The 56456-nt window shown below is 38.1% G+C and carries 68 protein-coding genes (2 of these 68 only partly in view); 25 read left to right on the top strand and 43 right to left on the bottom strand.

Features of this window, described 5'->3' with window-relative positions:
* Positions 1-90: the 3' portion of a hypothetical protein gene (locus ORH16_RS14215; protein WP_265459512.1), read on the top strand. It extends 2997 nt beyond the left edge of the window; 90 of the gene's 3087 nt are visible here — the last part of the coding sequence; its start codon lies beyond the left edge, outside the window; the stop codon is at positions 88-90.
* Positions 91-504: 414 nt separating this feature from the next.
* The gene (locus tag ORH16_RS14210; RefSeq protein ID WP_265459511.1) at positions 505-2112 is read left to right on the top strand and encodes a hypothetical protein; all 1608 of its coding nucleotides are present in this window, start codon (positions 505-507) and stop codon (positions 2110-2112) included.
* Positions 2113-2219: 107 nt separating this feature from the next.
* Here ORH16_RS14210 and ORH16_RS14205 read toward each other — a convergent pair whose 3' ends face one another.
* On the bottom strand, positions 2220-3212 hold the full coding sequence (locus ORH16_RS14205; RefSeq protein WP_265459510.1) for an AraC family transcriptional regulator: 993 nt from the start codon (positions 3210-3212) through the stop codon (positions 2220-2222).
* A gap of 176 nt (positions 3213-3388) precedes the next feature.
* Between ORH16_RS14205 and ORH16_RS14200 the strand changes: the two genes are divergently transcribed.
* From ORH16_RS14200 to bglX, 5 genes are all read left to right on the top strand, one after another.
* Positions 3389-4672: a PTS sugar transporter subunit IIC gene (locus tag ORH16_RS14200; RefSeq protein ID WP_265459509.1), complete on the top strand. Its 1284-nt coding sequence runs from the start codon at positions 3389-3391 to the stop codon at positions 4670-4672.
* 34 nt (positions 4673-4706) lie between these two features.
* A complete protein-coding gene (locus tag ORH16_RS14195; protein ID WP_265459508.1) occupies positions 4707-6179 on the top strand; it encodes a glycoside hydrolase family 43 protein in 1473 nt (490 codons plus the stop codon).
* Between the two features lie 145 nt (positions 6180-6324).
* Positions 6325-7146 (top strand): AraC family transcriptional regulator, encoded by an 822-nt coding sequence (locus ORH16_RS14190; RefSeq protein WP_265459507.1) that lies wholly within the window; start codon positions 6325-6327, stop codon positions 7144-7146.
* Between the two features lie 100 nt (positions 7147-7246).
* Positions 7247-8530: a PTS sugar transporter subunit IIC gene (locus ORH16_RS14185; protein WP_265459506.1), complete on the top strand. Its 1284-nt coding sequence runs from the start codon at positions 7247-7249 to the stop codon at positions 8528-8530.
* Between the two features lie 20 nt (positions 8531-8550).
* Complete coding sequence (gene bglX, locus ORH16_RS14180) at positions 8551-10761, top strand: beta-glucosidase BglX (RefSeq protein ID WP_265459505.1); 2211 nt, start codon at positions 8551-8553, stop codon at positions 10759-10761.
* A gap of 399 nt (positions 10762-11160) precedes the next feature.
* Here bglX and ORH16_RS14175 read toward each other — a convergent pair whose 3' ends face one another.
* The 4 genes from ORH16_RS14175 to citD all read right to left on the bottom strand — a co-directional run bounded on the left by ORH16_RS14175 (position 11161) and on the right by citD (position 14387).
* Positions 11161-11436 carry a hypothetical protein gene (locus ORH16_RS14175; protein ID WP_265459504.1) on the bottom strand — a complete coding sequence of 92 codons (276 nt, stop codon included), beginning with the start codon at positions 11434-11436 and terminating at the stop codon, positions 11161-11163.
* Positions 11437-11604: 168 nt separating this feature from the next.
* Positions 11605-13161 carry a citrate lyase subunit alpha gene (gene citF / locus ORH16_RS14170; RefSeq protein ID WP_265459503.1) on the bottom strand — a complete coding sequence of 519 codons (1557 nt, stop codon included), beginning with the start codon at positions 13159-13161 and terminating at the stop codon, positions 11605-11607.
* A 17-nt stretch (positions 13162-13178) separates the two neighbouring features.
* Positions 13179-14090, bottom strand: coding sequence for an aldolase/citrate lyase family protein (locus ORH16_RS14165; RefSeq protein WP_265459502.1), 912 nt, complete (start codon positions 14088-14090; stop codon positions 13179-13181).
* Positions 14091-14387, bottom strand: coding sequence for a citrate lyase acyl carrier protein (gene citD, locus ORH16_RS14160; protein WP_265459501.1), 297 nt, complete (start codon positions 14385-14387; stop codon positions 14091-14093).
* Between the two features lie 237 nt (positions 14388-14624).
* On the opposite strand from citD, the gene ORH16_RS14155 reads away from it, so the two are divergent.
* Both ORH16_RS14155 and ORH16_RS14150 read left to right on the top strand, forming a co-directional pair.
* Positions 14625-15482 (top strand): LysR family transcriptional regulator, encoded by an 858-nt coding sequence (locus ORH16_RS14155; protein ID WP_265459500.1) that lies wholly within the window; start codon positions 14625-14627, stop codon positions 15480-15482.
* A gap of 687 nt (positions 15483-16169) precedes the next feature.
* A complete protein-coding gene (locus tag ORH16_RS14150) occupies positions 16170-16499 on the top strand; it encodes a hypothetical protein (RefSeq protein WP_265459499.1) in 330 nt (109 codons plus the stop codon).
* A gap of 78 nt (positions 16500-16577) precedes the next feature.
* On the opposite strand, the gene ORH16_RS14145 is transcribed toward ORH16_RS14150, so the two are convergent.
* From ORH16_RS14145 to ORH16_RS14130, 4 genes are all read right to left on the bottom strand, one after another.
* Positions 16578-17246 carry a type 1 glutamine amidotransferase gene (locus ORH16_RS14145; RefSeq protein ID WP_265459498.1) on the bottom strand — a complete coding sequence of 223 codons (669 nt, stop codon included), beginning with the start codon at positions 17244-17246 and terminating at the stop codon, positions 16578-16580.
* A gap of 139 nt (positions 17247-17385) precedes the next feature.
* Positions 17386-17997 (bottom strand): hypothetical protein, encoded by a 612-nt coding sequence (locus ORH16_RS14140; RefSeq protein WP_265459497.1) that lies wholly within the window; start codon positions 17995-17997, stop codon positions 17386-17388.
* A 101-nt stretch (positions 17998-18098) separates the two neighbouring features.
* On the bottom strand, positions 18099-18458 hold the full coding sequence (locus ORH16_RS14135; protein ID WP_265459496.1) for an antibiotic biosynthesis monooxygenase: 360 nt from the start codon (positions 18456-18458) through the stop codon (positions 18099-18101).
* A gap of 13 nt (positions 18459-18471) precedes the next feature.
* On the bottom strand, positions 18472-19383 hold the full coding sequence (locus ORH16_RS14130) for a glycine betaine ABC transporter substrate-binding protein (protein ID WP_265459495.1): 912 nt from the start codon (positions 19381-19383) through the stop codon (positions 18472-18474).
* Positions 19384-19684: 301 nt separating this feature from the next.
* On the opposite strand from ORH16_RS14130, the gene ORH16_RS14125 reads away from it, so the two are divergent.
* Genes ORH16_RS14125 through ORH16_RS14105 form a run of 5 tightly spaced genes read left to right on the top strand, consistent with a single transcriptional unit; the run spans position 19685 to position 22968 of the window.
* The gene (locus tag ORH16_RS14125) at positions 19685-19981 is read left to right on the top strand and encodes a hypothetical protein (RefSeq protein ID WP_265459494.1); all 297 of its coding nucleotides are present in this window, start codon (positions 19685-19687) and stop codon (positions 19979-19981) included.
* Between the two features lie 2 nt (positions 19982-19983).
* Positions 19984-20619: an ABC transporter permease gene (locus ORH16_RS14120; RefSeq protein WP_265459493.1), complete on the top strand. Its 636-nt coding sequence runs from the start codon at positions 19984-19986 to the stop codon at positions 20617-20619.
* Positions 20612-21385 (top strand): ABC transporter ATP-binding protein, encoded by a 774-nt coding sequence (locus ORH16_RS14115; protein WP_265459492.1) that lies wholly within the window; start codon positions 20612-20614, stop codon positions 21383-21385. The genes ORH16_RS14120 and ORH16_RS14115 overlap by 8 nt, the downstream gene beginning before the upstream one ends.
* Positions 21382-22017, top strand: coding sequence for an ABC transporter permease (locus ORH16_RS14110; protein WP_265459491.1), 636 nt, complete (start codon positions 21382-21384; stop codon positions 22015-22017). The genes ORH16_RS14115 and ORH16_RS14110 overlap by 4 nt, the downstream gene beginning before the upstream one ends.
* Positions 22018-22968 carry a zinc-binding alcohol dehydrogenase family protein gene (locus tag ORH16_RS14105; protein WP_265459490.1) on the top strand — a complete coding sequence of 317 codons (951 nt, stop codon included), beginning with the start codon at positions 22018-22020 and terminating at the stop codon, positions 22966-22968.
* Positions 22969-23019: 51 nt separating this feature from the next.
* Here the strand turns inward: ORH16_RS14105 and ORH16_RS14100 are convergent, their stop codons facing one another.
* Together ORH16_RS14100 and ORH16_RS14095 are read right to left on the bottom strand one after the other, a co-directional pair.
* Positions 23020-23349, bottom strand: a complete 330-nt coding sequence (locus ORH16_RS14100) for a winged helix-turn-helix transcriptional regulator (RefSeq protein WP_265459489.1) — start codon at positions 23347-23349, stop codon at positions 23020-23022.
* Between the two features lie 170 nt (positions 23350-23519).
* Entirely contained in the window at positions 23520-24131 is a 612-nt protein-coding gene (locus ORH16_RS14095) for a cyclic nucleotide-binding domain-containing protein (protein WP_265459488.1), read from the bottom strand.
* A gap of 85 nt (positions 24132-24216) precedes the next feature.
* On the opposite strand from ORH16_RS14095, the gene ORH16_RS14090 reads away from it, so the two are divergent.
* A complete protein-coding gene (locus ORH16_RS14090) occupies positions 24217-24402 on the top strand; it encodes a hypothetical protein (RefSeq protein ID WP_265459487.1) in 186 nt (61 codons plus the stop codon).
* Positions 24403-24548: 146 nt separating this feature from the next.
* Here the strand turns inward: ORH16_RS14090 and ORH16_RS14085 are convergent, their stop codons facing one another.
* From ORH16_RS14085 to ORH16_RS14065, 5 genes are read right to left on the bottom strand one after another with little or no spacing between them, the layout of a single operon-like run.
* The gene (locus ORH16_RS14085) at positions 24549-25382 is read right to left on the bottom strand and encodes a PTS system mannose/fructose/sorbose family transporter subunit IID (protein ID WP_265459486.1); all 834 of its coding nucleotides are present in this window, start codon (positions 25380-25382) and stop codon (positions 24549-24551) included.
* A complete protein-coding gene (locus ORH16_RS14080; protein ID WP_265459485.1) occupies positions 25366-26157 on the bottom strand; it encodes a PTS mannose/fructose/sorbose/N-acetylgalactosamine transporter subunit IIC in 792 nt (263 codons plus the stop codon). Before ORH16_RS14080 ends, ORH16_RS14085 begins: the two co-directional genes overlap by 17 nt.
* Position 26158: 1 nt before the next feature.
* On the bottom strand, positions 26159-26665 hold the full coding sequence (locus tag ORH16_RS14075) for a PTS sugar transporter subunit IIB (protein ID WP_265459484.1): 507 nt from the start codon (positions 26663-26665) through the stop codon (positions 26159-26161).
* A 24-nt stretch (positions 26666-26689) separates the two neighbouring features.
* Positions 26690-27115 carry a PTS sugar transporter subunit IIA gene (locus tag ORH16_RS14070; RefSeq protein WP_265459483.1) on the bottom strand — a complete coding sequence of 142 codons (426 nt, stop codon included), beginning with the start codon at positions 27113-27115 and terminating at the stop codon, positions 26690-26692.
* On the bottom strand, positions 27108-28730 hold the full coding sequence (locus tag ORH16_RS14065; protein WP_265459482.1) for a glycoside hydrolase family 43 protein: 1623 nt from the start codon (positions 28728-28730) through the stop codon (positions 27108-27110). Before ORH16_RS14065 ends, ORH16_RS14070 begins: the two co-directional genes overlap by 8 nt.
* A 116-nt stretch (positions 28731-28846) precedes the next feature.
* Between ORH16_RS14065 and ORH16_RS14060 the strand changes: the two genes are divergently transcribed.
* Positions 28847-29728, top strand: coding sequence for an AraC family transcriptional regulator (locus ORH16_RS14060; protein ID WP_265459481.1), 882 nt, complete (start codon positions 28847-28849; stop codon positions 29726-29728).
* Between the two features lie 373 nt (positions 29729-30101).
* Here the strand turns inward: ORH16_RS14060 and ORH16_RS14055 are convergent, their stop codons facing one another.
* Both ORH16_RS14055 and ORH16_RS14050 read right to left on the bottom strand, forming a co-directional pair.
* A complete protein-coding gene (locus ORH16_RS14055) occupies positions 30102-30953 on the bottom strand; it encodes an aldo/keto reductase (protein WP_265459480.1) in 852 nt (283 codons plus the stop codon).
* A 15-nt stretch (positions 30954-30968) separates the two neighbouring features.
* On the bottom strand, positions 30969-31811 hold the full coding sequence (locus tag ORH16_RS14050; protein WP_265459479.1) for an aldo/keto reductase: 843 nt from the start codon (positions 31809-31811) through the stop codon (positions 30969-30971).
* Between the two features lie 124 nt (positions 31812-31935).
* Between ORH16_RS14050 and ORH16_RS14045 the strand changes: the two genes are divergently transcribed.
* On the top strand, positions 31936-32832 hold the full coding sequence (locus ORH16_RS14045; RefSeq protein WP_265459478.1) for a LysR family transcriptional regulator: 897 nt from the start codon (positions 31936-31938) through the stop codon (positions 32830-32832).
* Between the two features lie 351 nt (positions 32833-33183).
* Here ORH16_RS14045 and ORH16_RS14040 read toward each other — a convergent pair whose 3' ends face one another.
* A complete protein-coding gene (locus ORH16_RS14040) occupies positions 33184-33963 on the bottom strand; it encodes an HAD-IIB family hydrolase (RefSeq protein WP_265459477.1) in 780 nt (259 codons plus the stop codon).
* Positions 33964-34391: 428 nt separating this feature from the next.
* Here ORH16_RS14040 and ORH16_RS14035 point away from each other — a divergent pair, with 428 nt between their 5' ends.
* The 5 genes from ORH16_RS14035 (at position 34392) to ORH16_RS14015 (ending at position 36560) form a co-directional block, all read left to right on the top strand.
* On the top strand, positions 34392-35216 hold the full coding sequence (locus ORH16_RS14035) for an MFS transporter (RefSeq protein WP_265459476.1): 825 nt from the start codon (positions 34392-34394) through the stop codon (positions 35214-35216).
* Positions 35217-35368: 152 nt separating this feature from the next.
* A complete protein-coding gene (locus ORH16_RS14030) occupies positions 35369-35671 on the top strand; it encodes a hypothetical protein (protein WP_265459475.1) in 303 nt (100 codons plus the stop codon).
* A gap of 196 nt (positions 35672-35867) precedes the next feature.
* Positions 35868-36062, top strand: a complete 195-nt coding sequence (locus ORH16_RS14025) for a hypothetical protein (protein WP_265459474.1) — start codon at positions 35868-35870, stop codon at positions 36060-36062.
* Between the two features lie 132 nt (positions 36063-36194).
* Positions 36195-36368, top strand: a complete 174-nt coding sequence (locus tag ORH16_RS14020; RefSeq protein WP_265459473.1) for a PspC domain-containing protein — start codon at positions 36195-36197, stop codon at positions 36366-36368.
* A gap of 30 nt (positions 36369-36398) precedes the next feature.
* Complete coding sequence (locus ORH16_RS14015; RefSeq protein ID WP_265459472.1) at positions 36399-36560, top strand: hypothetical protein; 162 nt, start codon at positions 36399-36401, stop codon at positions 36558-36560.
* Between the two features lie 288 nt (positions 36561-36848).
* Here the strand turns inward: ORH16_RS14015 and ORH16_RS14010 are convergent, their stop codons facing one another.
* The 3 genes from ORH16_RS14010 to ORH16_RS14000 are packed head-to-tail and all read right to left on the bottom strand — an operon-like array spanning position 36849 to position 38464.
* Entirely contained in the window at positions 36849-37190 is a 342-nt protein-coding gene (locus ORH16_RS14010; protein WP_265459471.1) for a YrdB family protein, read from the bottom strand.
* 7 nt (positions 37191-37197) lie between these two features.
* Positions 37198-37917, bottom strand: a complete 720-nt coding sequence (locus ORH16_RS14005; protein ID WP_265459470.1) for an MBL fold metallo-hydrolase — start codon at positions 37915-37917, stop codon at positions 37198-37200.
* Positions 37871-38464, bottom strand: a complete 594-nt coding sequence (locus tag ORH16_RS14000; RefSeq protein ID WP_265459469.1) for a TetR/AcrR family transcriptional regulator — start codon at positions 38462-38464, stop codon at positions 37871-37873. The genes ORH16_RS14005 and ORH16_RS14000 overlap by 47 nt, the downstream gene beginning before the upstream one ends.
* 372 nt (positions 38465-38836) lie before the next feature.
* Here ORH16_RS14000 and ORH16_RS13995 point away from each other — a divergent pair, with 372 nt between their 5' ends.
* Positions 38837-39127, top strand: a complete 291-nt coding sequence (locus tag ORH16_RS13995; protein ID WP_265459468.1) for a hypothetical protein — start codon at positions 38837-38839, stop codon at positions 39125-39127.
* A gap of 482 nt (positions 39128-39609) precedes the next feature.
* On the opposite strand, the gene nrdI is transcribed toward ORH16_RS13995, so the two are convergent.
* The 19 genes from nrdI to ORH16_RS13900 all read right to left on the bottom strand — a co-directional run bounded on the left by nrdI (position 39610) and on the right by ORH16_RS13900 (position 51478).
* On the bottom strand, positions 39610-40062 hold the full coding sequence (gene nrdI / locus ORH16_RS13990; protein WP_265459467.1) for a class Ib ribonucleoside-diphosphate reductase assembly flavoprotein NrdI: 453 nt from the start codon (positions 40060-40062) through the stop codon (positions 39610-39612).
* 73 nt (positions 40063-40135) lie between these two features.
* Positions 40136-40510 carry a hypothetical protein gene (locus ORH16_RS13985; RefSeq protein WP_265459466.1) on the bottom strand — a complete coding sequence of 125 codons (375 nt, stop codon included), beginning with the start codon at positions 40508-40510 and terminating at the stop codon, positions 40136-40138.
* 23 nt (positions 40511-40533) lie between these two features.
* Positions 40534-40959, bottom strand: coding sequence for a PAS domain-containing protein (locus tag ORH16_RS13980; protein ID WP_265459465.1), 426 nt, complete (start codon positions 40957-40959; stop codon positions 40534-40536).
* 19 nt (positions 40960-40978) lie between these two features.
* Positions 40979-41494, bottom strand: coding sequence for a DUF6933 domain-containing protein (locus tag ORH16_RS13975; RefSeq protein ID WP_265459464.1), 516 nt, complete (start codon positions 41492-41494; stop codon positions 40979-40981).
* Between the two features lie 13 nt (positions 41495-41507).
* Entirely contained in the window at positions 41508-42038 is a 531-nt protein-coding gene (locus tag ORH16_RS13970; protein ID WP_265459463.1) for an STM3941 family protein, read from the bottom strand.
* Between the two features lie 605 nt (positions 42039-42643).
* A complete protein-coding gene (locus ORH16_RS13965; protein WP_416207867.1) occupies positions 42644-43369 on the bottom strand; it encodes a putative ABC transporter permease in 726 nt (241 codons plus the stop codon).
* A gap of 30 nt (positions 43370-43399) precedes the next feature.
* Complete coding sequence (locus ORH16_RS13960) at positions 43400-43660, bottom strand: SemiSWEET family transporter (RefSeq protein WP_265459462.1); 261 nt, start codon at positions 43658-43660, stop codon at positions 43400-43402.
* Positions 43661-43959: 299 nt separating this feature from the next.
* The gene (locus ORH16_RS13955; RefSeq protein WP_265459461.1) at positions 43960-44160 is read right to left on the bottom strand and encodes a cold-shock protein; all 201 of its coding nucleotides are present in this window, start codon (positions 44158-44160) and stop codon (positions 43960-43962) included.
* Between the two features lie 10 nt (positions 44161-44170).
* Positions 44171-44521 carry a hypothetical protein gene (locus ORH16_RS13950; RefSeq protein WP_265459460.1) on the bottom strand — a complete coding sequence of 117 codons (351 nt, stop codon included), beginning with the start codon at positions 44519-44521 and terminating at the stop codon, positions 44171-44173.
* A 136-nt stretch (positions 44522-44657) separates the two neighbouring features.
* Positions 44658-45002: a hypothetical protein gene (locus tag ORH16_RS13945; RefSeq protein WP_265459459.1), complete on the bottom strand. Its 345-nt coding sequence runs from the start codon at positions 45000-45002 to the stop codon at positions 44658-44660.
* A gap of 84 nt (positions 45003-45086) precedes the next feature.
* Positions 45087-45656: a hypothetical protein gene (locus ORH16_RS13940; RefSeq protein WP_265459458.1), complete on the bottom strand. Its 570-nt coding sequence runs from the start codon at positions 45654-45656 to the stop codon at positions 45087-45089.
* A gap of 1444 nt (positions 45657-47100) precedes the next feature.
* Entirely contained in the window at positions 47101-48501 is a 1401-nt protein-coding gene (locus ORH16_RS13935; RefSeq protein WP_265459457.1) for a DNA primase family protein, read from the bottom strand.
* Positions 48498-49382 (bottom strand): primase C-terminal domain-containing protein, encoded by an 885-nt coding sequence (locus ORH16_RS13930; RefSeq protein WP_265459456.1) that lies wholly within the window; start codon positions 49380-49382, stop codon positions 48498-48500. Before ORH16_RS13930 ends, ORH16_RS13935 begins: the two co-directional genes overlap by 4 nt.
* Positions 49379-49582 carry a hypothetical protein gene (locus ORH16_RS13925; protein WP_265459455.1) on the bottom strand — a complete coding sequence of 68 codons (204 nt, stop codon included), beginning with the start codon at positions 49580-49582 and terminating at the stop codon, positions 49379-49381. Before ORH16_RS13925 ends, ORH16_RS13930 begins: the two co-directional genes overlap by 4 nt.
* A gap of 4 nt (positions 49583-49586) precedes the next feature.
* Positions 49587-49757, bottom strand: a complete 171-nt coding sequence (locus ORH16_RS13920; RefSeq protein WP_265459454.1) for a hypothetical protein — start codon at positions 49755-49757, stop codon at positions 49587-49589.
* A 130-nt stretch (positions 49758-49887) separates the two neighbouring features.
* Entirely contained in the window at positions 49888-50115 is a 228-nt protein-coding gene (locus tag ORH16_RS13915; protein WP_265459453.1) for a hypothetical protein, read from the bottom strand.
* A 113-nt stretch (positions 50116-50228) separates the two neighbouring features.
* The gene (locus tag ORH16_RS13910; RefSeq protein WP_265459452.1) at positions 50229-50528 is read right to left on the bottom strand and encodes a DNA-binding protein; all 300 of its coding nucleotides are present in this window, start codon (positions 50526-50528) and stop codon (positions 50229-50231) included.
* Positions 50529-50539: 11 nt separating this feature from the next.
* Complete coding sequence (locus ORH16_RS13905) at positions 50540-51253, bottom strand: Rha family transcriptional regulator (RefSeq protein WP_265459451.1); 714 nt, start codon at positions 51251-51253, stop codon at positions 50540-50542.
* 24 nt (positions 51254-51277) lie between these two features.
* The gene (locus tag ORH16_RS13900) at positions 51278-51478 is read right to left on the bottom strand and encodes a helix-turn-helix domain-containing protein (RefSeq protein ID WP_265459450.1); all 201 of its coding nucleotides are present in this window, start codon (positions 51476-51478) and stop codon (positions 51278-51280) included.
* Between the two features lie 132 nt (positions 51479-51610).
* On the opposite strand from ORH16_RS13900, the gene ORH16_RS13895 reads away from it, so the two are divergent.
* Both ORH16_RS13895 and ORH16_RS13890 read left to right on the top strand, forming a co-directional pair.
* Positions 51611-52024, top strand: a complete 414-nt coding sequence (locus tag ORH16_RS13895) for a helix-turn-helix domain-containing protein (protein ID WP_265459449.1) — start codon at positions 51611-51613, stop codon at positions 52022-52024.
* Between the two features lie 46 nt (positions 52025-52070).
* Positions 52071-53237 carry a site-specific integrase gene (locus ORH16_RS13890; RefSeq protein ID WP_265459448.1) on the top strand — a complete coding sequence of 389 codons (1167 nt, stop codon included), beginning with the start codon at positions 52071-52073 and terminating at the stop codon, positions 53235-53237.
* Positions 53238-53307: 70 nt separating this feature from the next.
* On the opposite strand, the gene mnmG is transcribed toward ORH16_RS13890, so the two are convergent.
* Together mnmG and mnmE are read right to left on the bottom strand one after the other, a co-directional pair.
* Complete coding sequence (mnmG, locus tag ORH16_RS13885; protein ID WP_265459447.1) at positions 53308-55209, bottom strand: tRNA uridine-5-carboxymethylaminomethyl(34) synthesis enzyme MnmG; 1902 nt, start codon at positions 55207-55209, stop codon at positions 53308-53310.
* Between the two features lie 27 nt (positions 55210-55236).
* Positions 55237-56456, bottom strand: the 3' portion of a protein-coding gene (gene mnmE / locus ORH16_RS13880; RefSeq protein WP_265459446.1) for a tRNA uridine-5-carboxymethylaminomethyl(34) synthesis GTPase MnmE. Its footprint extends 175 nt past the window's final position; 1220 of the gene's 1395 nt are visible here — the last part of the coding sequence; its start codon lies off the right edge, out of view — the gene reads right to left on this strand; it ends in the stop codon at positions 55237-55239.

Raw genomic sequence — 56456 nt, 5'->3', positions numbered from 1 at the left:
GGCACCTTCAAGATATCCAGCCAAAACGCCGCTTATATTGAAGCATATACTGCCTTATATGACTTTTTAGGTACCTTTTATAAATTATAAGCAAGTCCTCAGCGCACCTGAATTTTTCTGTTAAATTCAGGTGCGCTGCTTCTTTCAACCAAATCAAAAAATCCCTCGGGACTAATAATGTTATTTATAAAATCCAAAACCGAACAATGCTTATTTTTTGTTTTAATAAAGATAACTTTTTGAATCACAACTATAGACACTTTTTTAAAAAAAAATTGTTCATACCTAATCCGTTGGGAAAGCATTAAATCTGCTGAACTAATTTCTTGAGAAAAATTTTCTAAATCAATCAGCAAAATTATTATTTTTATCAGTAATTTATTAAATTTGAGTAGTCATTTATCAAAATATAAAATTAACTTGTTATTTAACGACCAATCATGTACCATTAAATTGAGGCTAAGCGATATCATTTTCGAATTTTTAACGTTAGAGGGAAAGCTTATGGTTATTGGGAATTTATTTACAGTAAAAATTTATCATCCCCGCAAGCGTTCTGATAATCTAGTTTTACGGAAAATTACCGTTTCATCCTCCGAAACTATTTTACAGGAAGTCACGCAAAAGGATGTTCAACGATTAATTAAAGTGTTGAATCAAGCTGATGGTCAGTTGCGTTTGTACCGATGGAAGCTAAAGGAAGGCGACAACTTTTCTTTATTCATTTATCTAGAGGATGATCCTACGCTGAATTTAGGGGAATTCAAGCCGCAGATGTATGAATTTTTCTATCAGCTTTTTTACAGCCATGCAAAAAAAATGTTACAAAAACAGCAAAAGTCTGTCAAAAAAGCCAACAGCCTAAATCAAAAACTGCAGCAGGAAAAACAACAGCTACACACAGATAAAAAAATATTAGACAGCGAAAATCGGCAGCTGATTTTTGATAAAGCGCTGCTGGATACAGAGTTAGATGAGTTAAACAAACAAAAAATTACCTTAACGCAGGAAAATCTTCAACTAAAAGATGCCAGTCAAGAAATGCTGGCAACAGGTAACTCTTCATTAAGCGGAAACTCGGCTGTTGACAAAGAGTTGCAACAATTGCAGTTAATGACGGCTCAATTAGAAGAAGAAAAAAGACGGTTGCAGACCAAGGACCAGCAGCTAACTTTATTAGAAGTGGCGCTGTCTGAAAAGGAGCGGTCTCTTCACGGAAAAAGACCCGACGCAAAGGAGAACTTGGCGTCCCTTTCAAAGGAGCAAGCAGAATTGGCTAGCGCTGAGACTTCTGCTCTAAGAAATGAAAAGCAAGAACTGTTGGCCGAGCTAGCACTTTTAAAAGCTGACCAGATGCAGCTGCAGGAAAAATCCCAGCAGGTCGCAACCGCTCAAGAGCAGCTGATTATCCGCAAGGAGGCTTTACAGGCTGAAAATCGGCAGCTGAAAATTCATCAGCATCAAACGGAGTTAAAGCATCAACAGTTGCAAAAAGAAAATCGCCAATTCGATATTCAGGTACATAATTTAACGGTGCAAGTAGAAAAACTAGAAGCTGTCAACACGCAGCTAGAATTAAAAATTCGTGAGTTGACTGTTGAAAATCATCAGCTGAAAACCTCTGCTGACCTTCCTGAATTTAATTTTGCCGACATTATTGATACTGAAGGCACCATGATGCAAACTGCTGCACCAGCTGAAAGATTTGCTTGGGACCCGCAGATAATGGCCGAAGATCAGGAAAAAATCGACTGCGTTAAAGAGATTAAGCATCTTAAAAATAAGTTCGAGATTGCTAAAAACACTCATAATCGCAGTAAAAAGAAGATTCGCTCCCGCATTCTCAAAGACGGCATTTCAAAAATCGGCTACTGTAAATATTTTTGGGATGTCATTGACTTAAAACAATGCACTACATTGGATAGCGGAACTTTTGAACTGCTAGATTCTTGGATTGCCGCAATCCCAGCGCTAGTGACGGACATCGAAGAAAATGCCGGCACCGCCGGTTTGGAAAGCGGCGGCTACCGTCGTATTTCCAAGCGAAACCTGGCCTTCCTCGATGGCTACCGAGCCTTTTACCATTTCCTTAACGGCTTTTATAAATTATAAAAACAGCTTTTCTCCGATTGGTGGTTACTTTAGACCAGTCGGGGAAAAGCTGTTTTTGTATTATCAAATTGATAAAAACTCAAATAGTCTGCATTGACTAAAAAAGATTAGCTCTTCAAAATATTTCTTACCTCTCCCGGAGTCATGTGATAAATCTCTTTGAATTTCTGATAAAAGAAATGAATATTCTCAAAACCAACTTGCTGAGCAATATCAACCACACTTCGATTTGAAGATAATAATATTCGATGGGCCGCCAAAATTCGCTGATTAATCACAATTTGTTTATAGGATTGTCCTGTATGTTTTTTTAGCAAATTTGACAGATAGTTAGGGTTTAAAGAAAATGAATTTGCCAACTGAGTCAATGTGATATCAGCATAATGAGTTTCAATATATCTTAAAATTGGGATAATCGGATTGTTTCGCCGCTGATCTGAAAAAGTTGAATAGTTCTCTTGATAGACAATCACCAATTCAGAAATGATTAAACTCAAAAGATTTTCACAAATATCTTGATAAGCAATCGAAGGCTCAAACCATTCGCACAACAGCTCCTTGAAGAAATACTGGAGACGTTCACTATTTTCCGCCGGGAAAAAGATATAATCGTCATGGCTCATACCTTTGGTGATTGCTTCAATAAAAAAAGAAGCCAGCACACTATCAGCGGAAAAACGATTAAAAAAATTAGCTGTCAGATAATTTTTCGGAATAATCAAATTTATCAAGACATCTTTTTCTCCCAAAGGTTCGATAGTATGAACTGTATTTGCGTCCATGAGAATGACTTGTCCAGTTGCAAGGTGATGAGCAGTGTCATTAATAATCTGCTGACAACTCCCTGCAAACATATAATTAAATTCAATCCAGTCGTGACAATGTAGGGGAAAAGTTTGAAACCGGGAATGCTGCTTGATAAAAAAAGGTAGCTTGCGAAATTCCTCCTGTGATTTTGGTAACTCCATTAATATGATAGATTGATTTTTTATCTCAATAGTTTTATTTTTTGAAAAATCAAAAGCATAATCACCACTACGATATCCTCGCTCATGCTCTGACAAGCCTAATAACTGTTCGTAAAGCTCTTTTTGCTTCATAATTTTACACCTCTTCATTCCATAATCTAACAAACATAAAATAATTCGTCAAACCTGTGATTTTGTCAACAAAATGTATACTTATTGATATTAGCAAAGAAAATTACTTCTGTTATAGTTGCTTTACATCAAATTTGAAGGCGCTATCAAATCGAGAAATTTTGGAGGTAATAATGATGAAAGAGAAAATCACTGGCATTTTTGACAAATTAAGTCCCTTCTTTGACAAACTTGGAAACAATCCCTATCTGAAATCGGTATCTGGAGCTATGATGGGGACACTAGGACCAATCCTAATTGGTTCCGTTGCTGTTTTATTATTAGTTTTGCCAAATAATTTAAGTGCTTTATCTTTTCTAACTAATTATAGCGACGTATTCAGCAAACTAAATCAAATTACCATTGGCTCTATGGCATTATATGTTGTAATCTTGATGGCCTATCATCTGGTTAAAAATCTGCGTCCTAAAGAAGATGGTATTTCTGCTGGTATTATTGCTTTGTTAAGTTTTTTAATTATCACACCGCTAGACCAGACCATTGATGAAGTTTCGGCTATTCCGACAACTTGGTTGAGCGCTCAAGGTGTCTTCTCGGCAATGATTGTGGGTTTAATCAGTGCTAGAATTTATATTTTTCTAATTGACCGAGGGATTACAATTAAAATGCCTGCTGGTGTGCCACCGATGGTAACCAAAGTTTTTGAATCTTTAGTACCAACAGTGGTCATAAGTCTACTTTTTATTGCAGTCGATGTCATTTTTGGAGCTACTAGTTTCAACAATATGCACCAATTCGTTTATAGTATTATCCAACAACCGCTACAGGGGATTGGAGGTTCAATGGGTGCAGTAATTTTAATTTCATTAATCCAACAAATCCTTTGGTTTTTTGGTATCCATGGTACCAATGTTGTCATGCCGATTGTACAAGCTTTATGGATGGCGATGGACGTGGAAAACTTAAATGCTGTAGCAGCTGGTCAAACACCGCCGAACATCACAGGTTACGCCTTCTTTATGATTATTACTTGGGGCGGTACCGGACTTGGCCTAGTCTTATTGATGCTTCGGGCAAAAAGTAAACAGTACCGTGAAACTGGTAAGGTGGCGATCATTCCCGCTTTATTCGGTATAACTGAGCCTGTGATTTTCGGAACTCCCTTGGTTTTAAACTTTAAGCTTGCCGTGCCTTTCATCACGAATAATACAATTGCCTTGATTCTCGCGTTTGCTCTAACCAAAATTGGTTTAATAGCTCGATTTACCGGCGTTACAGCAATTTTTGGATTACCTTTGGGATTCCACGCCGCTGTCCAAGGAAAAATCTCCATCATCTTATTACAGCTCTTTATCCAATTAATTTTATCCCCGCTATTGTGGTATCCTTGGTTTAAGATGGCGGATAAAGAAGCTTATGCACTGGAGCAAGCAGCGCTCGAGCAACAAAAAAATGCTTAAAGAGTGCTATTAACTGTTAGAAAAGAGGAATATGATGATTTATCAAAATCCGATTATCAAAGGGTTCCACCCTGATCCAAGTATCTGTTTTGACGGAACAAATTATTATTTGGTTTGTTCTAGCTTTGAATATTTTCCCTGCCTGCCGATTTTTAAAAGTCAGGATTTAGTAAATTGGAAGTTGAATCACTATGCCATCACCGATGAAACTTGGTTAGATTTTTCTGGCATAAAAAATTCCATGGGCCTGTTTGCACCAACGATTCGTTATCATGATGGCACTTACTTTCTGGTTTGTACCAACATTAGCCAAGGAAATTTTATCTGCCATACAGAGAATCCCGAAGATGGCTGGTCAAAGCCTATTTGGCTGGATGTCCCAAAAGGAATTGACCCATCTTTGACTTTTATAAACGAAAAATGTTTTTATCAGCTTTCCGTTTTCAATGCAACTGGCCAAAATCAAATCATGCAGCTGGAGATTAATCCCTTCACAGGTGATGCATTATCGGAGGTGAAAGAAATTAGTCGCGGCTGTGGCGGTCGTGATGTTGAAGCCCCTCATATCTTTTTTAAAGATGAGTGGTATTATCTAGTTCTAGCTGAAGGTGGCACACGAGAAGGCCATATGGTAACAATTCAGCGCAGTAAAACGATAGACGGACCTTATGAGGGCTTTGCTGGAAATCCCGTTTTGTCAAATCGGGATATAAAATCATCCTTACAAGCGGTCGGCCATGCAGATTTCTTCTGCGACAAATTTAGTAATTGGTGGCTAGTGGCCTTGGCGACTCGCCCCCGCAAACATTTCACCTTATTAGGTAGAGAGACAATTTTACTGCCAGTAGATTGGCAAGATGGCTGGCCGATTGTCAATCAAGATGGCCATGCTACAGAAATCGTTGCGACGGAAAAATTAACTGCTGAATTAACACAATCAGTAGCGAATGCCTTTACCGCTGATAAACTTCAAACAGTGCGGTTTCCTATCAGCTATCGATTTGATGAAAATCTAACTTTAACGAATTATCCTAATCATCTTGGTGAAACACAAACTCAAGCAATCAGTTTCGTATCTGTTTCACAGGAAGATGTTTCCTCCGAATTTGACGTTTCTTTGAATCTTCTTGAATTAGCAGAAGGAGCATTTGGCATCGCTGTTTATAAGGATGATGACCATTTGTATCGAGCTGGGATTAAAAAAAGTTCAGCGGGCTATCAACTTTTTTGCGAAAAAAAAGTTTTCGATTTGCAGCTTCAACAAGCTACGTCGCTTTCCCTTAATGGAAATGAAGAGCTGATCATCCGACTGACAGCCGCTGAATTTTTTTATACTATAGAAGTGTTTAACGCTGGTCATAATCTGATATTTACCGATCAAATTGCGACCCGTCACTTTTCCAATGAGGTGGCCAACTCACCATTTACTGGGGTACAGCTTGGGGTATTTGCTCAAGGTCAGATGGGCACAACAACCTTTATCAATCCCCAACTAATTTATAAATAAGTTCAAGAGATAAAAACCGACTTTTATTGATACTTTTTTACGAGGTAAGGCTGTCAACTAAGATGGCCTTATTTTTGTTGCCTTTATTTACTAAATTTAGGTATTATAAGCAATATATTATTCTTTTTAAACGGAGGTTCCCCAGATGCAGCATGAGAAAATCGTCCCTAACAAGAACTATCCATTTAAAATTTTTAAATTTCACTCAAAAAATGTCAATCGTCAAATTTTGCCCCATTGGCATACCAGCTTAGAAATTTTGTGTTGTGTTTCAGGTGAGTTGGTGTTGACTTATCGGACTCAGGAAATAATCCTTAAAGCTGGTCAGGTTCACTTAATTAATTCGAATGTCGTCCATTCGACAAGAACACCGATTCCTAGTGAAGTGATTGTCTTGCAGATTCCCTTTATTCACATTGAACAGCTGACAGAAGGGCAATACGGTAACACGATTCTTTTTGAAAAAAATTTGGCGAAGGATAGCAGTTTATTTGCGTTGATTTCATTAATTTATCAAACTTATTCCGATAATACTTTGGTCAATCGTGTGAGGGTTCAGGGGGAAATTTATCAATTATTTAGTCTTTTATTGGAAAATTATCAACTTCCCATGGCTAGTGTTAAAGAAATCAGTACGCAAAAGAATTTGCGGAAGATTACAGAAGTGCATCACTATATTGCCGCACATGCGAATGAATCTTTAAAGCTGACTGAGGTTGCTGAGCATTTCAATTATAATCCGGCTTACTTTTCCCGCTACTTCAAAAAATTTGTTGGCATCACCTTTGTTTCCTATTTAAAATCAATTCGTTTAGATTTTGCCTTTCCTCTATTAGTGGAAACAGACCTGCCAATTTTAGATATTGCCAATGAATGCGGATTTGGCAATGTAAAATCCTTTTACTTAGCTTTTAAAGAAGCCTACGGAATGTCACCGCAGCAATATCGCCTATCCCACCAAAGGTAAAAAAATTTCCGATTTCCCGTATAAAAGAGAAAAGATTAAAAAACGCTTACATATTATGATAAGCATGTGTTAAATAAATCATGATTGGAAGTGCGACAAAATGAAAGAGAAAGTCATTAATTTTTTTGAGCGGGTGAATCCTTTTTTCGACAAGCTGGGAAATAATGCTTACTTAAAAACAATCTCCGGTGCGATGATGGGGACTCTCGGACCAATTATTATTGGGTCAATTGCAGTCTTGTTAGCTGTATTAAGTGCAAATGTTCCCTTTCTAGCAAATTTTTCTGACCTCTATACCAAGCTGAACACGATTACCATCGGTTCCATGGCATTGTATGTTGTTGTGTTAATGGCCTACCACTTAGTCAGACAGTTGGACCCGAAAGAAGATGCAATTTCTCCAGCCATTATTGCTTTATTAAACTTTTTAATTATTACGCCGCTGGGAACAACGACTGATGACGCTGCAGCAATCCCGACAACTTGGCTCAGTGCCCAAGGGGTTTTCTCCGCAATGATTGTCGGTCTCGTCTCCGCTCGTCTTTTCTTAGCAATTAAGAGAAAAGGCTGGACAATCAAAATGCCAGCTGGTGTGCCGCCGATGGTTACCAAAGTCTTTGAAGCGCTCTTGCCGACCTTTATTGTTGGGTTCTTATTTATCGTCGTTTCTTATTTATTTGGTTTGACGTCATTTGGCAGCATGCATCAATTTGTTTATACGATTATCCAATCACCGTTACAAGGGATTGGCGGCTCCATTTGGGCAGTGATTATTATTTCTTTAGTCCAACAATTTTTATGGTTCTTCGGGATTCACGGAACCAATGTGGTCATGCCAATCGTCTCTGCTCTATGGCTAGCGATGGACGTTGAAAACTTAAACGCTGTGGCGGCTGGTCAAACACCGCCAAACATTGTCGGCTATGCCTTCTTCAATATTATTACCTGGGGTGGCTTAGCTTTAGGCTTAGTTATATTAATGCTCAGAGCAAAGAGCAAACAATACCGTGAAGTCGCAAAAGTTTCTATTGTTCCAGCGCTATTTGGAATTACTGAACCAATTATTTTCGGAACACCTTTAGTAATGAACTTCCGTTTAGCTGTTCCTTTTATTACGAATAATACGATTGCAATTGTCATCGCTTATCTTTTAACGCAATTTGGTGTGGTCGCCCGCTTCAATGGCGTCCAAGCAATCTTTGGTTTACCGTTAGGCTTCCACGCAGCAGTTGAAAGTAGTATCTCCATTATCCTGCTGCAATTATTTATCCAATTAATCTTATCTCCGCTTCTATGGTACCCTTGGTTTAAAGGTTTAGACAATGAAACTTACCGCAATGAACAATTAGCAGCACAAGAAGCTGGCGAACAAGCAGCTGAATAACTTTATCTGGAGGTATTATCGTGCAGGAAAAACAATTACAGACCTTACTTGATTCCTTAACTTGGACAGAAAAAGTTGGTCAATTAATTCAGCTTTCCGGTGAATTTTTTAATACAGAAGGCATGGCAGTCGGTCCGCAGCAAAAATTAGGAATTAGCGACGAAATTTTAGCCAATGTCGGCTCTGTTTTAAATGTCACTGGCGCTGAGAAAACCAAAGAAATTCAGGAACGTTTTTTAAGCCAATCAACCCACAAAATTCCATTACTATTTATGGCTGATATTATTTACGGCTATCGCACAATTTTTCCAATCCCTTTAGGCTTAGGTGCTACTTGGAATCCCGAATTAATTGAATCCGCCTATCAAGTCTTAGGCAAAGAAGCTCGCTCTGGCGGAGCCCATGTTACTTTTGCGCCAATGGTTGACCTCGTCAGGGATGCTCGTTGGGGACGCTGTTTAGAATCCACTGGTGAAGATCCATTATTAAACAGCCATTTTGCAAGAAGCATGGTCAATGGTATTCAACATCAATTCGATTCAATGGGAATTGCTTCTTGTATCAAACATTTTGCCGCTTATGGCGCTGCAGAAGCTGGTCGTGAATACAACACGGTGGACATGTCAGAAAGACGCCTACGGGAAGATTATTTGCCAAGTTACCAAGCTGGTGTTGATGCCGGCGCTAAAATGGTGATGACTTCCTTCAATACCTATGACGGTATGCCAGTGACCGGCAATGAATTTCTTTTGAAAAATGTTTTGCGAGATGAATGGGGCTTTGACGGCGTGATTATCTCCGACTATGCGGCGGTCAAAGAATTAATTGACCACGGAGTTGCCAAAGACAATTTTGAAGCTACCACTTTAGCGATGCAGGCCACCAATGATATTGACATGAAATCACCCTGCTACGCCACTGCGTTACTGCCATTGATTAAAGATGGCAAAATTGACGAAGAATTAGTCAATCAAGCAGTCTACCGTGTATTAAAATTAAAAAATGATTTAGGTCTCTTTGAAGATGCAACTCGCGGTGCCAGCGCCGCCAAAGAAACAGAGCTGCTGTTGCATGACTCCCATCGCCAGCTAGCTAAACAAGTCAGCAGCGAAGCGATGGTTTTATTAGAAAATAAAAATCAGCTGCTGCCTCTGACACCCAATCAAGATAAAGTTCTGTTGGTAGGTCCTTACGGCGACAATCAGGAACTAATTGGCCTATGGGCCGTTCATGGCAAAACCCAAGACACGGTTTCAATTTTAAGCGGCTTAAAAAATTATCTCGATGACGAACATTTAAGTTTTGAAAAGGGTAGCGACATGCTGGATTCCTATGATTTCCTTGGGGAATTTGGTGCCCCTAAAGAGATGATTGACAGTCTGAAAATGACTCCAGAAGCACAGGCCGAAGCTCTTGAAAAAGCAGTGACACTAGGTGAAAAAGCGGATGTCATTATCTATGCTTTAGGTGAGCATACTATGCAAAGTGGTGAGGCAGGCAGTCGAACCGACTTACGCTTACCTGATGTTCAACGCCGCTTCTTGAAAAAAATGATAGCCCTCGGCAAAAAAAATATTTTAATCGCTATCAGCGGTCGTCCACTAATTCTAACTGAAGAACAAAGGCAGATGGACGCTATCATTGCCGCTTGGTTCCCCGGTACTGAAGGTGGTAGCGCTCTTGCCGATATCATTTTCGGCAAAGTCAATCCAAGCGGACGCCTGTCAATGAGTTTCCCATATACTGTTGGGCAATTACCAATTTATTACAACGGCTTCAAGACAGGGCGGCCGGCAACAACTTCCAATCACTCAGGTCGCTTTGTCTCTAAATATCTCGACGCACCAAACGAACCGCTCTATCCTTTTGGTTATGGCTTAAGCTATCATCAAAGCCAATTATCTGAATTAACTTTGAGCGAAACAGAAATGACCGACAGCTTGACCATCAGCTTGGAAGTAAGTAATTTGTCTCAAGTTGCCGGTACTGACACCATCCAATTATACATTCAAGATGTTGTCGGTTCTGTAGTGCGACCCGTCAAAGAATTAAAGCAATTCAAAAAAATCACTTTAGCAGGACATGAAACCAAAACTATTAGCTTTACCTTAACCCGTGACGAACTACGATTTTACACCAAGAGCATGGCCTTTGCCGCTGAGCCTGGAGAATTTCTAATCTTCGTCGAAAATGGACAGCAACAAGTAACAGCAAAATTTGATTTAATCTAAGCCAATTTAAAAAGCAGCTGACATAGGTCTGTCTTTAAAAATTATTTTTTAGGGATGAGGTGCTATGCTGAGCTGCTTTTTTTATTTTGCTTTTTGGAAAAAAAGAGAGCCCATCAGCGGGGACCGATGGGCTTAGGATGCTAGTTCAACTTTCATCAACGCTTAAACAATTTTCCGTCGCTCTCCTAGTTGAACTGTATGCGACCCGTTGCTCTTCAGAAAAAGCTCATTTTTCTGAAGACAAAAGGGAACCCGCCAGCGGGGACTGGCGGGTTAGGAGTAAAAAATGAAAAAGTGTCTTATTGGGTTTGTTTTATTGGGATGAGTTCATATTAACTGGAAATTGTGAAGATTTTATGTTTGCTGCTTAGTGATTATTGGAAGATTTTGTAAGAAAGTTCAACGTGCACCTTTTTTTGCTCCAATAAGGAATGAGAAAATTAACTCCCTCGAGTTATCGCTGTCAATTGCTTGATAAAGAAGTTTGGAAGCTCTCAAGCACAAGACTGAACAGGCTGCAATATATTGATTGAAAAACTCATAGTATTTATCAGTGGAAGCAGATGGTTTCTGAGCCTCAAGCTCAATTCTTTGCAAAATTTCTGAGCTGTCCTGCCTCTTTTTTAGCTTCATCCCAAAGAAAATCCCTTCTTGAAACATAATATCTTTACTCATAATAATCCCTCCACCTCAGTTTTTTGATTCTACGTTTGAAAGAGAATATTTTTATGAAACACTGACAGCTTGAGATTCATTTTATTTAAATCCAATCAGAAAAAGATGCGTTTATCTCAGCTTTGTCAAAGTTCTCAATCAACTCACTAACACTTTTTCTGCAGTAGACTAAAATTCAAAAGGTTTGACTTGCTTCACGACATCTAGAATCGTTCCGTCTCTCGATTCGACGACTGCGATAACTTTGTCTTCCCATTCCAAATTTTCTGGAGTTCCAACTAGTTCGTATGCTTTTTCCTTCAGCTCTTCAATAGTGACATGGGCGATTCCTGCGGCGTCAAGATTTTCAATTAAATCTTTTCGCAATGGATTGACCGCAATGCCATAATCGGTCACTAAAACATCCACGCAATCACCTGGTGTAGCAACAGTCACCACACTGTCACAGACAGTTGCCATCCGCCCACGGGTTAGTGGTGTAACGATGATACAGCATTTACTCCCGGCAGCTGTATCTGGATGTCCCCCAGGGGCGCCCCGCAAGACACCATCTGAGCCTGTGATAACATTGACGTTGAAATCTGTATCTATTTCCAAGGCTGAAAGTACAACAAAATCTAAATTATTTACATAGGCACCCTTATTTGCTGGATTCGCATACTCACTCAAATCGATTTCTAAATGATCAGGATGTTTAAAAATATGGTTTATCGCTCCTTGATCAAAATCCTGTGTGTCTAAAATTTTTCCTACCAAACCCTTATCTTGCAGCTCACAGATTGCACTACTTGTGCCACCTAAAGCGAAACTCATCTTGATTTTGCGCTCGACCATATATTGTTCTAAAAAGCGATTGACGGCCAAGGACGGTCCGCCAACACCTGTTTGAAAAGAAAAACCATCCTTGAAATAAGGCGTAGCTGCGATAACTTTGGCTACGTCTTCAGCCATCATCAACTCACGAGGATTATCGGTCATCCGCGCTTCTTTGGTGGAAATTTTTGCCGCATCTCCGATATCCTCGACAAGACAAACGCAATCGACATCTATTGCTGAAATGGATGAAGGTAGGTTGGGAAAATCAACTAAAGTATCAGTAATAATTACCGTGTGATCTGCATAATGGGAATCGTGAACAGCAAAGCCCATTGAACCACAATTGTTTTTTCCATCAACACCCTTTGCATTACCAAAAATGTCCGCTGTTGAAGCGGCCAGAAACGCAATATCGATATGAACTTCGCCTGCTTCGACAGCCCGAGGACGTCCCCCATGACTACGAATAATAGCTGGTGTTGCTAATTTTCCCGCAGAGATTGCTTCGCCTATCTTTCCACGAACGCCAGAAGTTTGTACGCCGATAATTTTTCCTTCTTCGATATAGTCAGCAATAATTTCTTGGGCATTCCCTAAAGAAGTGGCGGCTACTGTGATATCCTTCAAGCCCATCTCCTCAACTAAAACTTTTGCGACCATGCTGGCCACATAATCTCCTTCACGAAATTCCGTATGAAAAGAAAAAGTCATGCCATCATGAGCACCGCACCGCTCACAGGCCTCACGAATACTTTGACATAATTTAGTCTCGACAGGCTTTACACTCCGGCGACTTCTAGGAGAATCTTTTTTGATATATTTCCCGTCCATATAATATTTCCCTTGATAAACTTCTTTACCGTTGGTTATTAATGTTTCTGGAATTTCTCTATTTACAGCATTCTTCATCTTGTTTTCCCCTCCTCTTAAAGGTCTCCGTGATAAACACCAGTTGCTTTTGCCAAGGCCAATACCCGTCTAGCATCTTCAAAAAATGGAATATCCACCATTTTTCCATCAACGGTATAAACGCCGACACCAGAATCAGCCTGATCGTTAAATGAGCGAATTAATTTTTCAGCGTAGGCAATTTCTTTTTTCGTCGGAGCAAACGTTTCGTGAACGAAACGGATTTGTTTTGGATTTACCACGCTTTTTCCGTCAAAGCCCATTTTTCTATTTTGAATCACTTCTGCTTTAAATGTGTCCATGTCATCAATATTCGGAAACATCGTATCAAAACATTGAACACCAGCAGCTCTAGCAGCTAAAAGCATTTGTCCTCGAGCTGTCAGCATCTCAATACCGTCTTTTTCAATTTGAACATGCATACTCTTTCTAAAATCCCCACCAGAAATCGCACAGCCAAACATTCTGTCTGATGCAGTAACAATTTCATAAGCATTGAGAATTCCTAGCGGGCTTTCCAGAGCCGCCATTAAAAGTGTGCGACCAACTTCGATGCCAAATTCCTTTTCAGCTTTTTCAACATGCTCTTCCACCAGCTTAACATCTGCCGCACTTTCACATTTGGCAATGCGAATACCATCCGCTCCACCGGCCACCACACACCGAATATCTTCCTGCCAATGGGGAGTATCCAGACCGTTAATTCTTACTAACACTTCGGTTGTACCATAATCGATATTCTTCAACGCTTGATACAGTGAAAAACGAGCGGCATCTTTTTGATTTTCAGCTACGGCATCTTCTAAATCTAAAATAATGCTATCGCTACCGTAAATATAGGCGTCTTTGATGAGGCCGGGTTTTTGGGCGTTCATGAACATCATCGTTCTTCTTAAACGGATTTTTTGAGGTGTTGGTCTAGTTATCATCTACATTTCCCCCCAAGAAATATTTTTGTCTGATTGATTGACACTACGGAAAATTGCACACTCAATTCTCGCCTTTAAGGTACATTCCAAAGCTCCCTTATCAACAATTGTCACCGAGGCATTTTTAACTTCCAATTTTTCTAAGGTTTCTAGTGCAACTTTTTTGATTTGCCGTCCGTATTGATTCATCACACTGCTTTGAATGGAGAGATCCAAGCCTTGATTTAAAGGGCGAATCGTCACTTGAACATCACTAGATTCTAACGTTCCGGCAATAGCATTCTTTTCAATTTTCATTCATTACCAGTCCTTTCTCTTCTTACTTTTAAGTAAACAACAAAGTGTAAAAAGTGTAAAAGTCCGTTTTTTCTTCTTCAGCCATTCCGAAAGGGAATTGTAAAAATATTCGATATTCAAAGCAAATAAGTTATAATCAAAACAAGAAAGCGCATAGCAAAAAAATCATTCCATTACTAAACGGAATGATTAAGTGATTTTATAAATATACAAATCAATAGCAAGAGGTGATATTTTATGGATGAGAGAGATTTTGAAATTTTATTAACACTAGATCGAACTAGAAACATTACCCATGCTGCCAAACTTTTATATGTTTCCCAATCCTCTTTATCAAAAAGAATCACTGCAATTGAAACGGAATTGAATATCACGATTTTAATTCGCTCCCGTAACGGTGTCTACTTTACGCCTGAGGGAGAAATTGTCTTAAGCTCGTTACGAAATATCGCACAAGAATTGCAACTGATGAGAGAAAAACTTGATTTATCCAAAAATATTATTTCAGGTTTTCTCAAGGCAGGCATCTCCTTAAATTATTCTTTGTATAAGCTACCGCAAGTTTTAACGGAATACCGGAAAAGATTTCCTGAAGTACACATGCATGTCACCACAGATCATAGTCGTAAATTATATAATCAGCTTTTAGAAGGCAGTATTGATGTCGCTATTGTCAGAGGAGATTATCCTTGGAAGGGGGAGAAAATTCTTTTAGACCGAGAGAGTATCTGCGCTATTAAGAGTAAAGGCAACAGCTCGATTCCTTTTAGGGAGCTCCCTTACATTGGCAGAAAAACAGATTTGGCCTTTGAGCGAGAATTGCTCCAATGGATGCATGAAAATGATTATACAAAGCAAATAAGCGGGCTTTATGTCGACAATATTACCACCTGTGTTGAGATGGTTAAAAACGACGGCGGCTGGGCAATTGTCCCAGAAATTTGTTTGCAGGATTTTGATGGAGATATTTTACCCTTGAAATTCGCTAACGGCGAGCCCTTCGTCAGACCAACATACTTAATGTTTTCACCGATTGTTTTGAAGCTACCGCAAATAGAAAAATTTATTGAGCTTGTCCGTAGTTTTTCAAATTAACCGTTACTCTTCAGAAAAAACTCTCTTTTCTGAAGACAAAAGGGAACCCGCCAGCAGGGACTGGCGGGTTAGGATGCTAGTTCAACTTTCTTCATGCTTAAACAACTTCTTTGCTTCGCTCCTAGTTGAACTGTATGCGACTCAATGCTTTTCAGAAAAAGCTCTCTTTTCTGAAGACAAAAGGGAACCCATCGGCGGGGACCGATGGGCTAGGATGCTAGTTCAACTTTCATCAATACTAAAACAATTCACTGCTTCGCTCTTAGTTGAACTGTATGCGACCCGGTGTATCTGAGAAAAAATTTATTTTTTCTCATGACAAAAAGGGAACCCGTCAGCGGGGACTGACGGGTTAGGAGTAAAAAATGAAAAAGTGTTTTATTGGGTTTGTTTTATTGGGATGAGTTCATATTAACCGGAAATTGTGAAGATTTTGTGTTTGGTGCTTAGTGATTATTGGAAGATTTTGTAAGAAAGTTTAAAGCGTGACTATGGATGACCTTAGCGCAAACAAGTTCAAACCTCAACTGCTTGCAGTTTGCTTATCATAATTACTATTCTTCAACGCATATAAAATACTTTTTGCATCCCACATGGACTAACGATTTCATTTAACTTTAACAAAAATATGACTACGATTAAAATGATGTGTAGAATTTTTATTAATATCTCATTTAAGGGGCGCTTATGAAAAATAATTCTTTAAAGCAAGTAGGAACTTGCCTGCTCTACGCTATCATTCCATTAATAATCGGCATCATCCTTTCACTGCTAATAAATCAGGACTGGCACCTGACAACTATGGCTATCTTTGTGATTTTCATCTTCTTTTTAATTCCCAAAGGTGGGCTATTTTCCTCCAGTGTCGATTACCAGACACGGAGCCTCAATCCCGGGTTCCAACCAAAGCATGAACGCATAGGTGCAGGAACTTGGGAGATTATCCGCTTGCTTTCCGTGGTGCTGGCTGCATTTGTCATTCTTCTAGAATGGACTATCTCAGCGGTTTATTTTTAATTCTGAAAAATATTTCCCAATCCCCCTATCCCCAACAAAAAAACCATCCAAAAATTGGATGGCGTAAAATTCTATAGTCTACTTCACAAGATAATCCAACAAAGTAAACATCAGTGCTTTATTTTCTTTAGGCACTGCTGTCTGTAAAATATCAGCGGCAGTCTGATTTAAAGCATTGTTTTCCTGTGGATAGTCCACATCATTTAAGGCAATTTCTCGGACGTCTGTTGCCTGCGGCTCAAAATGAAATTGCAGCCCGATAATTTTCTCCCCTATAATAAAGCCTTGGTTTTCAACTAAATCGCTGCTGAATAACAGCTCAGCTCCATCAGGAATCTCAAACATTTCTTCGTGCCAATGTAAAGCAGCGAACTTCTCGGAAAGGCCGGAAATTTTCTGACTTTTAAGGTACACCGGAGCCCAACCGACTTCTTTATAAGGGGCTTTAGTGATAGCGGCGCCAAGTGTTTTGGCGATTTGTTGAGCGCCAAAGCAGGCCCCAAAAATAGGGACGTTTTGTTCCATTAATTCTTGGATTAAGGTTCGTTCTGCAATAATCCAGAGAAGCTCGTCATTGGGACTCATGGGTCCGCCCAAAATAATTAACAAATCGATTTGATTGGCAGTCGGCAAAATACCAAACTGATAGGGATGATAAATAGACAGTTCGTGTCCGTGAAGCTGCCCCCAGTCTTTAATCGATCCGGGGCCTTCGTTTGGTGTGTGCTGCAAAATAGCAATTCGCATAAGCATCCTTTCTCAACAACGGCAATGTTTGACTTAGGTTTCGCCTGCAAATACCTTTGATATCAAAATTTTAACAGCCAGCTGATATTTCGTCCACCAAAGAAATTTTTAATAAAAATCTGTGTTTAAGTCTACATAATTAGTTTGACACAACCAAATTTTTAAAGAATCCTTCTGTGCCTAAATCTACCCACAAGCCAATAGCACCATGTTGATTTTCGCCGTGTTTTAAATCTACGACGATGAAGGAAGGCTGTTGGGCATTATTGATAAATAATTCAGCAGTCGTCCCTTTAACAACAATTTTGAGATGAATCCATTGATCGATGTCAATGTCGGCGTAGGTTTCATACTCGCCGGGATTTTCCGCCCGAAAGCGATCAAATTTATACTCTGGATAAGAAAAATACTGAACGGCACGATTCCGTCGCAATTGATTTTTAGCTCGGCCATTGGTCGGACGAACGTAGATGCCTTCAAAATTTTTCTGGTCATCAATGCGCAATGCAAGCCCGATAAAGCCCCGAGCATGCTCTGGCGCATCTGGCAAAAGCCGGCTCAAAACATCGACTTCGATGGTGCCGTCTTTAAAATCGGTGGCAAACTGGGCAAAAGTTGCCTCATCATCTGCTAAAATTTCGGGATTTTTCGTAACCCGTAGCACCTGCTCCCCTGTTAAAACTTCTTCCGTGAAAAATACATCATTGGCAGTAAACAGCTCGGCCTTCATGGGAATTTTTTCTGATTTCATAAGCGTGCTCCTTCATTCTATTTCTTATTTGCAGTCTAGCTAATTGCGGAATTATTCCGCAAAAAATAATCTTCAATCAAAAGCCTTTAAACAATTCAAAATCAGTTTAACACCTTTGCATAACTTGCGACAGTTTCTTCATAGACTGCACCAAAGCCATCCAAAATTTCTTTGACTGCTGCATCAGGATTGCCATACACTTTTGTGCTTAAAACCTGGCCTAATGACAGATAGTCCTCAGCAAAATTTTTCGCAAAATTAATTAGATGGTCATAGGCTGCTTGACTGGATTCAAAATGCTCTAACGAGGTGTAGACATTGGCATTTCTGGCCCAATGATAGTTTAAGACACCCGTTTCCTTTGCCGTACTTGCCACTAAAGCTTCAATCAACTGGCTCATCGCCGCTTCTTTTTCTGCCGCTACTGCAAAATCAATAACGTACAATACTTGGTCTTTCATTTGAATAACTCCTTTATTTGACAGATTCATAATATTCTTTAGCAACCGTGGCATAATCTTCGCCATCTAAATCAACTTTAGCGTTGAGTTCGATTAAAGTATCAGTATCCATGCCCGCATCAATCTGGTTAATAATTTCGGCGACTTCTGGATTGTCTGCTAAGACAGCTTGGCGGACAACTGGCATTAAATTATAAGGCGGCCAAAATTGTTTGTCATCCTCCAAAACGGTGAACTCAGATTTATCTGATAGTTGGCCTTCTGTGGTGTATGCGGGGGTCGCATCGGCTTCATCATTTAATAAAACTTGATACTTCAAACTATTGTCATAGACCGTTGAAGAAGCAAAATTAAATTCGCCGTAAGCGTCCGCCAAACCCTTGAGTCCATCTGCCCGTTCGTCAAATTCTCCTTGAGAGGCAAAGCGAATTTTATCAGCATTGGCTTGTAGGTCGCTGATGGTGGCAATGCCGTATTCCTCAGCCACGCTAGTTTTGATGGCAATCCCTTGGCCGTCATTTCCTGGTGCATAATCTAAAACAGTCAACACGCCATCTGCTTCATAGGCTGCTTTAACTGTTTCAAAAATCGCATCTGGATCCGTTTCTAAAGGTAAATCAAAAATGCTTAAGAGTGCCGTGCCGGTGTATTCAGGATAAATATCAACCTCGCCAGCTTCAATTGATTGAGAGATAACGGAGCTGGCAATATTTTGGACCCGCTCCACTGTATAACCGTGGTCCTCTAAAGCATCGGCATAAATTTCGCTGATTACCAAACTTTCAGTGAAATCCTTTGAACCAACTTTAATTGTTCCTTTTTCAGCAGCTGAACTACTGGCAGTACCGGCGCTATTGCCACAGGCGGCTAAAGCAATTACCGTTAGAGCGACAAGCCCGCTGATGATTGATTTTTTCATTTTCATTTCTACTCCTCCGTTTCGTTAAAATCATCTTAACCGCTGGAAAATATTTTGAGAAGTAGGCACTTTTTTATTAGTCACTTACCTTTTAGTAACTATCTAATAAAAAAGTGCCTACTATTTTTCTGATTATTTTCAAGTTATGCTGAGAACAACAAAAGTTAGTTAGTAAAAATTTCAGCGAAACGAATACGATGTATTGATTTAATTCTTTAATTCACTCAACGAATTTTTACCGTTGAAATTATTGGAGGAAATAATTGACTAGCATTGCTACTAAATAGCCCCACTAAGGAGCAAGCACATGAAGCCAGAGGAACTTTTTATTACGATGATTGAACCACGGATTAAACTTTTCATTTTAAATTTTTTAGCTTGTCAGCCGGCTCAAAGTCTGCCGGCTATTCAATTGCATTTTTGGCGAAATAAAAAAGAAGCCACGCAAGCCTTATGGGAGCTCTGCAATGCGCATTTAGTCAGCAAAACCGTGACCTCTACTACTTGTTTTTATCAGTTAACCGACATGGGTCAGGACTATTTAAAAATTGTCGGCCAGCTGCTGACCTGGTCAAAGGAACATCAATTTTATGGAGGCTATTAGTCATGTTGTCAGAAATTTTAACCTATTTTCAAACTAACAGCCCGCAATATGGCGGCTATCTTATTACCCATTTACTTATCAGCGGTAAAGCTCTTTTCTTTGCTGCTCTCATCGGCTTACCCCTTGGTTTTTTAAGTTATCGCATTAAACCGCTGGCTGAATTATTTCAAACCATGTCACAATTATTACGCATCATTCCAAGTTTAGCAGTGCTTTTTTTGCTAATTCCGTTAATCGGCGTGGGGGAATTACCGGCCCTGATTGCGCTAACTTTTTTGGCCATCCCTTCAATTTTGATTAATACTGCATTGGGCTTTCATGAAGTGTCCAAAATTACCAAAGAAGTCGCAAGCGGTCTTGGCATGAATCACCGGCAATTATTTTGTAAAATTGAAATCCCGTTGGCCCTGCCCTTTATTTTGAACGGCTTAAAATTAGCCTTGGTGGAAATTTTAGCCAGTGCCACTTTAGCAACTTACATCGGTGCTGGTGGACTGGGGACATTAATTTTTACCGGACTAGGTTTGTATCGTATGGATTTACTTTTGATTGGCGGCGGCTCAGTCACTCTGTTGTCGCTGCTTTGCATTGCCCTCTTTGACCTGATGATTAGAAAGGTGAAAAAAAATTATGTCTAATGTAGCAGTTTCCTTTAAATATGTTCAAAAAAAATTTGCTGGAGCCGCAGAAACGGCTATTGACCAACTCTCTTTTACGATTCACCAAGGAGAATTTGTCACCATTCTTGGAACTTCTGGGTCCGGAAAAACCACCACTTTAAAAATGGTCAATCGCCTGATTGAACCAGATGCTGGTGAAATTGAAGTTTATGGTCAAGCTGTCACAAGTTTTGATGTCAATCAACTGCGACGGAAAATCGGTTATGTTGTCCAGCAAATCGGGCTTTTCCCCCACTACACAATCGAAAAAAATATCGCCACTGTTCCCGATTTATTAAATTGGGAACAAACAAAAACGACCGCTCGCATCAAAGAATTGATGGCGACCATCCAACTGCCTTACGAAGAATTTGCCAAGCGTTTCCCCCGTCAGCTTTCCGGCGGACAACAACAGCGAGTCGGCGTGGCTCGGGCATTGGCGGCAAATCCCGACCTCCTTTTACTGGATGAACCATTTGGAGCTGTCGATGCGATTACTAGAAAGGAATTGCAAAAGCAGATAAAACAATTGCACCAAAGTTTAGCAAGCAAGACGTTTCTTTTTGTAACCCATGATATCACCGAAGCATTTTTCCTCGGCACGAAGGTGATGATTATGCAGGCTGGTCAAATTGAACAATTTGACACCCCAGAAAATATCATTCGCAAGCCGAAAACAACATTTGTAAAAAATCTTTTGGCCACTGTCTATGCCGAAGAAGAAATTTGGAGGCAGTATCAATGATTGCTCATTGGGTAAACTTTCATGGGCGTTTAACGACGGCCCTTGTACAACATTTACAGCTGGTCTTGTTTTCATTAGCAGTGGCTTTGGTGGCGGCCAGCCTGTTGCTTCTTTTTTTCTCAGCCAAACCTAAATGGCTGACTACCTTTATTTATTTCTTTTCCGCTCTATATGCAGTCCCCAGCTACGCCTTTTTTGCATTGCTGATTCCTGTCACCGGTTTAGGGACCATAACTGCTATAATAGTCTTAAGCCTCTATAGTGAATATATTTTGCTACGCACCTTTGTCACCAGCATCCAGCAGATTGACCCGCTTTTACTTGAAGCGGCCACCGGTATGGGTATGACTGAGAAGCAAGTCTTTAAAAAAATTCAACTGCCTTTAGCTGCGAGAGGAATTTTCAGCGGCATTCGCTTAGCCTTGACCTCCATCATCGGCATCGCTACTATCGCCGCCACCATTAATGCTGGTGGATTAGGCACCATTCTTTTTGACGGCTTGCGAACACAAAGCTTGATAAAAATTGTTTGGGGAACGTTGCTAACAATTTTGCTGTGCCTCTTAAGCAGCGGCATCTTAAAAATTATCGAATACATCACCATAAAAAAATTAGCACTGGAGGAAATTTAAATGAAAGCCATTGTCGTCTATGAAGCCGGCGGACCGGAAAAATTAATTTACACAGAAGTGCCTACGCCCAAAGTCAAACCCGGTTGGTCATTAATCAAAGTGAAGGGCTTCGGTGTCAATCACTCGGAAATTTTCACCCGCCAAGGCCTCTCTCCGTCGGTAAAGTTCCCCCGCATTTTAGGCATTGAAGCGGTCGGGGAAATTGCTGCAACCACAGATGAGCAACACCTTCCTGTAGGCCAAAAAGTCGTCTCGATTATGGGGGAAATGGGCCGAGAATTTGATGGCGGCTATGCCGAATATGTTTTACTGCCGAATAAACAAATTTTTCCAGTGACCACGCAGCTATCCTGGGCCGACCTAGCCGCCGTGCCAGAGACTTATTACACCGCTTTTGGCTCCTATTTACGCCTAAAAATCAAAGCTGACGATAAAATTTTAGTGCGCGGCGGTACTAGCGGCGTTGGCTTGGCCTTTTTAAAATTAGTTAAAGGCCAATTTCCTGATATCAAAATTGTCGGCACCAGCCGCAGCCTCAGCAAAAAAGACAGTCTCTTGGCTGCCGGTTTTACCGATGTCATTTTGGATCAAGAAGGCCAGCTGCAAACGGAGAAAAAATTCGATAAAATTTTTGAACTGATTGGCCCGGCCACAATCAAAAATAGTTTTCAGCATATTTTGCCGGAGGGCATTGTTTGCAATACCGGATTATTAGGCGGTCAATGGTATCTGGAGGGCTTTGATCCGATTTTTGACACCAATAATGCGTATCTAACCGGCTTTCATTCCGGCGATGTCGATGCCTCCCGCATGCAGCAACTATTTGCTTTCATTGATAACTATCAACTGACTATCGCTCCAGAAAAAATATTTTCTTTAAAAGATACTGCCAAAGCCCACGAATATTTAGAGAGCAGTCAAAGCTTCGGCAAAGTGGTGGTGCTTCCTTAAAACAAAAAAATTGTGAGACACGCTTATATTTTCGCTTGTCCCACATTTTTTTTACATTAAATTTTCTTGAATATAGGCCGTGCCCCAATCACTCATGGAGCTGATGATCGGCCGCAATGACTCGCCTAAATCTGTCAGAGAATACTCAACCCGGGGCGGAACCTCAGGAAAAACTTCTCTAGCAACAATCCCGTCCTGTTCCATTTTTCTTAAATTTTCCGTGAGCACCTTCTGACTGATGCCATCGACTGCCTTGTGAATCGCATTAAAACGCTGCGTTCCCTTCAACAATTCCCGCATAATTAATAATTTCCATTTATTTCCAATCAAGTCCACCGTTGTGGCTACCGGACAATAGGGTAATTCATCTTTTGTAAGCATGCATCTTCTCCTTGGTTTCAAAAAGTAAGTAACTAACTGATTTTATATTAGCAAGTCTTTTTGACTTTTTCAACTGGGAGTTGCAAACCAAAAAAAATCTCATCCTTGCTGCGAATTTCCCCATCAATCCGCCGGAAAACTCAACGCCTTCAAAGCCGCTTCATTTAAAATCACATAGCCTTTGCCCTTTTTTTCAAGTAACCCTCAGCAACAAATTGATTGAGAATCCGAAATAAATGGCGATAGCTCAGGCCCACAGAGGCTGCTGTGTCTGTCAAATTATCTTCAAAATAATTTTTGTAGGCATTTTGCCACAGATAAAAGGCCAAACGCTCTTCACCAGCATAAAAAGAAGAAGCCAACTGATTTTTAGAAGTGGTCACAACATTTTCCGCCAAACCTTTGGCTATTAAAGTCACAAATGCCAAATTATTCAACAGCCGCTGTTGATAAATATTTTTTGGAATACCAATACAGATAAATTCCGAAACGGTGATAATCGTCGCTGTGGCGGCTTTATGCTCTGAAATCAATTCGATATCACCAAAAATCCCTGAAGAAATGAAATAGCTCAGCACCAAATTTTTACCATTTGTGGTATAATTACAGACCTTGGCCCGACCAGAAACCACCAGAAAAACATAATCGACTTGGCTGCCCTCGTTTAAAACAGTTTCCCGCGGTTTATAGGTGAAAATTTCACATTTTTGATAATCAGTTGGATCTAGTTGCCAACGAGTTAACACATTTTCATAATTTTTTGAAAATTTCTCTCGTTTCATCAAATCACCCCGCAAAAAGTATGACATATGTCCTAGTTGTTGTAAAACAATTTCCGTTATCATGAACATACAGGAGGTGAGGGAAATGACCTCAATCGAATTGATACTTGCTCTGTTCATGCTGGCAGTGACCATGCTAGTTGTTAAAGTAGTCCGTATTAATACGACCAAAAAAATGTTGCAGCAAGCCAAAAAAGTCCAACAAAATGAAATCCGCTATCAAAAGGCTAACGCTTTGAAATATTACCGGAAACAATTACATGCAGAATAAAAAAACTCAGCTTTGGTTCCTTCAAACCTTAAGCTGAGATTTTTTTGGGGTTGATTATATGAGATTATTCAATTCCCAATGTTTTACCAAATAGAATAATCTAAGCAATATGATGATTATACTTCAAAGATAAATCATTTTAGTTTTTATGCAATACCGAGAACGGATAGTAGCATAGATACAATCACTATGACCAAAATGACCCAATTCAAATTGACTTTTTTAGTTTTCATGAAATATAGTGAGAGTAAGGTTACTGTTAGAGGAACTAAACCAACAAAAATTTGATCTAAAATATCTTGAATCACGAGTGGATTGTCTTCAACTGCTGTATATTCCAAGATAGTTGTAAACGAAACAGTATTAAAGGTCATTCCTCCGGCCATGATAAGTCCAAGTGTGGAGGCGGCTTTAGTGAGGATATCCATTAAACCTTTATCATATAGTTCTTGAATATAGGTTGCTCCCAGACTGTAACCCATAAAACCACTATAATATCGAACAATTATTGAGGGCACATTATACAAAACTAAAAAAACAATGGGCGCTAAAATGTTGCCTTGTTGTCCAAGATTGATTGCAATTCCGGCAGCTAGCACACGTAAAACTCCCCAGAAGATTGAGTCTCCTATGCCTGCCAGAGGTCCCATTAAACTTGTTTTAACAGCAGGAATAGATTCAACATCAAAATCAGGTTTTATACTGTTTTCCTTTTCCATTGCGGCTGATATTCCCATAATAAAAGGAACTACATTTCCTGTTGTATTAAACCAAGTCATGTGTCGTTGCAATGCTTGTCTACGGTCTTCTTCATTTTTATAAAATTTATTGATAAAGGGCATTAAAGAAACACAGAAGTTTACTCCGCCAGATTTTGCAAAACTACCATCAGCATATAATGAAAATGATCTAAAGAACATTTTTCGAATCATTTTTTTCTCATCCGCAGTTATATTATCGAATTTAGCCAAAAAATTCATCCTCCTCTGATAAAACAGTTTCTTCAGGTGTTACCGTATTCACTTTAGTAAATCTAAAGTCATTAACTGCCATAGTAATAACAAAAATTAAACCAAATCCTGCCAACGCTATTAAAGGGATATTTAAGTATGCGACAGCTAAAAATCCTAAGAAATAATAGACAGCTAAAGAATTCGTCCACAACATTTTTAATAAAATTGCCACTCCGACAGCAGGTAATAAACCTCCGCATACTTGCAAACCATTCATAATTACTTCAGGGATGCTATCTACAAAAACTTCCACTGCACTTGAGCCAATTAGAACTGAAATAAAGACAATTATTGGAAACACACAAAATTTAACTACCCACAAAGCATAATGCATTCGAAAAATCGCTTTATCTTTGCCTTCTGCAGCTAAACGGTCGTAAGTGGGTGCAAAAACACTCATAACTACATTCATTAGTGTTTCAACATAGGCAGCTAAAATACCAATCGGCAAAGCTAAAGCAAGTGCTACTTCGTTACCACCACCTAAAATAATGGCAAAACCTGCTCCAAAAACAGTCCCAACGCTAGGATTAGCTGAAACGGCTCCGCCAATATTGACAGCTCCCATGAAAACAGCTTCTAAAGCTGCTCCAATCATCACACCTTTTTCTAAATCTCCTAGAACTAAACCGACCAAAGAGCCAACAACAATTGGCCTATCAAGCATGCTCTGGCCTAAAAGCCAGTTTCCACCAAATGTTACAAAGGTTACTAATGCTAATAACGCTGCTGTGCCTAACATACTATTCCTCCTTAAAATCTGACTCTTTTACTAAATCAGCTAGCTTGGTCTTCTTATCATCAGGTAACATTTGAAAATAAGTTTTAGCATTCAAAGACTCTAATTGCTGAATTTTTTGATAATCGTCAATCGTAATTCTCATCTCTGGTAATATAGATATTCGTTTCTTCTCAGACTGAACCATTCTTCCATAATTACCTAAATTTACATACTCAATTTCTGGTAACTTTTGAGTTAAGGCTAGGGCATCGTCTAAATTATTAACCAATAACAAAATCCGCATATTTTTGGCTTTAGGATTTTCTAATAAAGTAATAGCATCATTCACGCTTTTTATGATAACTTTTACATTGTTAGGAGTTGCCATTTTTAAAGCCATTTGCTGTGTTTTATCATTTGCTACAGTATCATTTGCTACTACGATTCCATCAACTTTAAGCTCTTTTGTCCACATCATTCCAGTCTGTCCATGAATCAGTCTATCGTCTAAGCGTAATGCTACAATCATTTTTTTCCCTCCATATTTTCAATATTAATCAAAAAAGTCGTCTTCAGTTTCCTCAACTTTGCTAATCTTCAATTGATTCCTACTATTTTCAACAATTACGGCTAACCCTCTTGTAAACTCAGCTACTGTCTCAAACTGTGTTAGAAGAATCTCCATCAAAATGGGCAAATTGATTCCAGTAATGATCGTCATAGGCTTTTCATTGTACTCTACAAAGGTGTTTTGGTTTACACTACCACCATAGATGTCAGTGAATACAATATTTAATTTCTCTTCATCGATGGTTCCAAAAAAGTCCCTTAAAGATTCCTTCCAATCTTGATTGTCTTCTAAATAAGCCGGAATTGCTGTTAACTCTACATCGGGTTGATTACCAATTAATACTTTTAAGGCGCTCTCAAAGCCAGTTGCTAAATTTCCGTGGGTAACAATCGCAATTTTTTTATTCATGCTTCTCCTCCTCGATATACTTGAAATATTTAAAATCTGCGACTTTTTTCTTTCCCGATAAATCATTGCAGTGTAATCCGATAAAACTTCCGGTAAAGGCACTCCCTACACTTCCGGTGAAAGGTTTTGCAATATAATCATCTGAAAGTTTGTATGTCTCAAATTCTTTTTCAATCTTAACCCATTTCTGATTATCTTGAGAGAAGAAAAATGAAATTTTTTCTGGTGTCACTTCTACTTTCAAAAAAATCGGTCCTTGCTTTACAGGTAGTTTATTTTCACCCAAAGGCCAGTTCATCACTTGTCCTTCACATTGCATAATATCGATAACTTTACCAAGTTTTTCATCTCGAGAAAGGTACAAGGATATCCAATTTTTTGTATTATAAAAACAGGTAATACCTGCCATTTGTTGAAAATTATCTGGTTCAAATTCTATTTGAGTAACCGTTGTAAAATTTAAACTTTCAAATCTTCTGGCAACCAGTGACTGCTGAAAAACAGAATACAATGATTCCCCACCTATTAAGCGTAAATAACCTGGTCGTTCACTCAGACTACCCATACTATCTGAAAAAGGAACTCGTAAAGTTTGAAATTCATTTGGTAATGTAGTAACAGAAAAATCTCCGTTCCATTTAGCTACATTTATTTTATCTTCTGAAAGACCTCTTGGAGTATCTACTTCGGTTTTGGCAATTTTTCCGCCTTCAACATAAGGCCAGTCGGCATCCCAGTATACTTTTGCAATACTGGTTTCTCTGCCTAAAGGACAGAAACCACGTTCTTCTAAGATAGCTTTTCCAGCACGTTTAATTGGTCGTGCCATTAAATAGGTGATATACCATTCTCCTGAATCAGTCTCAAAGAAATCGGCGTGCCCTGCTTTTTGAATAGAATTTCTTGGATCTGACCATGTAGATAAAATAGGATTTTGAGGATGGACTTCATAAGGCCCATACATTGACCTTGAACGAGCAACGGTAACTGCGTGTTCGTATTTAGTACCTCCTTCAGCTGTAATTAGATAATAAAAGCCATCTTTGAAAAATAGATTTGGGCCCTCAGTCTTTCCTAAATCTGTTCCGGTGAAAATAATTTTTTCTTTTCCAATTAGTTTTTCCTCTTGTGGTGAATACTCTTGAATCGCAATTCCACCATACCAGGGCTTATAATTCCGATAATTATAGATTAGATTTAGCATATATTTTTTTCCATCAATATTATGGAAAAGAGATGGATCAAATCCACTGCTGTTTAAAAATACAGGTTCAGACCATTCACCATCTACTTCGTCCGCAGTCACTAAATAATTATAAACATCTTTAAATGCACGATGCTCTTTCATGTTAGAATAAATTAACCAAAATTTATTGTCGCTATAAGTTAGATTAGGTGCCCATACACCACCACTATCAGGCACACCATACATGTTTAACTGACTCACTCTACTTAACGGACTTGTTACAAACTGCCAATTTTTTAAATCCTTAGATGCATATATTCGGACCCCTGGAAACCACTCGAATGTTGATACGGCAATATAATAAGTGTCTCCTTTTTTACAGATACTTGGATCAGGATTGAATCCTTTTAAAATCGGGTTTATAATCATTGTAAACTCCCTTCTATTTAAAACGCTTTCTATAAATGAATTATAGTTTTTTTAGAAGGTGTTTGAAATATCAAAAATCATGGTGTTTTTACCATTTTTTAATCTGGAGGTTTATGATGAAAGCTGATTTTACTAATATCAGAATGTTACCCAATCAAGATATCTCAATCCGGCTAACATCTGCTCACAAACAAACTGTAAAAATGAACTGGGATGTCGGTGAAGAGATTCACACTTCCTTTGAAATACTAAAAGTAATTGACGGTGAACAAATTTCTTATATCAACGAAGATAAAATACGCCTCAAAAAAGATGACATCATAATATTGCCACCAAAGTTGTTGCATCATAATATCTGTAAAAATGAAACCGGCTTAACCTATTTTTGTATTCACTTTCATATTGATGAACCTACTTTAAATTATGCTCTTGTCAATTCCTTACCTTTAATTATCAAAAACGATTTTGAAAACTATGATCAAATAAATACGGTGATTGCTCAGTGGATTAATTTATTAGATAAAGAAAGTCCCTTTGACTTGATTGATAGTCTAAAAACCCAAACAATTTTTACCGAGCTACTTATTGTGTTATCAACATTATTTATCGCTGAAAAAAAGAACACCAACTCTTTGGGCTTTTTTTATGCAAGCGAATTGGCTCAAACCATTAAACGAAATTTTAGAGAGTATTCGACTAGTCAAGGTTTTAGAGACAAAAATAAGTTGAGTATTAATGCTATGATAAAAGAAATTGGTATTAGCCAAAACCATGCTATCAACGTTTTTAAAGAGGTTTATGGTATATCTCCTAAAAAATATTTAGATGATTTGAAGTATCAAGAAGCCAAATTATTATTACAATATCCATTTTCTTCCATTGAGCAAATAGCCGATCGAATAGGCTACAGTACCTCCAGTCACTTTAGTCGGCAATTTAAACTTTGGAGTGGCCATTCCCCTTTGCAATATCGTAAATTAAAAAGCACGGATTTATAATCAAACCTTCGTTCATAAATTTTTTTCAACATCTGAAAGTTGCCTGATGTCTTAATGGCATTTTTTAATGATACGATTCTCAATCTTTTTCTTGATTGCAAAAAAGCTCATCGACGGCAATCGATGAGCAAAAATGTGTCTTATTAGGATGTGTCTATAATAGTCTGGAAATTTTTTGATTTTATATTTCTAAAGCTCGATATATCTCTAAAAAGCCAGGAACCCCTTTTTCAGTATCTTTATTTAAAAAAACTTAAAGTGATAGCTTGTCATCGCTATGAATAGTTTCTAATCTCCACCACTAACAGCGTAACACCCCTCCAAAAAATTTTGTCCTCCAACAATTTATCCACTTATTCTGAAAGCACTAATATTAATCGTGAATTTTTAAACCGTTCAACATTTCTGCGGCACTTGCATCCAAATAATTGATAGCTTCACTGTGGCCCAAGTCAAGGGCAGCAATTTTTTCCATATCGGTATCTGACAAGTTAAAATCAAAGACATTTAAATTGTCTTTCATCCGTTCTGGATTGGTGGATTTAGGTATTACAACCACGCCCCGTTGGACATGCCAGCGTAAAATAATTTGGCCGACTGATTTTTGATAGGTTTTTGCTAAGTCAACCAAAACCGGCTGAGTGAAGATGCCTTGGCCACCTTGTGAAAAAGGTCCCCATGATTCAATTTGAACGTCGTATTTTTTCATGGTTTCCAGCGCTGTTTTTTGTTGGAAGAAAGGATGGGTTTCCACTTGGTCTAATGCTGGTGTGATGTGATTGTTTAAAATCAAATCAGCCAAGCGGGCATCATCAAAATTGCTGACACCAATTGCCCGCACTTTTTTGGCTGCATATAATTCTTCCATGGCCCGCCAAGCACCATAATAGTCGCCGAAGGGTTGATGAATCAAATACAAATCTAAATAATCTAAACCTAGACGAGTCAAGCTGGCTTGGTAAGCCGCTTTTGCTTTATCATAGCTGGCGTCTTGGACCCATAATTTTGAGGTGATAAATAATTCTTCTCTAGGCACGCCGCTGTTAGCGATGGCTCGGCCGACAGCTTCTTCATTAAAATAGGCCGACGATGTATCAAAGGAACGGTAGCCGGCTTTGATAGCTTCGCCGACAATTCTTTCCGTTTCCTTGTCATCTGTCAGTTGATAAACTCCAAAACCGATGATAGGCATTTGAATGCCGTTGTTTAATGTTACATATTCCATAATAAATTTCTCCTTTTACATTCTGACTTCATTAAATGATTTGGCAATGTCTGCTGTTAAATGATCGACAATTTTAAAACCAGTCTCCAATAATTGAATTGCCTCCATATCTGTTGGGCTCAATTCAAAATCAAAGACATCAATATTTTGCTGCATCCGTTGGACATTGGCTGACTTGGGAATCACGACCGTTCCCCTTTGCAGCTGCCAACGAAGCATAACTTGTGCTGGAGACTTATCGTATTTTTCAGCAATCTTTATTAAGGTATCATTTTGAAAAATATTGCCATTTCCTTCTGCAAATGGCGCCCAAGCTTCCGCCTGCACATCGTATTCCTTCATAACTTCCAAAGCTCGGCGTTGTTGCCGCAGAGGATGAATTTCGATTTGATTGACAGCCGGTTTAATTTCGCTGTTCATAATCAGATCGACTAAACGATCCTCACTGAAATTACTGACACCAATCGCCCGAATTTTGCCGGCTTGATACAATTCCTCCATGGCCCGCCACGAACCATAATAATCGTTAAAAGGGACGTGAATTAGATACAAATCGACATAATCTAAGCCCAGCTTATCCAATGATGTTTGAAAAGCTTTTTTGGTTGCCTCATAACCGGCATCCTGCAGCCAAAGTTTCGTTGTAACAAAAATTTCTTCTCGGGGAATCGCACTTTTGTCAATTGCTTTACCGACGGCTTCTTCATTTAAATAAGTTGCCGCCGTATCAATCAAGCGATAACCAGCTGTTAACGCGGAGCTGACAATTGCTTCACTTTCTTTTAAATCCGGGATTTGAAACACGCCAAACCCTAATTGTGGCATCTTAACACCATTATTTAAGGTAACATAATCCATTTTATTTTCTTCCTTTCTGTGTTGCTTCATTGCTGTGAACTTAGATTAACACCTTCTCGTTTGTCTGAGAATTTGAAAAATGTTAAGATGGCGTTAACTAACAGTTAATGCAAAGGAGTTAGCTATGTATAATCATCTCTTAGATACCTTTATCAAAGTGGCCGACACCGGCAGTTTTGCCAAAGCGGCTGAAGCGCTGTTTATCTCCGCCCCTGCTGTGATGAAGCAGATGAATTTATTAGAAGAACAATTGGATTTGCAATTAATCGAGCGGACCCATCAAGGCATCACCTTGACCGAGGTCGGCCAATCCGTCTACACAGACGCAAAAAAAATCATTGCTTTTTCGAAAGAAGCAATGACTCGTGCAGATAATTTATTAACGGATAATCCATGGAAAATAAAAATTGGCAGCTCTATTTTGAATCCCAGCCAGCAAATTTCTCAGCTGCTGAATCAAGTGCTAAAGGAAAATAATCGTTTTTCCTTTGAAATCGTGCCCTTCGATGATAATCGCGAAACAATTATCTCAGTTTTACATCAACTAGGAGAAACTTACGACATCATTCCCGGCTCCTATACCGCCGATATCACCGAAAAGCTGGCTAATTATTTAGAACTATATCCCGTCACATTTACTATTGCCGTGCCCAGAAGCCATCCGCTGGCCCAAAAGGAAAAACTAGAAATCAGCGACTTATTTGGTGAAACACTGGTCTCAGGAAAAAGTTCTTCCAATCGCCCCGTCGGCCAGCTGCAGGCAGACCTAGCGAAAAAATATCCCGAAATTCAACAGGAAATCACATCAGAATTTTACGACATGAATGTCTTTAATAAATATGACCAGTCCGACAAATTATTGCTTTCTTTACCTCAATGGCAATACGTGCAGCCGAATTTTGTGACGCTGCCTATCAATTGGTCTTATCAAAATATTTTTGGCTTGCTATACCCCTTACATCCCAGTCGAGAGGTGAAAAAGTTTTTAGAGTATGTTGCTCTTGTGCAGAGAAGAGGGTAGATAATCTGTAGCGTGATATTTAAAATCACGCTTTTTGAGCTAAGCTAGCGGAAATATCTAACTAACTGTCTAAGCTCACAAAACTGATTTAAGGCTTTTTTCATTTAGAAAAAATTAGATTTGCTAAAAAATTTTTACTTGAAAATACCTTGAGCGGCTGTGACATTAATCTTATTAACAGATGGAATCCCGAATTGTATTTGTCTCTGTAGTCCAGTGGGTCCTTGAGGCAGAAAGTACAGTGTGCGACTGCTAGCCAGTAAATCTTCATCGTAAACTCTCACTATTTAGTAATGCTTGCCAGATAATGCTCGGAAAAATCAGTTCTGTTTTCACTAATGCCACAGCTTCTCATTTTTGCTTCAGTTCATCTTTTAAAATATTCTCCTCTAACCATCTTGCTACCCCATCGTGATTGTTATCATCCACGGTAATATTATTTGCCACCGTCTTAACCTCAGGCAGAGCATTTTTCATAGCAACGCCTCTGCCAGCTTTTTGAAGCATTTCACAATCAATCAAATCATCCCCAAAGGAAATTAGCTTTTCCGCAGGTAAATTGTGATAGGCGAGAATCCTCGTTAAGCCACCCCATTTGGTAGCCTGCTCTTTAGTTATCATAGCCAATTTTCCCTCAGCAATAGATAAATGCAGTCCTTGTTTTAACCAACTTTTATCAAAAAATTGATTTTCACCTAATGGTACTAAAATTTTCAAAATATCATCATGAGTAGCAGTTCTGAAATTTTCCTTAGCAAAGGTGACATCAGGCCATAATGACGAACAATCAAAATTAGCATAACGATTTGTGATCGTTTCGATGGCCACATTTGCCTGGCCCGTCACCTCGCTGATATTTTGAATGATAGCATACGCAGCTTGTTGCTCGATTACAGCGTATTCCTCTTTGGAGTCTGCCAACAAGACGTGGGCGCCATTTTGAAAAATCGCCGCATCAAAGGGCAAATCCCCTATCAGTTTCAAAGCGGCATCCTTTGGTCTAGCAGTAGCTATCACAAAAATAAAACCCGCTGATTTAAGCTTTTCAATAACCATTTTTGTGTATTCGCTTAGTGTTTTATCTTCTTTTAAAAGCGTTCCATCTAAATCACTGACAATGATTTTCTTCATTTTTTTACCTCCATTTTTTGAATTTCCAGTTCCAAAAAAATTTTAAATTATTCATATATTACTAAAGTTCCTGAAAACTTTAAATCAAAAATTACATAAAATGCTGCAAAGCAATTTTTTTCATGACGATTCTGCTTAAAAAGCGGTGATTTGTAAAAAGCAAAATATTTTATGGAACGTTAAAGAAGAAAAACAACCTTTTGCGGATTAATAAATTCTAAAAGAGGTAAAAAAAGGTATCATTACAACAAAAGTTGCAGAAAATCTTCTGATTACACTAGAGGACACGGCAACATTTTCCTAAACAATGCAGAAAAAACCTAATCTCCCATTACTTTGTTTCAAATATGAAACATAATTTTTCCCCATTGGATTAAAGCTGTACACTGAATACAAATCAAAGAAGAAAACAGAGAGAAGGAAGACCTATGAATACCATTACTTTAGAAAAAAAATCAGCCCGCCAACTTCATTTAACCGTTTTGAGCAGTTTGTTTGGCGATTTTGGCAGCAGTATTTTTACTTTTGGTTTGAGCTTTATGTTATTGGAGCGAACAGGCTCCGTCTATAGCTTTGCGTTATCAGCAATTATTTCTCCGATTATTGGCTTGGTTCTTTTGCCCTTTGTGGGACCGCTGATTGATAAGTATTCCAGAAAATTAATTATTATTCTTAGTCAATCCTTCACAATAGTTGGTCTGCTTGCTTATTGGATGGCCTTTCCTTATATTCAAAATCATTTATTGGCAGCTTCTGTTGTCTTAATCGCTATTTTGAAAGTCAGTGATCAATTTACTTCAACTGCACGTCAAGCATCCACCATCCATTTAGTGATTGAAAAACATTTGAGCAAATTGTCCGCCTATTCGCAAATGACTTCTTCAACCGCTGGTGTTATCTCATCAATCTTTGGAGCATTCTTTTACACGTTGCTACCATTTTATTTGTTTATCCTATTAGAACTAATGACTGAAATCCTAACCTTAGTTTTTACAAGTTTACTAAATTTCAACTTCCAAAAAGCGGCTGAAAAAGCCGCTCCCGTAAAACAATCTCAACTAACCCTCTTTAAAGAAGGCCTGCAATTTATCAAGGGGCAAAAATACCTACTTTTCGGAATGACTTTAGCGTTATCAGTCAACTTTTTCTTAGGAATTTTCAGCGTTGGCTTACCAGTTTTATTTCTCCAAGCTTTAAAAGCCAGCAATTTACAATTTGGTTTTGGTGAAGCCATTAACGGTTTCGGGTTTTAATCGGCGGCATCCTAATCAAAAAACAACAGGATGTTTCAGAGCCAATCCAACATCTCTACAACAAATGTTTGCAGTTAGGCCTATTAATCACTCTGTTTGGCTTTGTCGTTTTGATACCTGCTAATTTTTTAGGCATTCTAGCTGTCTACGGTTTGATGTTTATTAGTGGTTATTTAATTGTAACTTTAAATGTGCCCTATACTGTCTGGCTGCAAAAAAATATTCCTCACCAGCTACAAGGTCGGGTTTTTAGCGTAATGTCCACTTGCGGAATGGCCATCATGCCGATTAGTATTTTACTTTTTGGTTATCTGTTTGATTTGACAGCTGTCTCGACTGTTGTTTTATGCAGTATCCTTTTTGTCGCAACAGGCATGCTACTCATTATTTTTACTATCATGACCTCCAAGCTTTCTAAGCTGAAACTTAATGAAGCCGTGATTATTCCTGAATAAATTCTAGCCAAAATATATTTAAACATCCTGAACTTACTGCAACAACTAGCACTAACTGATTGTTGCGATTAAGTTCAGGATGTTTTTAGTGTAACTATTTTAAAATTTCTACTATCCTAATAAATTTTGCATTGTTTCTTACAATGAAAAACCGGCAGACCATTCTATGATAGAATTTAACTAAGAGGTGAGCTGCATGTCGAATAAACCAGAAAAAAACAAAGATTTAGTTCCGTTACTTTATAAATTCATTTTTGTCATTGCCTTGAGTATTTTAACCTTAGAAATCCTTTATTTCTTTGTGTTTCAAGTAACTCCACTAAATTATAGCACGCTGACAGGCCTTGTGCTTCTAGCCTATTCGTATAAAAATATCTTTCTCAAAAATTAAGTCGGCATACCCCGGCAAAAAAGCTATCAAAACGCACAGTTTAAGGCAGCCGCTATTAATTTACCTGACAAAATGGCTTCTTGTTCAGCCCACTTGCCACTATGATATAATTATCTAAAAGGGGAAATGAGCATGAAACAACTAAGAAGATCTTCTACTGATAAGGTGATTGCGGGTGTCTGCGGCGGTTTAGCAGAATACTTTGGCGCCCCGGCCATCATGTTTCGTCTGCTTTTTCTGTTGCCCGGATTGGTGATTCCCTACATCATCTTAGCTTTATTTTTACCCAGTTCAACTAGTTGGTGATTTCGCAAATTGAAAAGGAGAGCTCTTGACATGAAAAATTATTATGGAGTTACTGCTGCAATTAATCTGGTTGCTGCGATTATTATTATGATTTTGCCGGGAAACCTGACAAAAATTGCTGGCGTGCTGTTTTTACTAAATGCAATTACCAACGGCTTTTTCTTTGTTAAAAAGACCAAAGCCAGTAAGTAAATTTTCTTGCTTCGCTAAAAATAGCTGAGGGATTGTGCTGAGTAGTTTGTTTTAGTTGTGAGGGTGTGAAGGTTGAGATTTTGATGTTCAAGTTTTTTGTGGTTGTTAAATGATACATTGGTTGCGCACTAAAATAGTAATAACTTAACATCTGAATACTAGTAGAAACGGCTGTTCAGGCCGTTTCTTTTTTAATTTTTTTGATGCCCATTTATTTCATAACTGCTCAAATTTTTACTAAAGTTCACCAAGCAGAAAACTGAGGGAAGTTTCCGCAGCCTGATTAATTTAAAAATAAGTGTCGCTGAACACATTTAATAGGCTATTGGCTAAGGAAAAAACAAGATATACGACTGCCAGCCTAAGAGAATAGCTTTTGTAAATCACCAGTGCCGTTGATAGATAGATCACAAATTCAATAGATAATCGAATTGGAATCGATGCTCTAGTTGTTGAAGCGGGTGCCACAAAAAAGGCCCATAAAAGAATAAAAAGCGTCGGCAGTATAAGGCCAACCAAAATATTTAGCGGAAATTTTTGTTTTGAAAAACCAGCGATGACTAAAATCACAACGCTGCCTATTTCAAGCAGAAACCTTAGTCCAGAATTGATTAGAAAAATGATGTCCATTTGCTTGTCACTGCTCCTTAATTGTCGGATTAGTCAGCCACGCTGGCTGCTCGCTTTCGCCAAAATTATTTTCAACCTCAGTCCCATGACATATGCTTAAAAGCGACTTTGGATATTTTTCTAAAATAGTGCGCCCACTTTTTAGCGCCAAGGGTAAATCTGCTGTGTATTGTTTCATTGGCGGTTTTAACTGACCGGCACCATTTGTTGTAAATAAATCGCCGGCAATTAGTACATCATCCTCGGCATGATAAAAACAATGGTGCCCTGGTGAATGGCCGGGCGTGAAGACGGCCTCGATACCCGCATCCTTTTGCAGCTGTTGACCCGACTCACTTTCCAAACTTAGAAAGGTCGACAAAGGAAAAACTTTTTTCTCGGTTTTTTTCCTTTTAGGATAGGGTTTCTCCCCACTAATATACGGGAATTCCAGCTGAGAAATAAGTACAGGCGCATTTGGAAAACTCTGTTTTAATGTAACAACACCGCCGATATGATCAGAATGACCATGCGTTAAAAAGACTGCCCCCAGCTTCTGATTTTCCATGTAGTTGTTTAAAAGGTAGCTGGCCATCTTACCCATGCCAGAATCGATTAGGTAATAGCGCCCCTCCTGCTCCACTCGCCAACAACTAACTACCATGATGCCTAAGTTGAATTCAAATTTTTCAATGTGTTGGCTAATAATTTTTTTCTTCGTGATGATTGGATAAAATAGTGTAGTCAAGGTAGTCCCTCACAATCGTTTGAATTCGTTTCAAGTCCTGTTGTTCTTCATTTTCATAGGTCATAATTATGCCATGGAGAAAAAAGAAAACACCCCTCACAATGTTGATTTTTTTCTCTTCCGCCAAATCCGCCGGCAGCCATTCAATAATTGCTTCCCGCAATAACTCAAGGCTCTTCATGCGATTTTTACTCAAAAGAGCTGAATAGCTTGGTAAATCCACCCGCTCCCCCTCATATAGCGAAACCAATTTGTAAATATTTTTCTGTTCAAAGCCAAAAGCAATATAGTGATTGCACAGGCTGAATAATTTTTCCGCCGGCTCTTGATTGCTTTTGGTAATTTCCAAAAGTTCTTCAAATAAATTTTCCAACGGCTCCAAGGCAATTGCTCGAATAATTTCTTCCTTGCTTTTAAAATACAAATAAATCGTCGTATGGGAAATACCAGATTTTTCAGCGATTTCCCTCACAGTAACTTGACTCGCATCCTTTTCAGCAAATAAATTTCGGGATACACTTAAAATTTTTTTCTCTGTATTATTCATCTAATAATCCTTTCAAATTAATACCTAACCATTGGTTATATCATACGTGTCCAAATTTTAATTGTCAATTATTCTGAAACAAAAATCAAAAGTTTTTCGAAAAATAGGTTCTCCTCCGATTTATTTAGAAAATAAATCGAGGTAGAAAAAAATAAAATCCGATTAACTGAATGCCTCACCTTGATTTTATTTCTCAATATAATAAATAAAATTATTTAAAAACGAGAAATTTAAATAATTTATTTAAAATACATTGAATAAACTTGAATTAACAAGCTTTATCATGTTATATTGCTGAAATATTCTCCGAAAAAAGATTCGCTTCCCATGCTATACTGGTGGTAACCATTATAAAAGTAAGGAGGGGCTCAAATGTTTAGTACAGAAGATGAATACTTAACCGTTGAAGCGATTTTGCAGGCTAAAAAATATTCTGACTTGACTAAGAAGCAGCAAGAACTTGTGGAATTTGGTTGTTTCTTTTATGCCCCTTGGATAGAAGCCTTCAAAAACGATGAGCAGTATTATATTCACCCTGCTTCTTTAGCACCTTTGTTAGATGACAAACCTGATTATTACGAACGCCTAAATCCTAGAGCCTTTAGAACCTATGAAAGTTTGGCAGCCAAATTTTCAGACGCTGCTTTTAGTCTACAAAATTGATTTTGTTAATCTGATTCGTTCTTCCTACCTGTTTTACGTATTTCCCAACTGAAATCTGCTATTTCCTCAGAACACTCACTAGTAAAAATCCAATGAAACGTATACTGTAAATAAAAAAATTTGCGTAGGTCACTTTTTTAACTATCAATCCCAAATTTCATCCGATAGTTAAGTAAACAACTGACTAGACCAGCCTTCACAATCTAGCCGGCTCTGTAAATAAAACGTAAAAAAAAAACGGCGCTATCTCACGCCGTTTTTTTTTGCTAGACCTTCGCAATCTTCCCTTGTTCGATGTATATTACAGCTTGCATTTTCTGGTGTTTTATATCATGCTAAAATACTTGTTAAATCAGCATTTCTACCAATTTTATATTTCTTTCAATTGCATATAATTATTTCAAATGCAGTCAATATGCAGTCAAAAAATACTCGTCTAGCGTGGGGCGCTATTACCTTACATTTAACAATTTAGTTATGATCTATGAGTTGTCTCTAAGCTCTGATAAAATAGCATAAATTCTTTCTATATCCGCAGAAGTTCCCCTTAATTCAAAATCTTCTAACATTGGAACATCAAACTGTTGAGCGTATTGTTTTGCTGTTAAACAGTATTGGCGATTGAAGTTCTTGTTTCCACTACCTACTACACCAAGGCAACGAGAAGCGTTATTCTCAAACTCGATATATTCTCTCAAAGTTTCTGTTAATATTTCTTGAGTTCCATTATCTACTCCGTTTCCCCCCTCTAAATAGGTAGGTACAAAAGCTATAAAAGGTTCTAGTTCTGATTCGAATAAGCAGTTGTCATCAATTTCTTTCAGAGTAAAGGTTACAGCATTAGTATTCACTCTTTTTTGTTCTTCTGCAAAACTCTGTAATCTTTTTAAAAAAGAACGAGTATTACCAGAGATTGATATATATAATAAATTCATAAAATATCCTTTCTTTTACTTTAACAAGTTCTTCTTTCGTATAAAGAGATTATCTAAAATAACGTTAAGTCCTCTACTTTACTCTGTTGTAAATCAAGGCATCAGTTTGACCTAGCAAACCTTCTTTTGCGGTCAATATAAATTTCAATTTAGTATCAGATACTTTGATAAATTTATAGGTGGTACCATCGCTTGATTTGTATACTAATGCTTCAGAAGTATTTTTATTTACACGGCTGAGTTGCATCGCTTCTTGATCATCAATAGCCAATGTTATCTCATCGCTATTAGTAGATGTTATATCCAATGTGCTGCTAAGTTCACTATCAGAAGATTCCCAGCTCCCTACAAGCCATTGTGAATCATCGTTTTTTAAATGATTGATGACTAAAATTCCTCCTATGATTAACACAATAATTCCTATGGCTACTACTAATTTTTTCTTCATAATTTATTCTCCATTCAGCTCAATTATTTAAAACCCTTTTTAATCAAATTAAAGAAATGTCCAATTTTTGACTTCCCAACTAAATGTGAAACGTCCTGAGTCACTTCAATACAACCGATATAATTGTTCTCTGAGTCTCTCACCGAGAAAAAACTAATTTGAATTTGTTTTCCTTTTGCTGGAATGACCATAATTTGTTGACTGATTTCTCCACTATGCATTTGCTCAAGAAGTTTAGTTATTCGACTGCTACTTTTTCCTGGATGCACATCTAAAACGTGCTTATTTAAAGCACTCTTATCTCTGTCAAACAAACGCATAGAGTTATTAGAGTACCACCTCACAATGTCGTTTTCATCTATAAAATCAAATTCTTGTGGGATAACTTTAAAAATACCGTTTAATTGGTCAATCGTTAATTTACCTGTTTCCAACTCAATTGATGACATTGATTTTCCCCTTTTCTTTTTAAACTAACTTACTTAAATGTTCTTTAGTAGCATCTTGACTAACGATATATTCTGGTGTTTGGCTTTTAAATGGTATTTCTGATAGCCACTGCATAATTTTCGGCTGTATGATTGAATTAAAATCAATATCTTCCGGATTAAGTTTGATGAGTTGAATCATATTATTTACTACGCCAATCATTGAGCGATTATAATTACAGGCTAATTCTATTTGCCCAGCCTTTAAAAGATAGCAACTAATTTGCGATGAGGAAACATCACTATAGCTAAAAACTTCTTCAATTCCAAGTTTGATATGCTCTTCCAAGTTCTTTTTATTTTTTGCATTTATATCGGCTAACACTACTGGCGAAAGTGTTAGGTCATTATCTAAAACAAGAATTTTCTTCCGATTGACTGTGAAGTAATTTGCGTGCCATGAATAAAAAGACCGTTCGTCATCATTTATTTTCTTCTGCGAATCACGGATATACGAAAACAGAGGAATTGCTTTCTTAGTAGGTATGATTTTCATAGTATAGACTCCTTTATAGACTATTATTTCCTGATGAATCTATAAAGCTATGCATCCTTTCTATTAACTGATCGTTAGTGCATTTTTTTGCACTTTGTAAAGTTATATTTATTTCTCCAAAACCCATTTTTACGTTTGCAGCTATTGCCTTTCTCTGGAAACTGGATAGATCAGACAAAAATTCTTCTGGGTTTTTCAAATACACTGATACAAACGACTGGTTCAGCATATCTTTATTCTCAATTTTTTTAACATCGTCCCATAATATAACTTTATCTTTAGTTGCTAACGCACTACTATAATCATTGAATCCAACCTTTGATAAAACAACCAATTTCTTTCCTAAAAAAACCTGCTTTACTATGTAAATCTCGCAAGCACCGAAAAATAAAAAACTTATTATACCTATCCCTAAAAACCAATATTCAGCTTCTGTTATTCCTATAAGTAATAATACAAGGCTAACTAATACCATCAATAAGCCAAGCAGCGATAACCCAACTTGTTTGCTCTTACTTTGATAAACAACGTACTCTTTTTCCATACTTTCACTCCAACTACATTATTTGAATATAAAGATTATACCAAAAAAAGCCACCTCATAAGAGATGGCAAACAAAAAATAGCCAAGGTTCCCCTTGCAACTAACGTATTTCGCCACTATTGTTGAACAACGCCGTTATTTTCGGTGTCGTCAGCGCAAATTTACTCTTACCTATTCTTAAGCCCTAGCAAAGTTGACTGCGGCTAATTTAAGCTGCTATTAATGAACATAACAACGTTGTCGATATTTTCGACGCTGTTACGCAACAAATTATCAATCGTCAAACACATCACTCAAAGTGATCTGTTTTGTTGCAATGATTCAAGGTCAATCAAATTGACCTCACTTTTTAAATAGCTCAGCCCCATTCGTTTTAATAAGGTGTACCAAAAAGTACAGGGTATGCCGATTGTATCGGGCTACCTACTACTTTAACTTACAGAGTATCAAATAGCTCTTTCGTTTATAAAAAAACCACCTCACAGAGATAGATAATCCAGTATGCCAAACTTATTTTCTAAATCGAACTTGCCCTGTTAAAACAACTGATTCAGTTAGAAAAAAATAAGGTTAAAAGTCTACATATATTGAAGATAATTTAATTTTTATTTTTCGTTTCTCTTCATTTTTTTAAAAGTCAAGTTAGGATAATTCTTAACAATCCTGTTCAAGTTATGAAGTCGTAGGTTCTTTGGTCTTTGAGATAATCTTTGAAGGATTCTTGTTCTACCCTTAGAGGATTTTCTATTCTCAAATAAATGTTTTAATCTATATTCCTTGATTGCTGCATTCTCTGTGTCCGATTCGTCTATATTGGCTTCGACTTCTTTTTTAGTAGTCATAGTAAATGTAAATGTTGTCACGACATCCGCTAAAAACAAGATTGCCAAAATAATTGGTCCAATGCCTTTTGTATTATTTATGAATAGCTGAATATACGTTTGGAAAAATGGGTTGATAATTTTTATCAGAATGAGACATCCGATTCCCCAGAAAAGAGAGACAGACACTGCGACTCTACCTCCAATATTTAAAGGGACATTTGTGTAATCCCAAAGTTTCATATTGAAAACTTTTTCAAGTAACCAGCTAGTTATATATTCAATGATTGTCACAATGACAACAACGTTAAAATACAAGTTCAGCAAAGTTCCTGCGTTCTCCGGTACTAACAACAATACTGCAGTTACACCAAAGCCATATACAGGACAGTACGGCCCAAGTAAGAACCCTCGATAGACAAAATGTCGGTCCTTAATTGAACAAAAAATACTTTCCCAAATCCACCCTACAAAAGCGTAGACAATAAATGTCATAAAAATCGTTTCTATACTCAAGGTTTTTCCTCACTTATTATTAATTTATATTGCTGTTAAGAATGTTACGATTCCAAAGATAATCCCAGGGAAATTAGCTGTTGCTAGTGGGATGTCTCTAGGTTTCTTGCATAGTCCATATACTACCCATAGGCTACAATTTATTGCGGCTACCAATGGTTGAATTGGATTTCCTTTAGATCCAGAAAGATTATCCATAATCTGCGGGATATAGGAAACATACATCATGATAGACATCGCTGTAGCTATCCAACTCAAATACTTTATAAATTTATTATTATCCATTTATATTCCTTCTTATACTTTTATTTAAATATCATCTAAAAATAGTATACCAAAAAAGCCACCTCAAAAGAGATGGCCATCTAATTATACCAAAATTTTTTTCTAAAATGGACTTGCAACTTCTCATCATTCCTAGTCCAGCAAGTTTGCAACCTCGCCTACAATTTTCAGTCCGATAAGAAGCTCGACAAAGCTATGTCTTGGCTTTTATGGCAGCTACTCCAGTCAAGCCCATAAACGTTTATTTGTAGTTTAATTATACCATAATTGGCTGGTATTTTAGTAGTCCAATTTAATTGTCATAAAATCACAACGTTAGTTGCTACAGCTCCTTTTTGGTTTTCACCAAGGACATATTCCACTTTTTGCCCTTCTTCTAAATTTTTATATCCTTCACCTACGATTTCTGAATAATGAACGAAGTAGTCTTCGCCATTTTCTCCACTGATAAAGCCGTAACCTTTTTCAGAATTAAACCACTTTACTGTTCCTCTTTGCATAATCAACTTCCTACTTTCTTTTTTTGTTTTCTAATTGCTCGACCACTAGAGATTCAAAATTCTCTTCATGAATATCTATACCACCCACAAGATGAAATCCTTTGAAATTGAATTCTCTTTCAGATTCTAAAAGTTCTTCTTTATATTTCCGCCAATACTCTAAAGGTGTCATACTACTATATGGAAGAATATTATTTTTAGGGTTATCAACTATTTTGGAAGGCCGTTTAGTTTTTTCGTTGCCTTTATGGGAACGCCTTTTATTGCGTGCTTTTTGTCTACATACAGAGCTACAATATACGGCATTACTTCGGCTGTTGGAGAATGTATTACTACATACTGCGCATGTTTTAAATGCCAAATTTATGCCTTCTTTCTTTGTATTGACATAGGACGCGAGAAAAAATGTACAGTGACGGCGTGAAGTACGGGCACAGGCGTAGAGGGGGAGGTACCCCCCCTTTCCATAGCTTCTCTCATTACTGTTGATGATTTATTTAATCGTCCAATCCTTTTAGACCACCTAACAAGTTTCTATAAGAATTTTCTAATTCCATTTGCTTTGTTGACTTAACACCTTTACTTTCATACTTTGCTTCAACCTCAGCAATTGCTTTGGCTTTGGCTTTTTCTTTCTCCGCCTCAATCTCTCGTTTCTTCTCATTCTTAGTGTGCATTGACTCCAATGTTTTATTGAAGAGTGACTGGTCTTCTTCTCTCTTCTTTATATAAGCTTCTTGTTGCTTACGCATTCTATTCTTAGACTCCTCCACCCTCGCTTGAAGCTCAGCGTCAGCACGTTTTTTCATGCCTTCAATATCGATATATTTTCGTTCTTTCATAATCTATTCTCCTTTGTCTTCTCTTGCTATTCGTACTCTGCTCCACTTACCATGTTGTCATACCAACTATACGGATTGCCTTGTTTATGTTCTATCATCGTCTAAGCCTTCCTTCATTGTCGGTTCAAACATTGGGGTATCTTTAATTTGTCCATACAGTCCGTAAACCATATCCGGCTTGTACTCGTCTGAGATACTATATACAGGGGCAAAATCACTTCGCAAGTCATACTTGATTAATTTCAATAGTTCATTTGTCAACTCTTTTAATTCAAGCGATTGATCAGAAATCTCTTTTAGCTCTTGTAAAAGTTCAGACGCTCGTCTGAATTGCATTTTTCTAGCAGCATTCGCAAGTGTTAATACTTCTTTGTGCAGTTCTTTAGCTTCTTCTGGTGAGATTATTTTTGTTTGCTGCATCTTCTCTAATTGTTTAATCTGTAAATCTTTTGTATTTTCCTCAGTCCATAGCGCTTTTTTCGCTTCATCATACGCTTTAAAATCCTCATTTTCTTGAGCTTTAACTAAATCATCATTGATAGCTTTTATACATTGCTCCGTCCGCATGATATTATTTTTTTTTGCGTCTATGATTTGCTTGTTCTCGTCTAGCTTGTCGTTCAATAATTCTTCAATTTGATTTAATGTTTTCATGATGATTCTCCTTTGTTTTTTAAGATTAATATTGATATTGTTCACAGAATAGGTTCTCCTCGTATTCTGTTAGCTTCTTGACTCTTTCCATCAAAATATAAAATTTTATTTTTCAGCTTGTTCTTCTCTCCAATTTTTAGTATTGAATATACTACATTATCAATACTCCTTCTTATTCGTTCTATCCTATGCCGCACAAGGCTTTGAGCCGTTTTTTCAAAAATCATTAAAACGCTGATAATGTATTGACCTTTGACCCTGCAGGGTCAAAGGTGTATTCTCGTTGGCACCTGCAGGGGCTATCGAGTATTACCGAGTGGTTCCTCGGACCTACTCGATAGATTCTTCAATATCCCAACACGGCTAAATTCACTGCATAAAATATGTGTACCCCTGTGAAAAGTTAAATTTACTAGCGACACTGGCGACATCTTTCAAAACGCTGTTATATCAACGTTTAAAACTGTTAAAAAAATCCATTCTTACTTTTCAACCGGCGACACTACTAGCGACAGAAAAGAGGGTTTACTTTTTGTCGCCGGTAGTGTCGCCAGTGTTTTTTGCGACTAGCTGGATATCAATCCTTATAAAGCCCTCTGTACCAGTGTTTTTAGCTAGTGTCGCTAATGTCGCCAGTATTTTTACTTTCTGGACAGGGTATACTTATTCTGTTGTCCTCGCGGGGACTGAAGTACACCGATAATATCGGGCTACATATTGCTATGACTTACAGAGTATCAAATAGCTACCTTGTTTAAAGATATTTTTTTTGTTAAATCACACAGAATAATCTTGAATTTCAAGGTGGCTCAAACCCACCGAGTTTTATTTATATATAATGCTGGGGAAACACGTCATGGACTTTTTTGTCCAACACGGTAAAATCAACTGCATAAAAATATGTGTACCCCACTAAGTATGAAATACCCGAACCATTCACTAGTATTTTTTATTATCGGTTCGGGTGGTTCGGGTATGGTTCGAGTTTGAAACATTGTTATATCAACGTTAATTGCCTATGGTTCGGGTGGTTCGCCATTTTTTATTTTAAAGTGGGGTATACTAGTCAATTAGTAAATCTTTTGGCTTCAAAAACAAATGAATATACCGTTTCATTCGCTGTCCATTTATACGTGGATTCTTTTTGAAAAAAGCCTTCCTTAAAATGTGTGTACCCCTGTGAAAAGTTGTCTATTGTTGTACCAGTCGTACCACCTTTATTAAACGTTGATATAAAAGCATTTCGATTCATAATTAAGATGGATTTACTCGTACCATACCTGTACCACAACCCGTACCATTTCTAGGTGGTACAACTACTGGTATGGGTTTGGTACAACGATTTTCAGCTTTCTCATTACTAGAGATGTTGTAATATCAAGCTTCCTCGAGACCGGTACAAGCGGTACAGCATTTTATTAATTGTTGATAGGGTACACATTTTTTATTCATTCTCGTAAAGATTTTTAATTTTTAAATGAATATATCTCCATACTCTAGTTCCATTTTGGCGAGCATTATTTTTGTATATTCCCATCTTCTCTAATTGCTTAGTAAATCTTGGTTGCGATAATTCTTTTAGATTTTCTCTATAACAAAAATTTCTATATTCTTCATAAATCATCTTGGACGAATCACCTTCTTTAGATTCCATATCTACTTCACACATTTCTTCAATAAACCGTAAGACGTGATTAGAATCTTTCAGCCATTTTTCTTTTGCTTGTTTCATCTTGTCAGAAACGGTCAGCTCTTTACGGTCTAACGCCTCTTTAAACATACTTATGCAATAGGTGGCGAATAGTGGAATCTCTTTTTCAATCGCCTTTAAATCATGTTTTACTTTGAAGTCGTCATCTATCACACAATCAAAAGGAACAACGTACAACCGTCTTTCAAAGCCGTGTGTGAAGTCATTAAACGCTGGTAACTCATTGGCTGAAAATATCAGCTTCGCAAAGTTCACGAACATAAAATGGTCTTTCCCTTTAAACTCAGCAGATAAACGATCTCCACCAGTAAGGGCTTTGAGTAACCCTGTTGACTTGAGAAACTCTGAATCAACGTCCGCAAAGAGATTGGCTTCTTTCTGAAATAAATTCGCACTGGCAAACCTGTTCTGCTTATTTCCTAAGTCTTGTAAGGTCATGTTGCTAACATTATCCGCCCCTAGTAGTTTCGTTAGAATTTCTAAGAAAGTAGATTTCCCGTTTTCCCCTGACCCTTGTAAAATGGTGATGGTCTGAAAAGGGGCATAGCTCCGATAAAAGCAGTAGCCGATTATTTCCATTAAATACTTAGCGCTGTCACTATCACCAGTTAAGGCTCTCAACCATTCAATTGTCTTGATGGGCGTTTGCTTGGTGGCTAGATCAATAGAATAGTTGTGACTTTGCAAAATATAGTCCTTTGTATCATGGGGCTTTAAAACGCCTGTCTTGATGTTATACGTGCCATTTTTAAAATTTGCCAAGTATGGCTTACTACGATTGAACGGATTTTCTTTTAAACTGGAATCAAATATTTTAATGAAGATAAATTTCTTCGTCTCGCTTAATTTCTGCTGGCTCCACTTGCCAACGGATTCTAGTTTTTTTGTGATATAGCCATCTAAAAAATCACTCAAACTATCTAAGCGCCAAGACCCGATTTTTTTATCGAATCTTGCGCCATAAGATAATTCATTGGCTCTAATCATAGGAACTTCGTCTATGACTTCATAGCCTAATAATTGAGCGTTGACTTTCATAGTGCCGTTCTCGTCATAGTAAATCCATTTTGGCAGATTGCTTTTTTCTTCTTGGCGCTTCTTTTGAAGTTCCATTAAATCTACTATTTCACTCAATCAGCACCAAGCTCCTTCCTGGAAATTGAAAAGAAGGTTTCTTCCACTTCTTCTTCTGGTAGTGGTTCGTCAAAATATTGATTGGCTACCTTCACCAATTCAAAGATAGCCGTAACATTTACCGCCCTTGCTAATAGCCCGCCCGTAATGGCTGCTATCCGATTGTTGCGGTTTCCCACTTCACCACCAGACACTAGACTTTCAAACAGTTCCGTGGTGGCATTGCGGTAACGTGACCCACCTTTTTTAAACTGGTTCAGATTCTTAACTGGTTTCCCCTTAGTTTGCGGTGCAACCCAATTCCTAGCGGTTTCTAACGTCTGACTTAATGGGAAAGGTGTTTCTACTTCTTGGATAATAACTTGCCCCTTGTGGACGTGTTGAGTAAATACTGGTAGCAATTGAATCTGTGACCAAGTGCCATTGGATAAGTCCACATTCTTTAACACGTTTTTAAGCAGCTTTTCAGAGAAGAAACGAACTAACAGCTTATAATCTGCTTCCTTTACCGCACCATCTAGCGGAATAACTAACCGATAGCGGACACCTTTCAAAACGTGGCTGATAGTCGGATAAAGGACATAAGAGACATCACTTAATAATTTATGGATCGTTTGAATTAAAGTTTCTTCTGATACAACCACATCATCTAAATCTAATATTAAACAATCCCTATAAACTAAATTTTCATTCTTACGGACACGTGCCGACATCTTACCAGCAATAAACCCATCTACGCCCATTGTTTTTAATTTCTTTTGTTCTTCTGGGTCATCAGGTACTTGTACTGTAATTGGTTGATAGTCCTTGAAAAACTCAATCACCTTTTTTTGAGTAGGTTCTTCCATAATAGACGGAATAACTTTTCCTTTATAAATCATTTAACCACCGCCTCACTCTCGATAATATTCGCTAGTCTGTTTAAAAATCCTTTGACAGCTGGAGTATCATTTTCTTGTACTTTATTCCGAATTGAATTTGCTAGAAGAATCTTCCCATCATCATCTAGTTGAATAGCACAAATTAATACTTCTCTAATTAATTCGGTAAGTTCGTTGTTGGATAGTTGTTCAATATTCATCAATTCAACTACCTACCAATTCAAGATTTTTCTCTACTACAATCGTGTTCCCTTGTTCGTTACGGCATAAGAAAATTCCTTCTTGAATCTCCATTACAATCTCAACGAACGCACCTGTACTTAAATATTTTGACTTTATCACTCGGCAAAAATCACCTTTTTTAATTGTTTTCATGGTCTTTCCTCCTAAAATTTGATATAATAGAGAAAAGAATAATAGGTATGAAACCCTATCGTGTAGCCATTTGCTGAACTCGCCAAAGTTATATACAGCAAAAGGCTTTTTTTCTTTTCTCTCTTTCATGTTATTCCTCTATAAATTCCACAAACTCTAGCTTCTCGACTAACTGTTTAGCTGCTTGCAGTTCATCAATTGCAATCTGAATTTTTTCACTACTGAGTTGAATAAGCTTGTCATCTTCTTTTATGGCAGAACTTAGGTCACTGGCAGCTTCAAGATACGCTTTAGCTGTTTCTATACTTTTTTCCCAGTTCACCCATTCTTGATCATATTTTTCTTCATTGATTTTCATTTGATGATTCCTCCTTTAAATCTGTTTGCGACTTACAATTGACTTTGTGACATCTCGATATTATGTGCCCTCATGATTGAGGAGTTTTCCAGCGCCCCACGCTCGATGGTTATTTATTTTGCATTAGCATTTAAAAATCTATCAGCTTCTTTTTTGCTGATCCGTTCGTACCCATCAATTAAGATTACTTTTATTAATCCTTTGCGAATGAGCTTTTTTGTCAATGTGTTGTAACTCGTGCCTAAATACTTCGCAGCTTGTGTATAATTCATTGCTACGGGCGTTTCTAGCTTCTTCTTGTACTCATCAATAAAGATACTTGCTTGTTGCCGTCCTTCCTCTGCAGCTGCTTCTAATACCATTTCTTTAAGCGCTGGTGAAAGGTCTAATTCATCAATGCTCAACTTGGCCATACTCTCACCTCCTAAAGAGCTTTCTCTAATAATTGGTCTTTTAAGTTATAGTAATCAAGCTCACCATTTCTTAAATGACGTATCAACTCGTTCTCTTTATCGATATAAGCCGTTCTTTCGTCACTGGTGAATATATCTGCAAACACAGAGCATTCATGCTCAAAACCTCTGTCACGCTTAATTTTCTCAGCAGTATGATCAGCTACGGCAATGTACAACAGATTGGTAAGTAACATATAAATCCTATCTGGTGGGTTATCACCGTATGAAGCTTTGATGGTGTCTCTCAGTTGGTCTCTAAGTCGTTTTTCTAAGTCGTAAAGAGTGTTTCGTTTTATTAACTCCTCTTCCATTGCATCAAATTGAGCGATATAAGCCAGTTTGAAGCGTAGTGCCTTCTTTCCGTTGAATCCATTAGCAAGTAATGTAAACCCTGTTCGGTTCATGTTATAGCTTCTTACGGTACGACCATCTTTCGTTAAATAGCTACTCTCGAAAAAAAAGTCTTTGAATATTGGAACTGCCCCCAATTTTGAGCCCAGCTTATTTTTCACTGGGCTGAAAATTAAGCCCAGCTCTTTAGATAATTCTTTCCAATCATCTTTCAGATTATCAATAGTTTGTAATACATTTTTGTGCTGTTTCTGAAAGATATCTGCCACATTTAAACTACTGACAACAACATTTCTGTTTCTGATGATGACATCAAAAGTTAATTCTTGCATTGGTTTGCCCTCCTTATATTTTTTTCATTTTGTTGTTTCTTTTACTAACCAATCAGTAAGCTTCACAAAAACGGTCTTTGTAGTTTTTTTTAACTTACCTGATTCTATTTTTCTCAACGTCTGTCGAGAAATACCAATCTCTCTAGCCGCATCTGATATACTGAGTAATCTAAACGCTCTCTTTTTTCTGATTTGCCAAGAAAGATCATTTGACACTTCAAACATAAATTCACCCCCTATCGAAAACTAACTTTTGTTAGCTTAAGCACATCATATATTAACTTATGTTAGATTGCAAGAACTTTTTATTAACAAATGTTAATTTTAATGCTAAACTTCTACATAGGAGGTGTTTTTATGAATAGAATCCAAGAATTGAGAAAAGAAGCAAACCTAACGCAGGCTCAACTAGCAACAAAAATTGGCGTTTCGGATGCTTCAATAAATAAATATGAAAAAGGAATGATGATTCCTAAAATTGATAAGTTAGAAAAAATGGCTGAAATATTTACTGCTTCAGTGGCATATATCACTGGTGAAAGTGATTCAAGGCTAAATATCAACAATGGTAACTATGCTGCAAGTTGGGATACACTTGCTAGAAAAATGAATTCTCACAATAATCAACCTAGTAAAACAGATATAACTGATTTTGAAGATTTATCTATAAAATCTTTACTTCTAGATTTCAACAAGCTCAATGGAGAAGGAAAGAAAGAAGCGCTTAAACAAGTTGAAAATTTAACTAAAATTTCTGATTATACTGAATAACCTCCATACATAAGCGCCCCACGCTAGGTACTGGGAGGAAAACACAATGGCAACATTCAAGCAGTATGAAAAGAAGGATGGCAAATATTGGATGTTTAAAGCTTATCTTGGCGTAAATCCAATCACTGGCCAAAGAATCAATGTTACAAAAAGGAATTTCAGCACAAAAAAAGAAGCCCAGCTTGCACTATCGAGAATGCAAGTGGACTTCGATAAAAATAAAACATTAGATAGAGATGCAAGCTCAATGAACTTTGAAGAGCTTTACCACCTCTGGTTTGAGCAACACAAAAAAGGTATTAAAGAAACGACTGAGCAGCGCATCCGTATACATTTTGATAATCATATTTTACCAGTTTTCGGTAATTTAATCATCAGCAAAATAACTCCTATATATTGCCAAAAAGCTTTAAACGAATGGGCGGATGAATTATCAACCTATAAGCAGCTCAGAATATATACTAAGATGGTGCTGGGTTATGGCCTCTTATTAGGAGCGTTAACTGATAATGCTATGGAGCGGACAATCATACCTAAACGAAATACTAACAAGCGTGAGATTGCTGACAGCTACTATACAAAAGAAGAGCTCAAACAATTCTTTGAGCGCTTAGCTCAACTCAATGATAAAAGAGCTTATACCTTTTTTAGAGTATTGGCTTTTGCTGGCTTGCGTAAAGGCGAAGCTCAAGCCTTGCTTTGGAAAGATATTGATTTTAGCAATAAAAGTATCACCATCAACAAAACGTTAGCTGAAATGCAAAATGGGGAACCGCTGGTACAAGATACTAAAACACAAAGCTCTAATCGTGTAGTAACTATTGATGATCGGACAGTTGAGATTTTGAAAGACTGGCGTAATCATATTATCCAAGAAAAACTAAAATTGGGTATTCGTGATGACAATTTTTCAGAAACTGTAGTCTTTAGAAATTCAGTTCTATACCGTGACCGGCAATATTTGTATAAGAACTATGCAAATGATGTTATGGCTAGAATTCATCGCCACTTTCCAGAATTTAAAATTATCAAGGTTCATGACTTTAGGAAAACAAATGCTTCTTTGCTATTTGAAAGTGGAGCGACTATCAAAGATGTTTCTCAAAGACTTGGCCATAAATCAACCAAAGTTACTATGGATATTTACATCAAGGTTACTCAATCTAAGCAAGATGAAACAGCCGAAAAATTTGCTCAATATATGGCTTTTTAAATCAAATGCAGTCAAAATGCAGTCAATAACTAAAATAAGGGTAGTTAAAAAGAAAAGAAACGGCTCTATATCAGGCCATTTCCTCATTTACCCTCGCAATCTTCCCTTGTTCGATGTACACCATCAAAATGCTGATATCAGCGGGGTTAACCCCGCTGATGCGGCTGGCTTGGGCGATTGTTTCTGGTTGAATTTTGGTTAGTTTTTGCCGGGCTTCTGTCGCCAGGCCGTTGATGGCTTCGTAGTCAATTTTATCGGGGATGCGTTTAGCTTCCATACGTTTGAGTTTTTCGACTTTTTCTTGGGCTTTTTTGATGTAGCCATCGTACTTGATTTGGATTTCGACTTGTTCGATTTCTTTATTGTTTAAAGCTTCATCAGCAGGAATAAATTTCAGCAAATCTTGGTAGCTGATTTCTGGTCGTTTTAAGAAGTCGCTGGCTAAGACGCCATCTTTTAATTCGGCACCGCCGATTTCTTTTAAAAAGGCTTGGACTTCTGCTGTCGGTTTGATGCGGATTTTTTCTAAGCGGGCAATTTCGGCTTCGACGGCCACTTTTTTATTTTGATAGGCCTGATATTGTTTTTCTTTAACTAAACCGATTTGATGGCCAGCTTCTGTTAAACGTAAATCAGCATTGTCATGACGTAAAATTAATCGATATTCTGCTCTCGAGGTTAAAAGGCGATAAGGTTCTTGTGTCCCTTTAGTAACCAAATCATCAATCATCACGCCGATATAGCCATCGCTGCGCTTCATCACAAAAGGTTCTCTTCCTTGGACTTTTAATGACGCATTGATGCCGGCAATTAGACCTTGACCGGCAGCTTCTTCATAGCCGCTGGTGCCGTTAGTTTGGCCGGCGGTAAATAGACCGTCAATCACTTTCGTTTCCAAAGTTGGCCGTAATTGATGGGGTACGACGACATCATACTCAATGGCGTAGCCTGTTCGCATCAGTTCAACATTTTCTAAACCAGGAATTGAATGGAGCATTTCCACCTGCACATCTTCCGGTAAAGAAGTCGATAAGCCTTGCACATACACTTCTTCGGTGTTTAAGCCTTCTGGTTCCAAAAATAATTGATGGCGAGGCTTGTCAGCAAAGCGCACAATTTTGTCTTCAATCGATGGACAGTAACGGGCACCGACGCCTTCGACAATCCCGGTGAACATCGGTGCCCGATGCAAATTATTTTGAATAATTTGATGGGTCGTTTCACTCGTATACGTTAGCCAGCAGGGCTCTTGATTTGTTTTATAATCGGCATCCGGTGTGCTGAAGCTAAAGTGATTTGGCGTGGTGTCACCGGGTTGAATTTCTGTTACAGAATAATCAATCGAGCTGGATTTAACCCGTGGCGGTGTGCCGGTTTTAAAGCGGGCAATCTCCAACCCTAAATCTTTTAGGTGATTGGCCAAACCAATTGAAGGCTGCGAATTATTCGGACCGGAAGAATATTTCAGCTCGCCGATAATAATTTCTCCCCGCAAAGCTGTGCCGGCAGTAATAATCACCGCTTGAGCGGCATAGCGTGTGCCGGTCGCCGTTACCACGCCTTTACAAACGCCATCTTCGACGATTAATTCCTCCACGATTCCTTGGCGCAACGTTAGATTTTCCGTTTGTTCAATTGTATGCTTCATTTCTGTGGCGTAGGCATGTTTATCCGCTTGGGCCCGCAAGGCTCTGACTGCGGGGCCTTTACCGGTATTGAGCATTCGCATTTGAATATAGGTTTTATCAATATTTTTTCCCATTTCACCGCCGAGGGCATCAATTTCCCGCACAACAACGCCCTTAGCTGGTCCGCCGACTGACGGATTACAAGGCATAAAGGCGACCATATCTAAATTAATTGTCAACAGCAATGTCTTACTGCCCATTCGAGCTGCTGCTAGGGCCGCTTCTGAACCAGCGTGGCCGGCTCCGACGACAATCACGTCAAAAGTATCTCCTTGATACTGCATGTTTAAATTCCTCCATAAAATTGTTGATTATTTTCCTAAACAAAATTGACTGAATAATTGGGTGATTAATTCATCTTGGACACTGTCGCCGACGATTTCCCCTAAATAATCCCAGCAGCGGGTCATGTCGATTTGGACTAAATCCACCGGCATGCCGGCTTCAATGCCGCTGATAACTTCCGTTAAAGATTGATTGGCCCGATCTAATAAGGCAATATGACGAGTATTAGAAACGTAGGTCGCATCTTTTTCCCCGACATTGCCGCCGAAGAATAAATCGGCAATCGCTTCTTCTAATGGCGCCAGCCCTTCATTATTTAAAACAGAGACTGGAAAAATCGGATCGCCAGTAGCCAGCTCGCTTAACTCGGCCAAGTCTAATTGATTGGCTAAATCATTTTTGTTCAATAATAAAATTCGTTTCAAGCCCTGAGTCGCCGCCAATAAATCACGGTCTTCTTTAGTTAAGGCTTCGCTTTGATTTAAAACTAATAAAATTAAATCTGATTCCGCTAAGGCTTTGCGGCTGCGCTCAACGCCGATGCGTTCCACGATATCTTCAGTTTCCCGAATACCAGCCGTGTCGATTAATTTCAACGGTACGCCGCGGACATTGACATATTCTTCGATGACATCTCGGGTAGTACCGGCAATATCGGTGACAATCGCTTTTTCCTCATGCAAAAGATGATTCAGCAAACTTGATTTACCGACATTCGGCCGGCCGATAATCGCCGTGCTGAGGCCTTCCCGCAAAATTTTGCCCTGCTTAGCGGTCAAGAGTAGTGCATTAATCTGCTCTTGAACAAAATAAGCTTTTTCCAATAGTAATTTTGTCGTCAATTCCTCGACATCGTCATATTCCGGATAATCAATATTGACTTCAACTTGTGCTAAGGTTTCTAAAATTTCTTGTCGCAGGCTGCGAATTAATTTGGTTAAATTGCCGTCCAATTGGTTGATGGCAACACTCATCGCCTTATCAGTTTTCGCCCGAATCAAATCCATCACGGCCTCGGCCTGAGATAAATCCACGCGGCCATTTAAAAAGGCCCGCTTCGTGAATTCGCCGGGTTCTGCTAGCCGTGCGCCTTCTCGTAATAAAAGCTGCAGCATTTGATTGGTGACTAAGATGCCGCCGTGGCAATTTATCTCAATGACATCTTCTCTGGTAAAAGTTTTAGGCGCCCGCATCACCGATACCATCACCTCATCCAATAAATCTCCGGATGTCGAGTCATAGATAT

Source organism: Enterococcus sp. HY326, from assembly GCF_026157065.1.
Classification (GTDB): domain Bacteria; phylum Bacillota; class Bacilli; order Lactobacillales; family Enterococcaceae; genus HY326.
Note: the sequence above shows the minus strand (reverse complement) of the source record. Positions and strands in the feature narration are given on the sequence as shown.

Coding starts and splice junctions, on each gene's coding strand:
- ORH16_RS14210 (WP_265459511.1), top strand. CDS start 505: ATGGTTATTGGGAATTTATTTACAGTAAAAATTTATCATCCCCGCAAG.
- ORH16_RS14205 (WP_265459510.1), bottom strand. CDS start 3,212: ATGAAGCAAAAAGAGCTTTACGAACAGTTATTAGGCTTGTCAGAGCAT.
- ORH16_RS14200 (WP_265459509.1), top strand. CDS start 3,389: ATGAAAGAGAAAATCACTGGCATTTTTGACAAATTAAGTCCCTTCTTT.
- ORH16_RS14195 (WP_265459508.1), top strand. CDS start 4,707: ATGATTTATCAAAATCCGATTATCAAAGGGTTCCACCCTGATCCAAGT.
- ORH16_RS14190 (WP_265459507.1), top strand. CDS start 6,325: ATGCAGCATGAGAAAATCGTCCCTAACAAGAACTATCCATTTAAAATT.
- ORH16_RS14185 (WP_265459506.1), top strand. CDS start 7,247: ATGAAAGAGAAAGTCATTAATTTTTTTGAGCGGGTGAATCCTTTTTTC.
- ORH16_RS14175 (WP_265459504.1), bottom strand. CDS start 11,436: ATGAGTAAAGATATTATGTTTCAAGAAGGGATTTTCTTTGGGATGAAG.
- citF (WP_265459503.1), bottom strand. CDS start 13,161: ATGAAGAATGCTGTAAATAGAGAAATTCCAGAAACATTAATAACCAAC.
- ORH16_RS14165 (WP_265459502.1), bottom strand. CDS start 14,090: ATGATAACTAGACCAACACCTCAAAAAATCCGTTTAAGAAGAACGATG.
- citD (WP_265459501.1), bottom strand. CDS start 14,387: ATGAAAATTGAAAAGAATGCTATTGCCGGAACGTTAGAATCTAGTGAT.
- ORH16_RS14155 (WP_265459500.1), top strand. CDS start 14,625: ATGGATGAGAGAGATTTTGAAATTTTATTAACACTAGATCGAACTAGA.
- ORH16_RS14150 (WP_265459499.1), top strand. CDS start 16,170: ATGAAAAATAATTCTTTAAAGCAAGTAGGAACTTGCCTGCTCTACGCT.
- ORH16_RS14145 (WP_265459498.1), bottom strand. CDS start 17,246: ATGCGAATTGCTATTTTGCAGCACACACCAAACGAAGGCCCCGGATCG.
- ORH16_RS14140 (WP_265459497.1), bottom strand. CDS start 17,997: ATGAAATCAGAAAAAATTCCCATGAAGGCCGAGCTGTTTACTGCCAAT.
- ORH16_RS14135 (WP_265459496.1), bottom strand. CDS start 18,458: ATGAAAGACCAAGTATTGTACGTTATTGATTTTGCAGTAGCGGCAGAA.
- ORH16_RS14130 (WP_265459495.1), bottom strand. CDS start 19,383: ATGAAAATGAAAAAATCAATCATCAGCGGGCTTGTCGCTCTAACGGTA.
- ORH16_RS14125 (WP_265459494.1), top strand. CDS start 19,685: ATGAAGCCAGAGGAACTTTTTATTACGATGATTGAACCACGGATTAAA.
- ORH16_RS14120 (WP_265459493.1), top strand. CDS start 19,984: ATGTTGTCAGAAATTTTAACCTATTTTCAAACTAACAGCCCGCAATAT.
- ORH16_RS14115 (WP_265459492.1), top strand. CDS start 20,612: ATGTCTAATGTAGCAGTTTCCTTTAAATATGTTCAAAAAAAATTTGCT.
- ORH16_RS14110 (WP_265459491.1), top strand. CDS start 21,382: ATGATTGCTCATTGGGTAAACTTTCATGGGCGTTTAACGACGGCCCTT.
- ORH16_RS14105 (WP_265459490.1), top strand. CDS start 22,018: ATGAAAGCCATTGTCGTCTATGAAGCCGGCGGACCGGAAAAATTAATT.
- ORH16_RS14100 (WP_265459489.1), bottom strand. CDS start 23,349: ATGCTTACAAAAGATGAATTACCCTATTGTCCGGTAGCCACAACGGTG.
- ORH16_RS14095 (WP_265459488.1), bottom strand. CDS start 24,131: ATGAAACGAGAGAAATTTTCAAAAAATTATGAAAATGTGTTAACTCGT.
- ORH16_RS14090 (WP_265459487.1), top strand. CDS start 24,217: ATGACCTCAATCGAATTGATACTTGCTCTGTTCATGCTGGCAGTGACC.
- ORH16_RS14085 (WP_265459486.1), bottom strand. CDS start 25,382: ATGAATTTTTTGGCTAAATTCGATAATATAACTGCGGATGAGAAAAAA.
- ORH16_RS14080 (WP_265459485.1), bottom strand. CDS start 26,157: ATGTTAGGCACAGCAGCGTTATTAGCATTAGTAACCTTTGTAACATTT.
- ORH16_RS14075 (WP_265459484.1), bottom strand. CDS start 26,665: ATGATTGTAGCATTACGCTTAGACGATAGACTGATTCATGGACAGACT.
- ORH16_RS14070 (WP_265459483.1), bottom strand. CDS start 27,115: ATGAATAAAAAAATTGCGATTGTTACCCACGGAAATTTAGCAACTGGC.
- ORH16_RS14065 (WP_265459482.1), bottom strand. CDS start 28,730: ATGATTATAAACCCGATTTTAAAAGGATTCAATCCTGATCCAAGTATC.
- ORH16_RS14060 (WP_265459481.1), top strand. CDS start 28,847: ATGAAAGCTGATTTTACTAATATCAGAATGTTACCCAATCAAGATATC.
- ORH16_RS14055 (WP_265459480.1), bottom strand. CDS start 30,953: ATGGAATATGTAACATTAAACAACGGCATTCAAATGCCTATCATCGGT.
- ORH16_RS14050 (WP_265459479.1), bottom strand. CDS start 31,811: ATGGATTATGTTACCTTAAATAATGGTGTTAAGATGCCACAATTAGGG.
- ORH16_RS14045 (WP_265459478.1), top strand. CDS start 31,936: ATGTATAATCATCTCTTAGATACCTTTATCAAAGTGGCCGACACCGGC.
- ORH16_RS14040 (WP_265459477.1), bottom strand. CDS start 33,963: ATGAAGAAAATCATTGTCAGTGATTTAGATGGAACGCTTTTAAAAGAA.
- ORH16_RS14035 (WP_265459476.1), top strand. CDS start 34,392: ATGAATACCATTACTTTAGAAAAAAAATCAGCCCGCCAACTTCATTTA.
- ORH16_RS14025 (WP_265459474.1), top strand. CDS start 35,868: ATGTCGAATAAACCAGAAAAAAACAAAGATTTAGTTCCGTTACTTTAT.
- ORH16_RS14020 (WP_265459473.1), top strand. CDS start 36,195: ATGAAACAACTAAGAAGATCTTCTACTGATAAGGTGATTGCGGGTGTC.
- ORH16_RS14015 (WP_265459472.1), top strand. CDS start 36,399: ATGAAAAATTATTATGGAGTTACTGCTGCAATTAATCTGGTTGCTGCG.
- ORH16_RS14010 (WP_265459471.1), bottom strand. CDS start 37,190: ATGGACATCATTTTTCTAATCAATTCTGGACTAAGGTTTCTGCTTGAA.
- ORH16_RS14000 (WP_265459469.1), bottom strand. CDS start 38,464: ATGAATAATACAGAGAAAAAAATTTTAAGTGTATCCCGAAATTTATTT.
- ORH16_RS13995 (WP_265459468.1), top strand. CDS start 38,837: ATGTTTAGTACAGAAGATGAATACTTAACCGTTGAAGCGATTTTGCAG.
- nrdI (WP_265459467.1), bottom strand. CDS start 40,062: ATGAATTTATTATATATATCAATCTCTGGTAATACTCGTTCTTTTTTA.
- ORH16_RS13985 (WP_265459466.1), bottom strand. CDS start 40,510: ATGAAGAAAAAATTAGTAGTAGCCATAGGAATTATTGTGTTAATCATA.
- ORH16_RS13980 (WP_265459465.1), bottom strand. CDS start 40,959: ATGTCATCAATTGAGTTGGAAACAGGTAAATTAACGATTGACCAATTA.
- ORH16_RS13975 (WP_265459464.1), bottom strand. CDS start 41,494: ATGAAAATCATACCTACTAAGAAAGCAATTCCTCTGTTTTCGTATATC.
- ORH16_RS13970 (WP_265459463.1), bottom strand. CDS start 42,038: ATGGAAAAAGAGTACGTTGTTTATCAAAGTAAGAGCAAACAAGTTGGG.
- ORH16_RS13960 (WP_265459462.1), bottom strand. CDS start 43,660: ATGGATAATAATAAATTTATAAAGTATTTGAGTTGGATAGCTACAGCG.
- ORH16_RS13955 (WP_265459461.1), bottom strand. CDS start 44,160: ATGCAAAGAGGAACAGTAAAGTGGTTTAATTCTGAAAAAGGTTACGGC.
- ORH16_RS13945 (WP_265459459.1), bottom strand. CDS start 45,002: ATGAAAGAACGAAAATATATCGATATTGAAGGCATGAAAAAACGTGCT.
- ORH16_RS13940 (WP_265459458.1), bottom strand. CDS start 45,656: ATGAAAACATTAAATCAAATTGAAGAATTATTGAACGACAAGCTAGAC.
- ORH16_RS13930 (WP_265459456.1), bottom strand. CDS start 49,382: ATGATTTATAAAGGAAAAGTTATTCCGTCTATTATGGAAGAACCTACT.
- ORH16_RS13925 (WP_265459455.1), bottom strand. CDS start 49,582: ATGAATATTGAACAACTATCCAACAACGAACTTACCGAATTAATTAGA.
- ORH16_RS13920 (WP_265459454.1), bottom strand. CDS start 49,757: ATGAAAACAATTAAAAAAGGTGATTTTTGCCGAGTGATAAAGTCAAAA.
- ORH16_RS13915 (WP_265459453.1), bottom strand. CDS start 50,115: ATGAAAATCAATGAAGAAAAATATGATCAAGAATGGGTGAACTGGGAA.
- ORH16_RS13910 (WP_265459452.1), bottom strand. CDS start 50,528: ATGGCCAAGTTGAGCATTGATGAATTAGACCTTTCACCAGCGCTTAAA.
- ORH16_RS13905 (WP_265459451.1), bottom strand. CDS start 51,253: ATGCAAGAATTAACTTTTGATGTCATCATCAGAAACAGAAATGTTGTT.
- ORH16_RS13900 (WP_265459450.1), bottom strand. CDS start 51,478: ATGTTTGAAGTGTCAAATGATCTTTCTTGGCAAATCAGAAAAAAGAGA.
- ORH16_RS13895 (WP_265459449.1), top strand. CDS start 51,611: ATGAATAGAATCCAAGAATTGAGAAAAGAAGCAAACCTAACGCAGGCT.
- ORH16_RS13890 (WP_265459448.1), top strand. CDS start 52,071: ATGGCAACATTCAAGCAGTATGAAAAGAAGGATGGCAAATATTGGATG.
- mnmG (WP_265459447.1), bottom strand. CDS start 55,209: ATGCAGTATCAAGGAGATACTTTTGACGTGATTGTCGTCGGAGCCGGC.